Here is a 57,671-nt window from a genome sequence, read left to right on the forward strand (position 1 = left end):
TTAAAAACAACAATCTTTACGAAAAGAGCCTTTGTTTAAAATAGAAGAAATAAAACTTGAGGTGATATCCATTCAGCGAGATCAACTCAAAATGATGCTGCCTCTTCTTTAGAGGCGGGTTCTTCCCACGGCACGAAACAAGGACCTCTTTCATATGATGTGTTATGAACGGCATGAGATATTTAATAATCTGATTTTATCCGGGGAAAGGTTGGGTGCAATAATATGAAGCAATATCCATTTCAGAACATTCCGTTTCAAAATCTTCAGAAAAAAGATATGTCATTTGAAGAGGTATTCGTTCATATTGTTGAGTTTATGGAATTAAACCCTTCCGGTAACTATCAATTAATGGTCGGGACAGATTCGCAAGTACATAAAAAACATACGGTTTTCATTACAGGCATCGTAATACGGCAGGTCGGAATTGGTGTATGGGGTTGTATAAGAAAAGTGATGATCCCAAGAAGGATGCTGCATTTACATGAACGTATTTCTCAAGAGTTGTCGTTAACAGAGGAAATCGTATCACTGTTTACGGAGGAAAGAAAAAATCAGTTAATCGATATTGTCCTGCCTGCTGTATATCAAGGGGCGACGTTCACAATGGAAGGTCACATTGATATCGGGATTGGGAAGCGAAACAAAACCAGTGAGTTTGTAAAAGAAATGGTAGCAAGGATGGAATCCATGGGGGTGGAACCAAAAATCAAACCGGATGCTTTCGTCGCTTCAAGTTATGCCAACCGTTATACAAAACAAGAGTGAATGTTTACAAATTAGCCAATGGTATCCACACTGGATTTTTTAAAGCTGATTGTACAATATGTTTTGAAAATTTTTCAGACGGCAAAGCGGTACATACATTTTTTTCGGTACGCTATTTTAAATAAAGCAAAAAACCGGCCTCAGACCGAGACCGGCTTCAACATTTTAAGATATAAGCCGCCATTGCCGTATTCAGTAAGAAAGTTTTTAAACCACCACTCCTCAAAGTGGGTGTTTGCAGAAAGAATCCTGTTGTCCAAGTCAGTGACGAGGCATAACATTCCTTTTTCAATATAAAACTCCCTATTACAGCTTAAAGGTTAAAACTTTATTATCATTACGAACAGTGCAGCTTGTATTGTTATATTACATGAATTACTCACATGTTACAATGTTAATAATCACCATTTTAAAATCGCCAATGGCTGTGGAATGGAAGGAAGCTGGATTAGTTCTTCGTTATAAATCAACTATTGATCAAAATAACCGATAAAATTCCCTTGGTCCTTATTTTGCAGATATAAAACCGTTTCTTTGTCAGAAATTGTTGGCAGTCCGAATTTCTGATCATACCTCTCAATTCCTTTACCTGTAATGATAATCCAATCCCCTTCCTTTCCTGCTTGTAACGCCTCCTGGATAGCAAAGGTACGATCAGGAATAACCTTCCCATTTCCAGCTGAGTAATCGCTAAGAAGTTTATTTAGTGTGGATTCCATCCCTTCCATTCGGTCCGAATTCAGATCATCCATTGTCAAAATCAAAACATCACTATGTTCCGATGATACTTTAACCATTTCAGCCCTTTTGGTTGTATCTCGTCCACCCCGGAAACCAAAGATATGATAAATCTTTTTGGCCCCACACTCTATGGCCGTTTGAAGCATGTAATGAATGGCATCTGCAGTATGTGCATAATCGATGACTATAGTCGGCCCAGAAGCTTTCTTATATATTTCAAACCTTCCAGGTACACCGGAAAATCGTTTCAGTGAAGTGAGAATTTCCTGTTTTGAAAATGGAAACATCTTCGCTACTGAATAGGCAGCTGTTGCGTTATATAAATTATGAAGTCCAGGTAAAGGTAACTCAATTTTCACAAAGTCATGATTCTCATTCAATAAAATAAAGGGGTTTGTTGCGGTATTATAATTGGTGATGACTAAATCGCAGCGATTGGATTTTCCAAAAACAAAGGCACTGACATTCTTCTCCCATAAGTATTCTTGCAGTTTCCCCCCCCAGAAATCATCTCCATTAATAACCGCAAGACCACTAGGTTTCAATTTTTCAAAAAGCAGTAATTTTGCCAGGAAATAATCCTCCATCGTACCATGGAAGTCAAGATGGTCATGATACAAATTCGTGAAGACACAGAAATCAAATTCAATTCCTTCTAAACGGTACTGAGCTAATCCATGTGAAGATACTTCCATTATGACAACCATGTCCCTACTTTCCGCCAGCAAGGAATTCAATTCCATGGTACCTGGAGTCGTATTATGGGAATCGACTTTGTTTCCATTGATAATATGCTGTATCGTACCAATGACTGAACAGGTTACTCCATTCTCTTCTAATATTTGCTGAAGCATATAGCTAGTTGTAGTTTTTCCATTTGTGCCCGTAATTCCTATCATTATTTTTTGATTGCTGGGATCTCCATAAAACCTTTTGGCGATTTGCCCTAATGCTTTACGGCTGTTCTCCACTCTTAAATAAGGAACTTCCAAACCCTTAATATCGCGATTGCCAATCACAGCGGATGCCCCTAAGCTAATTGCATCATTGATGTAATTATGGCCATCGGACTTATATCCGGTTACGGCAACAAAAAGGAATCCTTTTTTTATTTCTTTAGAGTTATCAGTTACACCTGTTATGGATATATGTTCAACGTCCTTCGGCAAATTCCCGTTTATCACTTCTTTCATTATGTCTTTAAGGATCATTAACTTATCTCCTTTGTAAGCTTTTCACTGATTTTTGCATAAGTACCAATAAGCCCATTTTTAGTATTAACCAGTACTCCCAAAATAATTGTCAATCCATAATTTGTCAGTTAAAATGACAGTAAGAAGAAAAAAGAAAGAAAAGCAGCCAAAATTGGCTGCTTTTCTTATGGTTGTAGCTATATTTAGGTGTTGGAACACCACAAGATGCTTACGATTGAACTTCAAGGGGTTTCGTTTCGGCCTTCTGATTGTACAATGGCAAAATGAAAAACATTCCTAGAATAAAAAAGAAAGCTGCGGTTTCAAATATGGCGACGAGTGAAAATTGCTCTTTCAGCACGCCTGCCGCACTCATGGTCAACACCATCGATCCAGTGAATAATGGGCTCAAGATTCCATTGACCCTTCCGATGAATTCTCCCTCGGTCCTCTGCAATATCAATGTATTGATCCCGATTTGGATACAAGGAAGCATTAGCCCGTTAAAGAACTCGGCTGTAAGTGTAATCCAAAGATTTGTTGAAAGCCCCATTACCGCCAATCCTATGGCATTCACAAGCATTCCGAAAGCTAATAATCTTTGAGGTGCCACCTTTTTGGCAAAAATCATTACACCGGCTCCGCCTAAAATCATACCAAACCCATTCACCATAAATAACCATTGTAGATTTTCCTTAGGCAGTTCCAGTTGTTCTGTAACAAGGAATATCGAGAGCGGCTGAATGAAACCCAGTCCGAGCCCAGCAGCCAGAAAACATAAACCAAGCAAACTCAGTTCTTTTTTTCGCAATACGTAGCTCACACCGCTTTTCATTTCCTGCCATAATGTTGTTTTTGTTGTCCCCTCATTCAGTTTGCAATCTTTTGGAAGAAAGGCGAGTGCGCCAGCTGAAAGTAGAAACGCCAGGCCAGTAATCGCAATCGAGGTGTTTATCCCGAAAGATTGGAAGGCAAATGTACCGAGAATCGGACCTAAAACCATGAATACTGCGAAAACGGTCTGATAAACTGACATCCCTGTCTGAATTTGACTTTCTGGCAAATGCATCTTAAATAGCTTCATGCCCGATGGCTGAGAAAATTGAGAAAGTATCGCCGAAATTAAAGTTGCGAAGAAAACCATTTTCCAACTTCCGAAGATTAGCGAGATCAGCACAGCAAATACGGATATTGAACTTAAAATATCACACCAAACCATCGTTTTTTTCGGACTCCAGCGGTCAGCAAACGTTCCTCCAATAAACGAAAAAATAAAAATGGGTGCGAATTCTGCTACTGATATCATGGAAATGGCAAAGGCATCTCCATTTGTCTTCTCCATGACGAATAACAAAACGGCAAAATTCCGTACCCAGATCCCTATTTGTAAAAACAACCCTGAGAAGATAATAGCCTGGAATACTCGATTTTTAAAAATGTTAGGTTCCTTATTATTTAATGTTCCAGATGTGTCATTCGCCAATATAAAAACCCCCTGTGAAATATCTGGACAGGAGGCAGTACAATACAAATTAACAAGGCAAAATATCCTTAATCGAAGGACACAATGATCTTTGTTTGTATTTTAATGTACAGACTAATCCTATCCAGAAAAAAATTCGTTTTAAGCACGCATTTTTTCTTAAAAAATAGGATTAAATGATCATTGTTTAAAGGTCACCCTTCCATTTTATGTTATTTTCATAATAATTTATTTAATCTGATAAATCAAGCGGAAAATTAATAAAATAAACCTATTTTTGGGGATGGGTTTGTTCTATTTTTTAATATAAAAAAGGACTTCCTTTAAAAGAAAGCCCTTACTATCCTTAAGCTCCTAAGGGCTGCCGCCGTCGAATATGGCTTCTGCCCTTTGGTACCTTATCCATCATTTTTTCATGACCTTTTCCCGGATTATCCCAAGCAAATGTTTTTCTTCTTTTCAGTTCTCCAATAAACGTTCTTGATTAGGATTGCCCTGTACAAGCAAATGGGAAGATGGCATTAGAATTTGATGCTCATATAAAGCAGTCATCATTTCAAACCTCACGCTTCTCGATGTTTCAAAGTAATCATCAGGTTTCACAAGTCCCACTATGCATAGTTCATATCCAACATATTTTAGATTCGGATTTAAATCCGTAATGCCTATGTATCTAAAATCCTCTTCAGGTGTACCATCTTCTAGCCTTAGGAGGCTTTCACCATACTTATCATTACAGATATTACATATATCCTCCAACAGCCGTTTTACCTTTTCAGGATTTTCCTGGTAACTTACTGTAATGCGTTCAATGATTCGCATTCTCCCTTTATTAAAATTTTGAATCGTCCTGATTTCACTATGTGGGATGGTCAGCAATTTCCCTGACCATTCCCTGATCTGCATGAACCGGATGCCGATTTCCTCAATCGTCCCGGAACTTGTCCCGTTGAATGTCACGAAATTCCCGACTCGGAATTCATTATCCGAAAGCCTTACAAATCCCAATAAGATATCCTTAAGCATTTGCTGAGCGGCAAATCCGATCACGACCCCTAAAATACCAGCTCCGGCTAAAATTCCTTTTAGGTCTATAAACTGTCCAATCAAATATATAAGGAAAAGCCCGGATATACCATACCTAAGAGAAGAACGAGTAACCCCCTGTATTGTTTTTTCGACTTCTTCGTCGAAAAAATTGGATCTTTTAAAGAACCATTCAACCAGTTTATTCAAAATATAATAAACCGCCAACAACAGTATAGCCAATATGAAAAGCCTCAATAATAAAAATTCTTCCCAGTAATCCACAGCAAGCTCAGAAAATTTCAAGATATTCATGTTTTCACCACCATTTTCACGTTTATTCAGAATCGATTAAAATCCAGTCATCATCCTTTCCGATTATCCCTTTATCAAGGATAAGTCTCGTTTTAAGGCGATAGGATACCCCTCGCTTATAAGGCTCCTTCAATATAGGCAGACAAAAGTTGAAAGGAATTTCGTTGCTTTCCCCTGAATTTATCTCCCTTGTAGACAATATGGTGCTCGTTTTAAGGATCTCTTCCATTCCCGTAGAATGAGTATCCATGATCAAATCACATTCAATCCTTCTTATTCTTTGCGCAAGGGTACCACCCTTAATCAAAAAATATCCATTTATGCATTCACCGGATTTATACGTATTTTTAGGAAGGATTAAATCTATTTGTGCAGAACCTATTCCTAAAAGTAGCAAAGATTTTCTTAGTATCAAAGAATACACTCCATTTATATTTATTTGTTTTTCTATTAAAACCCACATGTTTATACATTTCCTTAATGGGACTACAAAAAAACCTTTACCATTTTGGTAAAGGTTTACTAAAAGAAAATAGACCTTTACCAATAGGTAAGGTCTGGCTAACAACAATATGCTGCCAACAACACCGAGAGCAAAGAGCTCCGTAATGACGACATTGTTGTAAAAGCTACTCCCCTTTGGAGAATGTATTCAAGTATATAATTTATAATACGGTAGAATTAGAAAGTTTGTCAAACCTTTATATTTTATTTTTTTTCGGGCTCTGCCCGGGTATTTCGATTTCTTTGAACATATCTTGTCATTCATGAAATATAATGAATGAACTTGTCCACTGAAAGAATCAACTGCCATGTTTTAAATAGGCCAGTTCGTGGAATAGGAAGTATGTAACAGCTCCTTCTATTTACAAATCGGTAAACACGCCTTTCAAAAAGAATAAAGTGAACAAACTATGAATATTTGATAAAACCTAAAATAATATTTAAAAATTAACAAGATTTCTCTTTTACTTATGCCAAACTTGTTGTAATATAAATGTAACAATTGTAATATTTATTAAACTTTCGTTACATAAGTATCCTATTAGGGATTGGGGAGATATGATATGAAAAAACTTTTAGGTATGTTATTATCCATTATCATTTTATTTTTCACATTAAGTGGTCCGGTTACCGCAAAAACGACATCATTGTCTGACGCAAATGCATTAAAGATAGCCGATAATGCCAGCAAACATTTTTGGAATGCTTTATATGGATACAAAACCCGTTCATGTTCACAAAAAACTTTCAATTATAAAGGGACAGAGTATTCTTACCTTTGCCAAGAGTTTAATACAAAAGATAAATTGGCTGCCTACTTAGCAGAGACATTTACTAATAATGCAGTTGAAAAAGGGCTTACTAAATATAATTACATTACTCATAAAGGGAAATTAGCACGTCCAGTCGGAGACGGCTTTAGCATGTTAGAGTGGAAAAAAGCAAAAATTAAATTGGCCTATCAAAAACAAAACGTTAGGTCATACAATTTAACAGTACCTACAGTCGACGGTGAGTCAGTAAAAAGAACGGTGACCTTTTATAAGTCCGGATCTACTTGGAAAGTCAATCAGTTCGATGCAGTTCAATAATACATTGGTTTAAATGTAACGCCTCATATGCTGTATAGTTAGTTAAAAACTATATGACATATGAGGTGTTTTTTGTTGTCCCTTGTATCTTGAGAAATAATCTTTCAGACTTGTATGAGCTCACCTTCCACTTCACAAAACATTCAAAAAAAAAAACACAGCTAAGATGCTGTGCCTTAACGGATTTTTGCCTTTCGGAAGCCTTGATAGGTATCGTAGGCGGCAAAAATGATGGCGATGAGGATGAGACCCCAGTATATCGAGCTTTTCCATTCATCGATTGAGAATAGTGTTCTTTGGTATGCAAGGAACTCCGGGTTCAATAAATCAGGATTACTGATGATGATGATGAAAGCCAGAGTGTACAACAGCTGGTATATGGCATGAAAAAAAGCTAATTTCAGGGTCCATCGACTTAAAAATAATTTATATATCGCTAAGAGCACCCCAATAATAATGACGCAAGATACCAGCAGCCAATAGGAATTCAATACATCTTGATTAAAAGAAGGTGTCACGAAAATGAGACTGCCATTTCTTTTTTCATAGACGCCTAAGAGGTTTGCTGCATTGAAATAAAGGGCTGCGAATATGGAAAGGCCTAACAAGTTTGCAAAAACCTCGATCATAGGGACCGCTTTTTTCTTTGAAATGTTCGGAATATCTTTTAAGTTTTCCGGTGTCCATGGTTTCAAGTTTTTTGTTAAAGGCGACTGGTCTTTTGAAGTATCCAAGCGTTCTAAAATGGCAAATGAAAGCGTTAACCAGAAAAACACTTGGATACCTGTACTTATGATACCTGAAATTCCTTTCCCGATTATTTTTAAAATTACTTCCATAACCGTATTCCCCGTATCCCGAAACGGATTTTCCCCTACTAATGCAATCAGTGAAATGACTGCAGCGATTGGTAAAATCATTTTCAGCAGACTGATATAAACATCATAATAACGAGGCCCGATCAGATGCATTGGCCGATCGCGATAACCACTTGCCAGTGTAACCGGATCTCCTAATTTTAAAAGTACCGCTTTCACGTCTTGCTCCGTATGATCCTCCGGAAGCATATCTTCGATTGTGGATTGAAGCTCAAGCGCAATATCCGCCCGGTTTTTTTCTGGCAGCCTACGGGTCACTTCCTGAATATAAAGTTCAATCAGCTTCATCTTCTCCCTCTCCTTTTAATAATATATAAAGCTCTTGAGAAGTTTTTTCCCATTCTTCCTTTAACTGCGTGAAGATTTCTCCCCCATAATCACTTAAAGAATAGTACTTGCGCGGTCTACTTTCAGAAGTATCCCAGCTGCTGGTCACCAATTCTTGTTTTTCCAGGCGGCGAAGCAAAGGATATAAAGTACTTTGATCAATGGTAATTCCAGACTTCTCTAAACGCTGGACAAGCGAGTACCCATACTGCGGAGTTTTGAGCTGACTTAAGACAGCTAACGTCAAAGTTCCTCTGCGTAGCTCAGTGGTTAATGAATTCAGTAAAGTGCTCATCCAATCACCCCTTCTCTATACTATGTGACGTACACCATACCTTATACTATGCATCATACACTATTTTAGTTCTTACACCAATATGAAAATGAAAATATATATTATTTAAAGCATAAAAAAGAGAAGCGGTTCACGCCTCTCCGTTTTTCCAATATTAAAATCACACAAGAATGACCCACAATATCATTGTCGTGATAATCGTGACCACTCCTTGTATTAAGGTTGCCATCGTTTGAGCTTTATAAGCATCCGTCACTTTCATCCCGCTAAATTGGGTGACCACCCAGAAGAAGCTATCATTTACATGACTTACTGTCATCGCACCTGCTCCAACAGCCATGACTACCAATGCAAGAGGAACAGCCCCTTCAATACCCAACGTAGGAAGCATGGGGGCAATCAAAGAGGAAGTGATGACCAGTGATGCTGTCGAAGAACCCTGGGCGGTTTTCAACCCAGCAGCAATTAGGAACGGGACCAACAGGAACAAGGAACCGCCAAAGATGCTACCCATATCCCAACTTTGGATGATGTCTGCAATCCCCGTATTTTTAATGACGGTACCAAATGCTCCGCCCGCCCCGGTGATCAATAATATTGGCGCAGCATCCAATAAGGCGGCAGCTATCCAGTTTGTTAATGTTTCTTCATCATACTTAGGCAGCAATGTCAGAGCGGAAATTACTCCGACGAGCAATGCGATGACCGGCTGGCCCAAGAATACGAAAAATGCGGCGATCCCCCCCTCTGTCCCCAAGAGCGTTAATACAGAACTGGCTCCAATCAGGACAATCGGTAATACGATTGGTAAAAATGATTGTAAGGCAGAAGGCATCTTGCCGAATGAACGGACAATTTCATCATAATCGTAATCCAGGTCACTACTGTCATCTTCAACTTCTATCTTGGTCGCTACTTTCATTGACCATATATAACCAGCAAGTGCAGCTGGAATGGCCGTAATAAGACCTATCAAAATGACGGTCCCCAAGTATCCGTCCGCTCCGATATTTCCGGCTGCCGCAATTGGCCCCGGAGTTGGGGGTACAAGTGTATGTGTCGCATACAAACCTGTTGCAAGTGCAACTGACATGGAAGCAACCGCTACTTTTGCGCGTCTTGCCAATGCTTTTCTTAAGCTTGATAAAATAACGAAACCTGAATCGCAAAAAACGGGTATGGAAACGATAAAGCCAATCATACTCATGGCAAGCTGCGGTCTTTTAGGACCGACAATCCTCAATACGACTTCGGCCATTCGCAATGCGGCCCCGGCCTTTTCCAAAATGGTTCCGATTATTGTACCGAAAACGATTACAAGTCCAATGCTCGTCATCAATCCGCCAAAACCACCGTTGATATTCTCAACGATCTGATCCAGTGGCATTCCGGAAGCAAAACCCACAAATAATGTGCCCAATAGAAGCGATAAGAACGGATGAAGCTTGAATTTAGTTGTCGCAAAAACAATTAAGAACACGCCGATGGCCAAAACAATAAATAACATAAGATTACCCCCTATTTTTGATCGCTGCCAAAAAAGCCCGCATTACTTGTTCGGCTGAAACTTCCAACAATTCAGCTCCTCTTTCCATAGCTTCCTTTAAAGGCATGGGAGCGTTCACCAAACTATGAACACTCGTTATTCCGTGGTCATATAAAACTTCAAAACCTGTTCCGATCGATCCAGCCAATGCAAATACTGGAATACCATGCTTTTTGGCTTCTTGTGCAACTCCCATGGGTGTTTTGCCTGAAGCAGTCTGGTAATCGATTTGGCCCTCTCCGGTAAAGACACAATCGGCCCCGGACAATTTTTCACCCAGTTTCGTATACTCCATGACAATATCGATGCCCCTTTTTGTTTCTGCACGGAAAAAGGCTTGAAATGCACCTCCAATTCCACCTGCAGCACCAGCACCTGCTTTATCATGCAAGTGTATGCCTGTTTTGATTTCCACCAAATCAGCCCATGATGATAAAGCTTTATCAAGCATTTCAACCATGTCGGAAGTCGCCCCTTTTTGAGGTCCGAATACCCTTGATGCCCCATCAGGACCGACTAACGGATTTTGGACATCCGAGGCAATTAAAAATTCGGAATCCGCTATTCTAGAATCAAAATCCTCCGTATTAATGGTTGATATCCGTGATAATTCGGCACCTCCGTATCCCAGAGTTTTACCTTCTTCATCAAACACCTTCATTCCTAAAGCCTGGAGCATACCGACACCGCCATCGTTGGTAGCGCTTCCACCAATCGCTAAAATGAACTTTCGACAGCCATCATTCAATGCTTTTTGAATAAGCTCCCCTGTCCCGTATGAAGTAGTGATCAATGGGTTCAACTCAGCTGGATCGACAAGGCAAAGACCAGATGCACTAGCCATTTCAATCACACAAGTTTTTTGATCGCCCAAGATTGCATATGCTGCCTGAACATCTTCAAGTAAAGGTCCTTTAACGATCACTTCAACTTTTCGACCATTTGTAGCTGCTACAAGACTATCCATCGTGCCTTCCCCGCCATCCGCCGCAGGAACCAATACTGTCTCCGCATCCGGCAGTGCCTTCCTGACTCCTCGCTCAATAGCTTTTGAAGCTTCTGTTGCTGATAAACTTCCTTTATAGGAATCTGGTGCAATAACAATTTTCATGCTCAGTTCCCCTTTGAATATATTTTTATATCAATTTAATTATAATCTTCGGAAATATTTTAATCATCATTCATTCTAAACGAAAATTAGTATGACATATTGTATTTTTTTGGTTATACTATACAGAAAAATGATCAGTCTGAAAAGTTTTCTGTTATTTTCCCATTTTCCTAAAGTATAAGATAGCTAAATGCTTAAACTATCGACGATCTCCCTTTACATGAAAATCATAGCTTGTTTGCATGAAATATGATCACCATTCTGTTAGCAAATAAAAAAACTCTAGAAGGATGACTTGAATGTTGACACAAGAAATTGCAATGGAAATTGTCAAACAAACCACCAATAGACTTAACAGAAACATTAATATTATGGATGATAAAGGAATCATCATCGCTTCCGGAGATCACGAACGCATCGACCAATTGCATTTAGGAGCAATGGAAGTACTGAAAACGGGAAAGCCGTTAATCATTCCCGAAAATGATCGTCATCAATGGGTAGGTGTCCTTCCTGGAATTAATTTGCCGATTAATTTTCAAAATGTAATTATAGGCGTCATCGGTATCACCGGAGATCCGACAGAACTTTTGGAATTCGGCGAATTGGTGAAAATGATAACGGAAATGATGCTTCATCAAGCTTTTATGGCGGAACAACTCGAATGGAAACAACACTTGAAAGAATTGGTATTTGAAGACTTATTAAAGGAAGATATCAATCAGCATTCGATTGATCAGAGACTAGAACTGATTGGAATGAAATTAGAACCTCCCTATCAAGTGGGGGTAATGGAAATGAAAATAAATCCGTTAAATAAAAATGAGCTGATTCAAATGACTGAAACTGTTTTTGGTTCCCAGTATGCCCTTGTTGGGTTCCTCAATGTGAATCGGGTTTTCATTCTCACTACGGGTCTTAGCGGAAATAACATTGACAAAAGACTGGATTCTACCATCAAACAATTAAAAGCAAAAGACTTCGTTATACGAATCGGTTTGGGCTCTATCGTGGATAGGGAATCATCCATCGTCCACTCTTTCCGCGAAGCTGAAACAGCACTTTTACTAGGTGAAGCCAATCAAGCTTTATCTAGATATACTGATATGGAAACAAAAGCTTTGTTGGAAAGGATAAATGAGCGGACGAAACAGCAATTTCAGGAAAGGATTTTAGGCAGCTTATCCGAAAAGTTGATTGAGACCCTGCAACAATTTTTCCAAAGTAACTTAAATATCGGGGAATGTGCAAAAAGAATGTATATCCATCGTAATTCCCTTATATACCGATTAAGAAAAATCAAGGACATTACCGGATATAACCCACAGATGCTGCAAGATGCCATAACTTTACAGTTAGCCATTTGGATAAGTCAATCGAAAAGGAGAAGTTGAAAGAAATTGTGAGAACAATATTGTCTATTTAAATTATTTTCGTTCCATCCCTATTAAAGCCTTGCATTGAAATTCTGTATAATTGATCGAATTACCGAGTAGATTAAAAATACATGATTTTTTGCATATCAGGAGGGATTGAATGAGTGGCATAGCAAATCTTTTAATAATCCTTGGATTTACCGTTGTTTTCATCATTATCATCGTTTTGGTTTTACTATTACTTTATATGATTTTCTTTGATCGCATGCAGAAGCATCATGCAATTTTAAGAAATTACCCCGTACTTGGGAGAATACGATACTTTCTAGAAAAAATTGGACCTGAGATGAGGCAATATTGGTTTAACAGTGATAACGAAGGAAAACCATTTTCCCGTGACGACTATGAGCATATGGTGAAAAGTTCAAAATATTTACGGGATGTCATAGGTTTTGGCTCAAAACGGGATTTTGATGAGGAAGGCTTCTTTGTTAAAAATAGCATGTTCCCAAAATTGGCCGAAGAAGAAAAATATGATCGTGAAACTAAAGTGAAGACGAAAAGGTACATTCTGTTGAAAGATCCGCTTTTCTCACAACGTGAAGAAAAATGGGAAGATGAAGTATCCTCTGCATTCTTATTGAATGATGAAGATGCCGTAATCATAGGCCCAAACACTAAGAATCCTTTTCGACTAAAAGGCCTTATCGGCATGTCAGCCATGAGTTATGGCTCATTGGGAAAGAACGCAATCACAGCGCTTTCTGAGGGATTGGCTGCAGCAAAAGGTACCTGGATGAATACAGGTGAAGGAGGATTATCTCCTTATCATTTAGCTGGCGGTGTCGACATTATCATGCAAATCGGTCCAGCCATGTTTGGAGTTCGTGATAGTTTCGGTGAAATGGATTGGGATGAGTTAAAAAGAAAAAGTGAAATACCCGAAATCAAAGCATTTGAAATCAAATTGGCTCAGGGTGCCAAAACTCGCGGAGGACATATCGATGCTGAAAAAGTGAATCCGGAAATCGCTGAAATCCGTAAGGTCACTCCTTACAAAGCGATTGATAGTCCGAATCGGTTTTATCAATACAATGACGTAAAATCCATGTGCGATTTTATCGAAAAAATCAGGGAACATACTGGAATCCCGGTCGGCATCAAAATGGTCATCGGCGGCACTGACAGTGTTGAAGAGCTCGCTAGCTACATGAAAGAAACCGGGAAAGGTCCGGATTTCATTTCATTGGATGGAGGTGAAGGCGGCACGGGTGCTTCTTATCAGGAGTTGATCGATAGTGTAGGATTGCCGATAAAATCCGCTTTACCGATTTTAGTATCGACACTGGAAAAATATGGGGTCCGCAATCGGGTTAAAATCATCGCCTCCGGTAAATTGTTCACACCTGATAGAATTGCGATAGCCCTTGCCATGGGAGCAGACCTTGTTAACATAGCTCGAGGTTTCATGATTGCGATAGGATGTATCCAGACGATGAAATGCCATTCCAATGCTTGTCCTGTCGGGGTGGCCACCACTGATCCAGATTTGCAAAAAGCACTTGTAATCGATGAAAAGAAATACCGCGTGGTTAACTTTCTTGTAACCCTTAGAAAAGGATTATTTCGGATCTCAGCGGCTGCCGGTTTAGATTCGCCAATCCATTTTCAACCTAAGCATATTAGCTATAAGGACGATAAAGGAATTGTCACATCCCTTGAAGATATTATGAAAGAAGTTAATGGACAAATAGGTTCCAGGCAATGAAAAAACCACCGCCCAAATATGATGGGGCGGTGGTTTTTTCCTATTACATGAAGCCATTTTAGGATGTCAAAGTGTGTAACGCATGCAATCGAATTCCCCTGATTCCACTTTTCTCTTACCCGCCAGCTTTCCATAGCGATAATAATAAACAAAATGCGGAGTAATACAAGCGGCTTTAGCTTAAATTCGGGATTATTAAAATATCAAATGGATTGATAATACCATTTGCCCTCACGTTTAAACTTTCTGCATTGGTCATTCAAAAGAAGGTATTCTAGGTGTGCCAATGTTTCACCTACAGCAAATCTTGTTTCGTGAATGGACAGATTTCCAAATAAGATCTGGCAAGCACTTTTTACAGAAATCGGCTCTTTCATGTTTTCATGAATTACATGCAGTCGGTCCTGGTGGTGATCCAACAATTCAGCAATTCTTTTATTGGCATTTTGAAACGGTTTCCCATGAGAAGGGATGACATACTCAACGTCCAGCTTTTGTATTTTTTTCAAAGATTTAAAAAACTCTTCCAATGGGTTGCTTAAACCTTTAAACCAATAAGATATATTTGGAGATATCTTGGGCAATATATGATCTGTGGAGAAAAGGACGCTATTTTCCTTATTATATAAGGAAATCAGGCCATCGGAATGGCCCGGAGTGAAAAGCACTTCATACTCATATTTGCCAAATTGCAGCTTCATTCCTTCTTCAAGATGATGATTTACGGTAGGATAGGGTTTTACTTGGGGCATGAATCCGCTTTCGTCACTGGATAAGGCCACGGCGATGTCTTCTTCCATCCCACACGCATTGTAATTTTCTTTAAGCAGATTCAGTGAATCGGCTTCCCAATACGTAGTTCCCGCATGCTCATCCACTTCTGTCATCCATACATCGGCACCGGTCAATTGTTGTAATGTCCCTGCATACCCGAAATGATCTGGGTGATAATGTGTGATGATAATATCGGTAATATCGTGTTTTTCGATAATTGGGTTCCATAAATCCCTTGTCGTTTTGTTATTTAATCCCGCATCAATGATAGTCCATCCATTTTCACCTTCCGCCAGGAAACAATGGACATGGTCCAATCTAAAAGGCAATGGAATGGTAATTTGAGTAACTTTCAATTCATTCAGCAAGTATAACTTCCCCTTCCGATGTAACTGCATTTACATGAAAAAAATCGAAATTGCTAAAAACAAAACATTTAAATTTATTAAATAACGTATATCATTAATCAATTCGACGTATTTTTTCAGTTTCCTTTAATCATATCCAGAGCCAATCGATTAAAATCCAGAAGCAATAGCCTAGGGGCAATGGTTAATTCATGAAAATAAAAAAAACCGCCATTAAAATTAATGGCGGCACCTCATTTACATATCTTCCTCGATCGTTTGAACAAGGTTGAAAAGAAAATGATAAATTAAATGAAAAGCTTCTTCCAATGACATGTCTTCTTGAAACCCTTTAATGTTATCCATGGCAAAATTCACATCCCATAGCCCTTCGCCCTGGTTAAACATTAAACTGAACGACCCAATTCCTTCTTGGAGTTCCTTGGTTAAATAAGTTTTTAAAACATTTCCCATTTTTTTCTGGAATTTCAATCCGAACATCGCGTTATATGTACCGAAAACATCATCGACTTCTAACGAAAGTGCTTCCACACCGATTAATTCGAACCATTGTGATTCAAAGTAAAGGAATTCATCTTTGTTTTTTTTCAAATACTCAATCGGTTGTGATAAAAATGCAGAGTTCTCTTCAGAGATTAATTCTTCGCTCTCTTTATTACTGCGCTCCATATAAGCATCCGTAAAACGCGATGCATTTTCTTTTTCTACAATAATGATATCCTCGGCGAGTAATTTATGCTTTTCTACATAATCCTTTTCTTCTTTGTATAACTCAATCTTGTTTTCGCTTACGGATTTTGATATGTATGATTCCATTTGTTTTTTTAGCATGATATGTCCTCCTAGTGTCTTTTCAAGCTTTCACAATTTCAATCATAGCATATTCAGTATAGATAAAATAACTTTGTGAAAGAAATTACAATATCAGATGTGGCAATCATTTCGGGTCTTCGATATAGTAGTGATAAGCGTTTATACACATGAAAGAAATGAGATGTTGAATCATGCAAAAAATCATAGTAGTTGGTGCAGGAATTTTGGGAGCTTCCACTGCCTATCATTTGGCTAAAAATGGGGTTGAAGTGATCATTATTGACCGCCAAGATGTCGGTCAGGCAACATCTGCAGCTGCAGGAATCGTTTGCCCGTGGATATCGCAAAGGCGCAACCAAGCTTGGTATCTTCTTGCCAAAAATGGTGCGGCTTTTTACCCGGGCTTAATTGAAGAACTTGAACGGGACGGTGAAACCGAGACTGGGTATGCCCAGGTCGGTGCCATAAGTCTACATACAGATGAAGCTAAACTGAATGCCATGAAGAACCGGGCGGCAAAACGGCAAGAAGATGCACCGGAGATGGGGGCGATCACCTTACTTTCCGCAGAGGCAACACGTGCCTTATTCCCGCCTCTTTCAAGCGAATATGCAGCCGTTCATGTGAGTGGTGCAGCGCGGGTCGATGGAGGCGCACTACGTGATTCCTTATTGAGGGCTTCACAGAAATACGGTGCAAAACTTATGTATGGCGAGGCAAAACTTACATATAACGGTACCCAAGTGTCAGGTGTAACACTTAGAGATGAATTCATTCCTGCTGATAAAGTGATTGTTTGTGCTGGCGCTTGGGCACCGGAATTACTGAAACCACTGGGCGTGAATTTCCAAGTCACTTTCCAAAAGGCGCAAATCATTCATCTGGAAATGGCAAATGAAAATACAAATAACTGGCCAGTAGTCATGCCTCCGAGTGATCAATATCTTTTGGCTTTTAATAATAATAAAATCGTTGCGGGGGCGACTCATGAAAATACGGAAGTTTTCGATAACCGAATGACCGCAGGAGGGCTGCAGGAAGTTTTCAACAAAGCCTTGCAAACCGCCCCCGGTTTGACAGATAGTACGTTTGTTGAGGCAAGGGTCGGATTCCGTCCATTCACGCCGGGATTCCTTCCAGTCATGGGACCTTTACCTGGCTGGGGAGGCATAATCGTAGCCAATGGTCTTGGAGCTTCAGGTTTAACAATGGGCCCATATATAGGCTCAATATTGGCAAACCTCGCACTTGACAGAGAAATTGAAATCGATATCGAAAATTATGATATAAGAGGTGCGCTATAAATATAGCTCCCTTTAATTAACTTGCTGTATGAACTCGACTGATCAGAAAATGATCAATTCCGTTTTTTTTTAAATGGTCCTTTTCATAAAAAAAATCAAGGACCTTTAATGCGTCCTTGATTCAGACTGTAGATAGACAGACTCGAGGAAAATCGAGTTTGTCCATTTTTTTATGGCTTGTACAATTTGAACGTTGATTGGAACGTAGGGCACTCGCTTTCCTCGGCTTTCGCCTGCGGGGTCTCCCCTAGACGCGCTTTTCTAAGCAGGAGTCTTGTACCTTCCGTTCCAATCAACTTTGCTTTAACTCTTAGATCGAACACTTCTGCCTAGGGTCATTTTAAAATAGAAGTATTAAAAGATGAGGTGCTGAAGATGCTTTCTAAACATGATTCCTATTCAGCGCGATCAACTTGAAATGATTACTTTAGATCAATTGGGTGCCACCGAACCATTTGATTCGTAAAATGGAGGATGCCATTGACTTCACTTTCATTTATGACTTGGTGAAAGGTATGTATTCAGAGGTAGGACGCCCAAGTATTGATCCCGTTATTTTAGTTAAACTGACATTCATTCAATATACCCTCGGTATTCGTTCCATGCGTAAAACGATTGAAGAAGCGGAAACAATATGGCTTACAGTTCGTTCTTAGGCTATGGTTTTCATGATAAAGTACTTCCTACTCAACGTTCGGGAAAAATCATGCTGTTCTTTTAAATGAATAAATAAGAATCTTCCATTTCAATTTATTTCATCTATTTATTAATATCAGGTTCACTTACTTCTTCATAAATAACTTTTAACTCTTCAATAGTGAGTGATTTTAAAAATTCCTCTAATTCATCCATGTTAATGCCTCCTATAATCAAGAACATTCGTTCCTATTATAATCACCATATTATCACTAGTAAATAGTTAATTTAACTTTTAACACTAATTGATGAATTATAGAATTCAATAATCAACTGTTTCCCATCCTTTTATACCTATAAAATATTCAATGAGCATACAGCACTCCTTTTTAACCCACGGTCATTTCCCTTGAAAATAGTACTGTAACATCATTTTCATTTGCTCTTTATTTGCTGCAAATTGCTTATGACGATGACCATTTCCTCCAGATGGATGAGGAAATCCTAGAAGTATGTTATTGGCATCCAAATAATCTTGACCCGCTAAATAGTCTAAGACCTTGGTAACATTAACGCCTAAAGGAATAATAAGCGGACGTTCAATGGTACCTATTTCGGTAGCAAACCCCTCCATTATATATTTTTTTAGCAACTCGGTCTTTAAAATGTTCGGAGTTGTTCCACTATAGTTTTTTCCGTTATAAAATACTGGATAGGTTAAAACAGAGGTAGTATGAACGAGATGACTTGCGTCTTTAAAAAGATCCAGTGAGGACGATATGTTCAAGTATGTGTGTAATCCAAGCTCATCCAACATTTTAACTAAATTTTTCCTCATCGTTCCTTCAAAACTGGAATTCTTTTTTACTTCGTGCAGGATCTCTTCATCGCTATGCAGGTGCCCTCTTGCGTTAATTACGGTAGAATAAGATTTTTTCATTTGATGTAAACCAGGAGTGATTCCGACTATCACGACTTTTGCCCGTTCATTTACATACTCGAAAGGAGCGTAATATATTTCGAGTTTTTTCTTTTCTTCTCTTTCAAGCAAAAATTGCTCATTCTTTATCATTTCATCTGTATAGACAGCAGGTAAAGAGTTAATTAAGTCCTTAAATTGCGTAAACTTAGAAAAATTAGCGATCCCCATAAATTACAACCCCTTTTTCCCTTTATTTATTTTGGCCAATTCAGTATATCAGAAATTCAGATTTGCCACCGACATAGGGGCATTATGAATCTTGTTGGAAACCTCTCAAAAAAAAGATAAATTGCTTTCCAACCCTAGGATTGAAAAGAATTTATCTTAAAAATGGTATTTGGGGATGAAAAAAATGTTTGGGTTTACAAATTGAAACTATTGATTGAATCTTCCGCGTTGGCGAAGTAATTCACGATTCAGGTTCGGATCCTTTTCAAATGCAGCGCGGCCGTGAAGCCAGAATATGTTGTTGACAACAACTAAATCTCCAACAGGCAATTCTAGTTCAAGTACACTTTCATCGCTTTCTAATGAATTGGATAAATCGCGCAAGTATTTGGCTTGTTCGATTGATTCAGGATAAACAAATTGATCGATAAAACATACACCAGGTTTGTTATTATGATTGAAGAAGGTCAATCTTTCAATTTCCTGGTCAACGTTCTTGCTCTTTGGAGCTTTATACGTAAATTTGTGGCTGGATAATGGATGATCCACATACATATCAAGCTCTTTCCAATCGTCTAAATGCAATAAACGTGATTCGCCACCGCGTGCATTTTGTTCGACCATCTTCATCATCAGTAACCAGTCCGTTGGTTCATCTACAAAGGTGCCATCCGTATGAAGTGTAAATAAACGATAAGCCTGACGTAAATATGAATCACTGCTATCCGTGTCTTGAACACTGAAGCGGGCATAATATTTCCCTGACATGGAATCATAGTTTGGAGTTCCCAGCAAGTATGAAATGGCCGTTGCAAAAATGACATATTCATCTGTATTCTCCGTGACACCCTCCAAGCCAAGGGTGAAGCCGCCGGATTCCCGATCATGAACGATGTTACGAAGCAATTCACCAAAGTCTTCCCCTACTTGATCCAAAAGGTATGAAGCAATGATGAGTCGTGCATATGGCGTATATTCCAGATGTTGAACAGACTGATTATCATTGGATACCGTTTCTAAAAAAGCAGCAATCGCCTCTTTTGAAATTTCAATATGATATAAACGGCTGGATTGAGGGTGAACTTTCACCTCGTATTTTTCTGTTTTCCTTTCAAACTTCGCTTTCTTTTTTTCTGCAATGTTCATGAATGATTCCTCCTGTTATTTGTAATATAGGTGACAAAGTTAACAGGAAATATAAAAAGCCAGTCGCACATGATCCCCATATAAAATGAGAATCCAACTGTACAACTGGCTTATATTCACTTCACTGCTCTATGCAAATAGAGTCACAGCGAATATGCAGTTTATGTATGATTTATTTTTCCTGTTTCCAATCATTAAGATCTTTACACGATTCTGAAAAGGTATTTTCCAAAAGGTGTTAATGTCATAATATTGGCTTAATTACATTAAAGCGTTTTTTCGTAAAATTGTCAACATCTTTTACAAATTATTCTGATAAACTATTTTACTAACTTGGTAGTTTCGTTTTTTCTGCCGCTTTAATTTGCTGAAAATGGAGATCCAGGTCCTTCAATGCAGCAATCAATGCATTAGCCGCTTTCCCCCGATAATAAGATGTAATCGATTCTATCGCTTCATCAATACCATCATTTAAACTGATCCCTTTTAATAAACGCCCAATGAATTCCCGGCCATGCTCCGTTGCCAGTGTACAAGAAGCCTCCAAGACAACCCCATATTTAGCATCGACTTCTGCGGTGATGGTCAATGTTTCAAAGACACTTTTCGCTGCCATCCCTTGAGGTAAACGTGCGTGACCTGCAATAAAAATTGTTTTACCATTGAACATGAGGCCTCTTCCTCTCTTTATCGAATATTATTTTGTCAATACAGCTTCCAATAAGTGTGATTGTTCCGGAATGCGGGTAACAACCTCTTTGCCAATTTCAATGGAGGCTGTTGCTGCAGGTGAGGGTGCATTACAAACATGAATGGTCCGTTTCCCCATTATAATATGAAAATCATCCACCATATTCCCGTCATCCTGTAACGCCTGTGCCCGAACTCCGGCAGGTGCAGGGATTAAATCATCTTCTTGAATTTCCGGAATCAATTCCTGAAGGCTTTTCGTAAATTGCTTTTTACTAAAAGAACGGACATATTCATCCATCCCTTCCTTCATGAACTTACTGGCCAGTTTCCAAAAACCTTTATAGCTTAAAACTTCAGTTAAATCCTTCGCATTGAAATCGGTTTTTTTATAACCTTCACGTTTGAAACTTAGTACAGCATTTGGACCGGCATCTACTTCCCCGCTTATCATCCGCGTGAAATGAACACCTAAAAATGGAAATTTCGGGTTAGGTACCGGATAGATTAAATGGTTGACAAGGAAGCGCTTTTCAGGCTTCAATTTAAAATACTCGCCGCGAAACGGGACAATTTTCATATCAGTTTTATAGCCGGCAGCTGCTGCGATACGGTCACTGTGCAATCCAGCGCAATTAATGACTATCCTTGCTTTTATTGTCCCGTTGTTCGTAGCGATGATGACTTCATTAGAATCCTCGTCAATCTTCTCGACCTTTGTATTAAGCTTGATTTCACCGCCGTTGCTTCGGATGATATCCGCCATCTTTTCACTTACCTGACGATAATTGACGATGCCAGCTTGCGGGACGCGAATTGCTCCAAGTCCATTAACATGCGGTTCAATTTCCTTTAATTCTTCCACATTGATTCTTTGTATAGCTAGCTCATTTTGCAAACCGCGTAAATATAAATCATCTAGAAGTGGCAAATCTTCTGGCTTTGTTGCAACAATGACCTTGCCGCAAATATCATGATCAATTCCATGCATCCTGCAGAATTCCGTCATTGATTTGCTCCCTTGACGGGCAAACCGTGCTTTGAAACTGCCTGGTTTATAATAAATTCCTGAATGGATGACGCCGCTGTTATGCCCCGTTTGATGATTAGCAACAGCAGCCTCTTTTTCAATGACAACCACTTTAGCATTAGGAAAACGCCGATAAAGGGCCATTCCCGTCGATAATCCTACAATTCCCCCACCAACAATTGCGAAATCATACACAATTAACACTCCTTTTATTGATGATGTTTATTATTCAGCAACTCCATATACGTAATTAAATTGTTTTTAGTCCGTAAAATGTGAAATTCTACTGCTGCCCTTAGTTCTGCAGGATCTCCTCTAAGTGCCGCTTCATATATCATCCGGTGTTCCCGTTGCGTTTCTGGGTAATAATCAATCAGCAAATTAGGCGCAATGGGTGAGATACCCAATGTTTCCACCATTTTTTGAACTCTTGGCCATGGGCACCCTTTTCGGAGGGTTTCATGAAAAGCCGCATTTAAAAGGATATAATGCTCATTGGTTTCATCAGATAACTGAATCCCTTCCATTTCAATCAAAATGCCCTTTAATTTTTCTTTATCCTCCTTTGTTAAATAAGGAAGCGACTTTTCTACAGCAAGGCCTTCAAGCAGAGACCTGGTATGATAAATTTCTTCAATATCATCCCGGGTAATCGGTGTGACGATTGCACCTTTATGAGGAACCATTTCCACCAACCCCTCCATTTGAAGTTGTGTAAGGGCTTCACGAATGGGCATTCTGCTTACTTCCAGGCGATCTGCCCACTCCTCTTGGATGAGTCGCTCCCCCTTTTTCAACGTCCCATTCAAAATCGCTTTCCTAAGACTTTTCGTTACATTTTTTACGATTGTAGATTTATCTCTTTTAGAATTAACATTATCCAATTCAGAGTCCACCTTTCGATATTGGATACAATTTAAACTATATCAACTTAATAAAGCGATTACAATACAGAAAATTAAATAAATTGTATCCAATTAAAAAAACACTGGATACAATAACTAAGGTAAACCATCTACTCCTCAAATCTAAATAATTTTTGGCATTCGTTTATATTTAACTATTAATCTGCTTTATTTGTTCCACGGCCATTAGAATCCACTATCGTGGAGATTATACTTTAGCTATAGCCGCCGAAAACCCTGTCTCGAATTTAAAAAGTATTATCCTGATGGAAAAGGGGAAATACATATTGCCATTTTATAAAAAGAACCTACTATGTGAAAGAAACCCATAAAGTAAAAATTTATTTAGCTAACCTTAGGGGCATAATCCGCTCCCCACCGAGACTCATGCCTGTTTATTTCCCTTTGTACACTAGTCATCTAAAATAATCATCATATATTGTTCAGTTCATTATAGAGAAGTTTTTTTGGGGTGAACTTCCATTTAAATCAAGTCTTTTTGTATCAAGATACATTAATATCTTATCTGCAAGCTCCAACCGTGATAAAATCAATTCAAATATAGTTATGAAATGCATAATGTGAAATTGGTAAAAAGTCATTAGAATAAAGGGGAAAATTTGAATGTCAGAATTAATCGATTGGAAAAATAGTGCTCACGGGCATAAGTTCATAGCTTCTTTTAGCGGAGGAAAGGATAGTGTCTTAGCCCTTTATAAAGCGCTTAAGATTGGAGAAGCTGTAGGACTTATCGTCATGCTGGAGGAAGAAGGAAAACGTTCCAGATCACATGGAATGCCTCCGGAACTAATAAAAGCCCAAGCTGAATCAATTGGTTTGCCTGTATATACTGCAGCTGCCAGTTGGACTGATTATGAAAAGGTATTTATGCGCCTTTTAGAAGATGCTAAGAATCAGGGAGCAGAAGTGTTGGTAACTGGAGACCTGGATATGCCTGCCCATGGCTGTTGGCATGATAAGGTTACGAAGTTTGCCGGGTTGAAGCTGGGAATGCCTTTATGGGAAATGAACCATCGTGAAGCTGTCGAAGAGTTCATTAATCTAGGATTCGTTACGATGGTTGTAACCGTTAATTTATCATTGGGGATGCGAGAGGATGATTTAGGACGAACGTTAACCCATGATTATGTGAAGGAACTTGAAGCTCGAGGCATTGACCCCTGCGGAGAAGGTGGAGAGTTTCATACAACAGTAATAGATGGGCCTATTTTTAAACAGCCAATTCCAGTTCGTAAATGTGAGATTATTAAGGACGGGGAGTATGCTTTTTTACCTTTGGAGCTAGATAAGATGACGAATAAGAGTACCTTATAACCGAACTTATTACAAATAGTCCTGGCAACCACTCTATACTGCACCCCAATTATGTGATTTTCTTTAAAGATTGAGGTGCAGTTCATCTGAGGAGTCCTTCAGCAGTATGATAATATTATTGCAGTTAACATAATAAAATTACAGTAACTAAATTTCGCAGCGATGTTTCATTACTGATAACTTTCTGATTCATTATTTGTTAAATAGGAGAACAACAGAATTTAGAAGAAAAAGTATTTCTAATATACTATATTAATAAGAAATTAATTGATAAAAATCAGTACTGGTGATATCAAAAAAGACTATATATTTTAGTCTTTTTTGAAAAGTCATTCGGTTGATTTAAAACTGTTGCCCTAACAAAACTCTTATATTTTTCAAAAATCCTCAGTGAAGGTGATTTTCTTAGTATAAGGAGCTTATCCGCCTCAAAACCCTTTTCACCTCTCCGCACCAATGATGCCGGTTTTATCTCCCCATTCAGATATAACGAAATAATGTTCTCTATAATAATGCTCTATTGATGGACTGTGTTATCCATATAAAAAGAATGAAAAATACAGGAGTTGTGTTCGGCCGTTCAATTAATAATAGAAATCCATTAATGTTTCGTCCATTAAATCCTGTGTGAGTCCTATGTAAATCATCGTATCTTTGGGATTGGAATGATTAAGGATTTGCTGCAGTAAAGCGATATCCTTGAATTTTTGGTAATGCAAATAGCCGAAGGTTTTTCGGAGGGTGTGTGTACCGACATCCGGAATGTCTGCCATTTCAGCCGCCTTGTTCAGAACTCGATAGGCCTGCACCCTGGTGATTGGACCATTACCTTTTCGACTTGGAAATAAATACTGTTCATTTTTCAGGTTCGATTTGCGGACATACTTCCTAACTTCCTTACGAAGCTGAGGATTGACAAGGAACCGTTTAATTTTATCTGTTTTTTGCTCCACAATGACTATATGCGTACCCTCAAGGATGTCTTTCACTCGCAATTGTAAAAGATCCCCTATACGTAATCCGATGTTTATCCCGATTGAAAACATCATGTAATCCCTGTAGCTGCAATATTTTAATAGTGATTTTTTCATCTTTTCTATGTGATCCAACCTGCGTATCGGCTGGACATTTTTAATTCTTTGAGAGGTTGCTTGCATGAACGGCTCATTCCCCTTTCTCCTTCTTTCATTGTACGTGAACAGCTTAAAAAAAGGCAAGTTTTATAAATTTTGATAAGCTTATAAACCTTGATTTAACGGGATTTCGAATGTATCAATAGAGGTCCTTTGTTACATTCGGAATATTCTTATAAAAATGACGCAAAAGGTGCTTGTAATCTACTACCCTCCTTTCACCGTCTTATAGCTTCATAGAGCGCTTTTAATCGGTTCTTGACTTATGACTCCAATGAATTAAAACAATAGCTTTAAAAGCCAAGTATGGAGCTCGCTTTTTTGACTTTTTTAATATTTTTGTAAAATAATGTATAAATTATCTATTACCCAATCAATGCTAGTAACAAATCCAATTTCCATTTATTTAGAAATTCATTTAATATACTATAATCTAATTATGTAAACTTCTGTTTTAAACATTTTTCTCATTTAAAATTTAACAAAGAGAATTGAATTTACTTCCCTTTGTCAAATATTCCCCCAATCCATTAATGAATATAAAAACTGGCATCATCAATGATTTCTATGTCTTTGTGACTTTTCAGCTCATCCATCAACTGGAAAAGTGCTCCATCCTTTTGTTTTGCTTCAATCATGCAATCGAGTTGTGGTAAGCTTCCCTTTATTTGTTGCAAAAATTCCATGTACATACCAGTATCCACAAAGTCAGCATGTGCTCGAAATTCTTTATCGGACCTTGGACTTGAAATATGCATTTTAGGGGGGAGTTTGGAATTACTCCAAGTATTCAATATTCGGTCCCAATGATCTTTCCAATCTTCATTTGGTAAATGATGTGCGAGGTGGTGGTGATAATCAAAAACCATTGGTATTCCCAATTTCTCACATAAATAAAGGGTTTCCGACAAGGTAAAGGTAGTATCATCATTCTCAAGAATGACCATTCTTTGAAGCGATTCCGGAATCAACCCCCAATTATGGATAAACTGCTCTAATGCCTGTACATGCTCGCCATAACCCCCGCCAACATGCAAAACACAGCGATGTTCGGGATCCACTCCCATTTTCTTTAATAAAGTATAATGCATCCTTAATGTTTTTAAGGATGTCTTCAGAATATCGATATTGGAACTATTCAAGATGACAAAATGATCTGGGTGAAAATCTATCCTTATTTTTTGGTGATTCTTTATGAATGTTTTTAATTTAGCCAGTTCTTCTGAAATAGCATCTATGTAATCCCATTCTGGAATTTCAGGATGGTTGGCTAAAGGGATAAGTTTTGAAGAAAGCCTAAAAAACTGAATATTATTGGCTTCGTTATGAATCAGTAAACGCCAGCAATTATGAAGATTGGATATTGAAAGGCGTTCGAGCTTCCTTATCGCTGCATCTCTGTCCTTAATTTTCGAAAACTGAGCAAAAGTCATCGTTTGGGATGGTGAACAGTTTGGCACATGATTACTCATGGCTACATAACCAAGGCGGATTAATGTCAAAATGATAACTCCTTTGCAGTTTAATGTTTAATGGAAGTATTCCCCTTTTTGACCAATAATATATATGTGAAAAAATCAATCAAAACAAAAAAATGGCTTTTACCGAAAGAATATCGGGCAAAAGCCATTTTCCAGGTTATCATTTTCAGTTTAGAATTTCATAATTTTATTGCACTTACACTTCAGGGGTAGGAGTTGGTTTGGCATATCCGCTTTTATATTTTTCATCAACTTTATTCCGGATGTCTTTGACACTCATACCGTCATTCAAGTCCAATATGGATTGCGCAGCAATTTCCAAGCAAACTCCGCATCTTGTGCCATGGTCATCCCAAACCACTTTACCATTTTTTTTATTCTCATGGATAAAGCAATCATAATTATTTTTATGGTTAGCTGACTCTCCGCAACCGCAATAACAAGGTATTTTTTCTAGTAAATCTTTATTTTGTGCAACAGCTAAATAAATTGTCTTCATATCCTCTGGTTTTTCAGTTAAGAAATCCGGTGCTATTTCCTTACTGCTGGTTTCCTCCTGAAGATCTCCGGATACCGTATGCTCTGAATGTCCTTCATGCCCGCTTTCTTTTTGTACAACACTTTCCTCTTCACCTGAGCAACCTGAAAGCATTAAGGAAAAACAGATTCCCATAGTGACCGTCATTAATTTCAGCTTCATTTTTACACTCCTTGACCATCTTGATACTCCCATTTTATGGCACGCAAGCTGTTTCTACAAGTATAAGTTTCCTTAATTATTAGGATTTAAAATGACAAGCATACTATTATGACTTTCCGGTACGACTTCGTGCATATTTATAGAGTATAAATCACACTTTAAGAAGAAAGAACGAGGTGATCTTGTCGTGAGAATGCTGCCGTCATTCTTAATTTTGTTAGGCACATATTTACTTATTATACTCCTTGATAAATTACAGGGCTTGAGTATATTGCACTCTTTCTATAGTATCAAACAATATTTGATAGTAGCTCGTGGAGAAGATTACTTTCTGCTCCTATTATTTACTATGATTTTTATATATTTGATTATATTCTCGTCTTTCAAAAACCGGCAGCCTCCATCTTCATGATACTGCCGGTTTTAATTTTTGTTTTATATATGCGGTAAGCAATAAAAGAATGGGGATTCCAATGAGCAAAGGTAGATGCAAAAGGTAAGGGACGACTTTTAAACCTTCATTTATATGTGCCTGATAACTAGGAGCAATCATAATCGAAGAGATGAAAATAACACCGCCAACAAGATAAATGAACATAGGGGATGGTTTCATTTGAAATAAGTCCGCTGCGCCAATAATGGCACAAAAGAAGAAGATCGAAATCTTGATGAAGCCTAAAATGATCATTAAAACAAGAATCAACGAATCCAGTCTTTCGATGAAATCAGCGATATTAATATAACTGACAGCTGTAAGAGCAGGGAAATTAGACCTTAATACCGCCTCAGGACCTAATACAGACAAGAGAATGATCGAATTAAGAGTTAATGAAACCCCACCTATAATTATTGCAAAGAGGCCAACTTTAACGGCAGAACTCTTTTTATTTAAATGCGGAAGGATCATCGTAAAAGTAATCAATTCTCCAAAAGGTACGGTGATACCTGTAGGAATCAACTCTTTCCATACCATTCCCCATCCATTGCCTAATACAGGCTGAAGGTTTACCGATTTTGTATAACCTCCTAATACAAACATAATGTTCAAAATTAAAAGGGTCACGATAATAATGGCAAAGCATATGCATGCAACACGTGCAAATGCTTCCAAGCCTAGATGAACTCCATAAATTAAAACAAGTATCATGCATATTCCCAGCGTTATTATGGAAGTGCGCCTATAAGCAGAGCTAATTAATAATTCTTCAAAATCTCGTAACACTCTTGAAGCCAGATAAATAAAATAGATGATATAACAAAAACTGAATGCACCACCGATATAATTACCCCAAATTTTTCGGAGATAGCCGGTCATCGGTAAGTCAGGGTATATTTCAAATAATGAAGTATACACGAAATACAGTAAACACCCAAAAAGGGTTGATAAGAGATTCACAATCCAGACGTCCTGCTTGGCGCCTTTTCCTATATCAAGCAGTAAATTACTACCAAACATAAAAATGACCATCATACAAAATAACTGAAATCCATCAATTTTTATTTTAGGCAATGCCTCCTTCACCTCCTCATTCTTTTATTTCGATTCATAAGGTTCCATTCGCAATCCGGAATTGATAATGTCTACATGAACTTTCAATGATATCTGCGCATCTGAATATAGGTTATCCCAATTTTTTTTGTTCTGGCGCCAATAAACGGGATTTGTTCGAGACAAAGCATCACCAAAACCAAAGATATCTGACTTTTCTTTTTGTGTGATGCTAATCGTCTTTTTAATTTCCTTTTTTAATTCTTCTTCCATTTTTTTTTCGTATTCTTTTAACACTTTGGGATCGCTCAAATTAAGCTCACATGTTGTTTCCAACAGTTCTCCCATAACGTTGATATCAGTATGAATGACAGGTTTTTCATTATGGATTTCGGTTAACATTTTACTTTTCACACCGATTGTATTGATTGTGACATTGCCTCTTTTACAAGGTAACACAACGGGGGTATTTTTCACTTTCGACGTAACGAATTGAACGGCTCGGGCCGTTTCTCCATCCAACCATCTCACCAATTTTCCTTTTCTGAAAATGGCTAATCCTTTAACCTTAATTGTAGTCGGGTTGGTCGTCTCTAAATTTCCTGTTTGCTTCCCCTTCTGGGAATCATTGCTTATACTGATTCCCGGAAGTGATGCATCTTTACCTTCACTCAAAAGTGAAGAAATGATTTCATAAGCTAACACCTCACTAGTTGATCCATACAACTTTTGGTTATTTTGTGTTGTACTGATAATATTTTTACCTGGGTTAATCTCAAGAGGTTCAATTACCCCAAGTACATCCTTAGCAGTCTTTCCTCGCGCAATAAAAATAGGGATACTTGCTCGTGAATATTTACCTCTATCGAGACCATCAAAGATTAAATCCAGGTTATTTCGAGCTAACTTCTCACCAATAATAATCAGTGAGAGATGTGTTGTGTTATTTTCCCTCGGAATAACCGAAGCTGATTTTCCAACGGTTTCCAAAATTGTTTTTCCCGTTATCGTATAGTTGATGACAGCGAGGCTTTGACCTCCTGATGTGCCGGTTTGGGATAGACCGCTAGGATTTATGACTTGATATGTTACTCGGTAAGGTTGTTTTGGATCGTCATTTTGGTCAACTCCCATCGCTATTATGACACCTAGCTCGTTTAATTCCCTGTAATTAGAACAACCTGAAATCAGTAAGCAAATAGCTGCCATCCCTACTAATGAAATATTCATTTTCATTTTCATTTCTCGTCCCCCGTAATTAGCCAGTTTTATTTTCTTGATGATTTTTTCAATAGTGATGGTAGCGGGAAACGAAAAAAAACATCTCTTTGCTCCTTAAAACGAAATGGAGCAAATGGGGCAAAATAGGGAACACCAAAAGACCTCAGGCTACTCATATGAAGCCAGATACATAGAGTGAAAAGCAATATGCCATATAAGCCGATGAATGCTGAAATGAAAATCAGAATAAATCGAATTCCGCGACTCACATTGACTAGACTGGTATTTGGCAGTGTAAAACTGCTGATTGCAGAAATGGCTACAATAATAACCACTGCCGCTCCTACAAATCCCGCTTCAACAGCTGCTTGTCCTAAAATGAGTGCCCCTACTATAGATACAGCCGGCCCGATCGCTCTTGGCATCCGAATTCCTGCCTCACGCAAAATCTCAAAGGCCATTTCCATTACCAGTATTTCGACAATAGCTGGAAAAGGAACATTTTCCCTTTGGCCCATTAGACTGACGAGTAAAGTTGTAGGGATAAGCCCTTGATGATGAGTAATTAGTGCCAAATAAATAGCGGATGCATACATCGACAGAAAAAAGGCTCCGAATCTTAAAATCCTTAAAAAGGAGCCGATATATTGATTTTGATAATAGTCCTCCGGAGATTGAAAAAATTGCGAAAACAACGCCGGGACGATTAAAACAAAAGGAGTTCCTTGAATGATGATGGCGATTCGCCCTTCCAATAAATTCCCAACAACTGCATCAGGTCGTTCCGTATTCAAAAGAAGGGGAAAAACCGTCGCTGAATCATCCTGGATTAATTCTTCAATGTAATTGGATTCGAGTACCCCATCAATATCAATGCCCTGTACGCGTTTTTTGACTTCCTTAACAATACTTTCATCCGCGATTCCCTGAATGTACATGACAGCAATATCCGTTTGTGTAACACTTCCGACTTTCAAGCTTACTAAGCGTACATCAGGATTTTGAATCCTAGCACGTATTAGTGATGTATTGGTTCTTAAATTCTCAGTAAAACTATCTTTTGGTCCTCTAATGACCGTTTGGCTTGTCGGCTCGGTTATGGCACGGGATGGCTGATTTTTCGTACTTGCGATGAAAGCTTTCGTACTGCCATTCAACAAGACAACAGTATCTCCTGTCAAAACGGCTGTTATGAATTCCTGCCAACTTTCTTTAACGGTTACTTTAGATACCGTTAAAATATGGCTTGCCCTTTCCTCCATCTCTGTCAATGTTTGATTATTTTCTTTAAACCACTTTATTAATGGATCCACGATGTTTTCATTAATGATGTTACCATCAGCCAATCCGTCAAGGTGGATTACAGCTGCCTTTACAGATTTCTGACGTGGAGATTCAATCATTCGAACGGACAAATCTGAACTATGCCCAAGCTCTTTCATCAATCTCTTTACATTTTCATTCACCTCACATAATAAGGTGCCATCAGTTGTAGGTTTCTCTTTAGCTCTTTTAAAAGAACGTCCTATTCTCACTTTTCCGCCCCTTACAAATAAAGTGTTTGTTCGTTTCACTAATGATTGCTTTTATTATTTGTATCTAATATAAATATATGTAATAAAAGGATGCCGAGAAAAATTTTGATAGCACGATCAATGAAAAAAGCCGATGCATTCCTTTATGGGGATCATCGGCTTAAATATTTTGGTGGGTATTGTTCACCACCACTCAAGTCAAAGTCAATTTTGCAGACGGTTTTCCGTCCGTTTCAATAACATTAACTAGATACCTTATTTCTCACTTTTAGATAAGGCTAGCGGAATGGTTACATGAGAAACTCCTGCTGCAATCCACACGATCCTGCATGCCCTTCATGGCTTTAAACGTTTCTTAATCACTTCTTTATTTTCCAATAGGGTACGCTCGATATCCTCAAGTTCAATCCTTCTTCTTTCTTCATCGCTAAAGGAGATTCGATTGATCACTTTTGTCGCTTTAGCCACGGTTCCTCTCCTCCTTTTTGATCTTCAAGAGGTCACTAGGGAATATATAATCATCGCGGGCCCATTTTTTTTGTACTTGTACACCCATTTGCGGTTGAGGATTCCCATTACGATGGTTGATGCTCGGCAATGTCACCTGAATCGTCCATCGGAAGATAAACCTCTTTATCTTTTACACGATCCGTAATCAGACATTCCACTTTTGCATGTCCATACGGTGAAGTGAGCCGAACACTGGCCCATCCTCAAGTCCTCTATCTTTTGCCAATTCCCGGGATACCTCAAGGAAGACTTTTGGCGTTTTGGAACTTATGCCTTTTGATTTATATGTCATGTTTCCTTCATGGAAATGTTCCAATAAGCGGCCATTATTTACATGGATATCAAACCCATCCCCAAAGTCAATCGGTTTGGTCCATTCGACTGGAAATAACCTCGCTTTTCCATCGGGAAACGGAAAAGCTTCCGTGAATAACAATGGAGTATCTTCCATCTGAATCAACTGGCCATTGAAGACTTTTATAACCTTCCAAGCGTTCGTAACTTACTCCAGCATATAAAGGCTGCTTCATCCATGATGTCACTTGGATGCCAATTATCCCATCCCGCTCCTAACGAATTCCCACATTCATAATAATTTGCCAATCAGGCTTTGAGTCGCCAAGCGGTTCGAAGACTTGATACAGGCGTTGTATACGGCATTCGGTTTTCGTAAAATTGTGAAAGTGATTAATGGAAGTCTTCATTTGACCAATTTCATATTAGAAAATGAACGAAAGCCGAAGTGAGAATATTATTCACTCACTTCGACTTTCGTATCATTGATTAGAGTTTGCTTTCAATACAAACGAACTTAAAGGGGAAACGGTAACCTGACTCCCTTTAATCCTATCAATTTCTTCCATGCCCGCGCGCTGACCATCCACTAAAACGGACCAATTACCTTCGTGCGGAAGAGTAATGGTTATCGCGTCCCAATTTGCATTATGAATCACTGCCATTTTATAATCTTGATGTTTTAAGGTGAATGCAACCGCATTTGGCGGAGCATCAATGAATTGTAATTGCTCCTCAATTTCTTCGGGTGTGCTTAACCTAAAAACAGAATGATTTTTCCTGAGAGAAATCAGCCCTTTCATGTACTCCACTTCCCGATCTAACTCCGCTCGCCTTTTCCAATCCAACCTGTTAATCCAATCAGAAGATTGATAGCTGTTTTCATCTCCATCCTTCGTGCGCATAAACTCTTGTCCAGCATGTATCATGGGAATTCCCTGTGACAGTAAGACAATTGCCGAAGCTAATTTATGCATCTGTTTCCGTTTTTCTTCCGTAGCATCTGGATTAGTGATGAGCAGCTTATCCCATAACGTATAATTATCATGTGCTTCAACATAATTGATCACCTGATCTGGTCTTTGATATGTGGCGATATCTTCATCATATTTCAAACCACCAGCGATTCCTTTTTTTATAATATCTTCCATTCCTGGTTTGCCATTGACGAATCCCTTATCATGTTCATTCATGACAAACCCTTTTAAACCATCACGGATCGCATCATTAAAGTGAGCGATTCCAGGCATTTTAAAAGCATTTTTTTGATTTGCTTTCAGCTCTTGGGCCAAGGGGGTATCCATATCCCAGCCTTCGCCCAAAACAATGAGGGTCGGATCAATTTCTGTCAGTGCCTTTTTCACTACATTCATCGTTTCCACATCGTGAATGCCCATTAAATCGAAACGGAAACCATCAAGGTTAAATTCCTTCGCCCAATAGGTTACGGATTCAACGATGAATTTTCGCATCATTTTACGTTCGGACGCAGTATCATTTCCTACACCAGTTCCATTAGATAAGGTGCCATCGGCGTTATAGCGAAAAAAGTATTTTGGAACGAGTTTATGGAAGTTTGAGTCCTCCACAGAATAAACGTGATTATATACAACATCCATGATTACTCGTAACCCGTGGTCATGTAAACCTTGGATCATTTCCTTTAACTCCCGGATCCTGACTTTTGGCTGATACGGATCAGTCGAATAAGAGCCCTCGGGAGCATTATAATTCTGTGGATCATATCCCCAGTTATATTGTGGTTCATTCAATTTCTTTTCATTGACTGTAGCAAAATCAAATATCGGGATAAACTGTACATGGGTAACACCTAGATCTTTAATATGATCAAGACCCGTTTTCGCTCCTTCTGGACCTTTGGTTCCGGCTTCAACTACTCCTAAGAATTTACCTTTATGATGGATTCCGCTTTCAGGGTGAATCGATAAATCCCGTGTATGCAATTCATAAATGACTATGTCCTCAGCTTTTTCAAGAGGTGGTTTATCCCGTGTCCACCTTTTTGAGTTCGTATCTGTTAAATCTATCACGACCCCTTTATCACCATTAACTGTAACTGCGCGAACATAGGGATCGACGGCTTCACTCCAGGTTTCTCCCACTTTCACTTTATATGTATAAATCAATCCATCCTGATTTCCGTTCAGCAAAATGGTCCAGGTCCCTTTTTCCGAACGAACCATTTGAATCTCCATTCCATCTGTATCATCCCAATGTTTATAAGTAACTAGCTTGGCTTCAGATGCAAGTGGTGCCCATAACCGGAATGCCGTTTTATCTTTAAGATAGGAATTTCCTAAATCTTTGCCTTCATAGAAATATAAATCATCCAATTCTGACGGGTTTAACGGATTAATATTAGCAATCGGCAGGGATTCCAACTGATTTTCCGTTTCATTATCCATAGGTGTTTGATTATTTTTATTTTCCTCTTCAAAATAAGAAAGTGAATCTTTAATAGGTCATTCCTCCATTGAAATTCCCATTCTAAAACAGGAATTATTCATTTTTATAATCATGAGCAAATCTTCCGTTATGTTATGATTCCACAGGCATTACCCATCAAAACATCCATTCTGAAAATATGTCAAAAATTCAGAAATCTATATTTAATAATCGAAAGCAGCGTTCATTTTGCTGGACCTTACTTATCGTTTAATGAATTGTGAATCCAAAAAAAGAAAAAAATGCCTCCATAACAGTTTTACGGTCTTGGAGGCATTTCTAGTACTCTTTATGGTGTTTTAATAATTTTCACTGAGTTATCTTCAACAATTGCCTTGAAGTTCTTAACTTCAGGCTGCTCAAAAATAAAGTCTGTGATGCCATCTTCGAGCTGTTCTTGTAGAACACGGCGGAGCGGTCTCGCCCCGAAAGTTGGGTGATATCCGAGTTCAATTAGCCTTTGTTTCGCATCATCGGTCACATCTAAAGATAAACCATTTGCAGCAAGTGTTTCGTCTAGCTCGTGAATCATGATATCAACAATTTGCAGAAGATCTTCTTTCTTCAATGCTGAGAATTCAATGATGCTATCGAACCGGTTCAAGAATTCCGGTTTGAAGAAGCTGCCTAAAGATTGCAGGATTGAAGCCTCTTCCACAGCTGAACTTGTACCGAATCCCATTACTTTTTGTTTCTCACCGACTCCTGCATTACTCGTCATGATGATCACGGTATCTTTAAAAGTAACGGTCCGGCCTTGACTGTCGGTTAAGCGGCCATCTTCCATGATTTGCAGGAACATATGCATGACATCCGGATGTGCCTTTTCGATTTCATCCAATAAGATGATACTGTAAGGCTTGCGGCGAACTTTTTCCGTCAATTGTCCAGCTTCCTCATGTCCAACATATCCAGGAGGAGAACCGATTAATTTGGAAACACTGTGTTTCTCCATGAATTCACTCATGTCAAGACGAATCATAGCGTCCTTGTCCCCGAATAATTCCTCAGCAAGAGTTTTCGCCAATTCGGTTTTTCCGACTCCTGTCGGACCAACGAAAAGGAAAGAACCGGTAGGACGATTTTTGGATTTTAACCCGGCACGACTTCTTCGAACGGCCTTGGATACCTTTTTGACAGCCTCTTCCTGCCCAATTACTTTTTTCATCAGCTCCGCTTGGAGATGAACCATTCTTTCTTGCTCATCTTCTTGGAGCTTACCTACAGGAATGCCAGTCTTTTGTTCGATGATATTTTGAATGTCTTCAACGGTTACAGTTGGCTTAATTGCATCTTCCCCTGCTTGCAATGACTTTTCCAGTTTTTCTTCCTCATCACGAAGAACGGCAGCTTTTTCATATGCTTCTTCTTTTAAGGCCATTTCTTTTTCTTTATAAATTTGCGCCAGTCGTACTTTTATGTTTTCTACCTGGCCGTCTTCGATGGTCAGGTTCAACTTGGAACCAGCTTCATCCATTAAGTCAATTGCCTTGTCAGGGAGGAATCGGTCTTGAATGTAGCGGTTCGATAGTTCAACAGCCGCTTTTAGGGCTTCCTCACCATATGTTACACCATGATAAGATTCATAACTTTCCTTTAAACCGCGTAAGATGACCAATGCCTCAGCCGTTGTAGGTTCGTTAACCTGTACAGGCTGGAAACGCCTTTCTAGGGCACCGTCTTTTTCAATTTTCCTATATTCGGATAAAGTGGTTGCTCCGACAAGCTGAAGTTCGCCGCGTGCAAGTGCAGGCTTCAAGATATTTCCTGCATCCATTGATCCTTCGGCCGAACCAGCACCCACAAGTTGATGAATTTCATCAATGAATAAAATGACATTTTTTCTTTCCTGTAATTCGCTGATCAATTGCTTCATTCTTTCTTCGAATTGCCCTCTAATTCCAGTATTGGAAACAAGGGATGCTACATCAAGCATATATACTAGCTTATTACGCAATTTAACTGGTACTGAACCTTCAACAATCGCTAAAGCAAGACCTTCAGCAATGGCTGTTTTACCGACACCAGGTTCACCGATTAAAACTGGATTATTTTTATTGCGTCTGTTTAGAACTTCAATGACACGTTTGATTTCTTCATTTCGTCCGATAACCGGATCAATAAGTCCTGCTTTAGCAGCATCGGTCAAATTGCGGCCATACTCCTCAAGCAATCCTCCGTCCTCGGCTTGTTCAGCTGAATCCGGTTTTGGTACACCTTTATAATTAAATGGATTGAATGAATTTGGAGATCCGTTAAATTGGAATTTCCCCATATCCATTCCGCCCATAGCTGCTCCAAGTTTGTTTCGTTCTTCTTTATAACAAGTGGAGCACAGTTTTACATCATGCTCCTGACCATTCATATTTAGGTGAACTTGAATATTAGCTTGGTTTACATGGCATTTTTCACAAAGCATGTAGTACTCCTCCTTTAAAAAATTAAATTGAAAATAAATCTTTGACCTTCTTTGACTTTCTGACTTTATTATACATTGACCTTCTTTGACTTTCAATAATTTTGTCTGGGAATTTTTTTGCATAAAAAAGGAATTGCTTCGTTTTGGTTTGCTTAGCATATTAAACTATCCATTTCCAGTCAACTAAAAAGCTTTTATGAATGCTTCATAGTATTGATTATCCAGTTCAGGACTCGATAACCTTCAACTATTAACAAAACGCCAATTCTCTTGTCCACGTGCCTCAATCACTCTTATTTTAAAAAACAAAATAAGACTTTATTAAGACTCTTTAAGGTTAGTACAATTTTTAACGTTGGATTTCCACTCCAGGCACTTGCTTTCCGCGGGCGGTAGGGGAGCCTCCTCGGCTTTTGCCTGCGGGGTCTCCCTTAGACGCGCATTTCCCGCAGGAGTCTCGTACACCCGCTCCAATCAACTTTGTTTTAATTTTAAGATAGAACACTTTTGCCTACAGTTTTTGTTTTTAAGTAGTATTAATACTTGAGGTGATATCGATACTTTCTTAAAATTCCCCTAGTTGTTCAACCCATGCCATCCTTTCCGCAATAGCTGCTTCAATTCCAATAAAAAATCAAAAAGGTTTCGGAATGAAACCTTCCGAAACCTTTTTGTCTACATATTAAAAGAAACTTCAATAAATCTCTTAGCTTTTTTATATTAAAATTGATTTTCTTCTATTATATACGTTTCGCACCGATATACTTTGGCTTCCAATAACTATTATTGGTTTTAGCGTATGACACTCCTTTAGATGATGAAGAGTGTATGAATTCATTATTTCCTATGTATATAGCCACATGTGTAGGTTTTTTCGCTTTATTTGGTGCAAAGAACATTAAGTCCCCTTTTTGCAGGCTTTTAACTTTCTTACCTTTTTTATATATGTCAGCAGCTGTTCTTGGTAAATTCTTACCAGCCTTTTGATATGAATACTTCACTAAACCGGAGCAATCAAAACCTGAAGAGGAAATGCCACCCATTTTATATTTTGTACCTAGTTCACTTTTAGCCACTTTAATCGCTTTTGTATGATATGAAGCAGCTTCCACTTGGTCCCCAGCAAAGGATGTGGTTACAAGCGTGATAGCCAATGACAATCCGACGACAATTTTCTTAAACAAATTATTTACCCCCTGATGTGATTTGCTAAACCTAATATACTAGAAAAGCTATATCACTCGCATCACAGGATTTTTACAAATATGTTACATTTAGTAGATTTAGGAAGAATGACCATATAAAACATAGAATTAAGTCGAATCAAATGTCCATTCAATATATTGAAAAGCACCTTAAAAAACTATCTTTTCTTCATAAAAAAAACAGCGGTAAAAACCACTGTCAAAATTCTTTTGAGAAAAATGGAAGAAATAATTTCACTCCACGTTTATTAAAAGGTAAACATTTCAAATCTGCAATTAAATGACTTATGTATCCTACTATACAAGTGGTGAAAATTCCGTCAATCCCCATAAAGGCTTCGAATTGAAAGGCAATGACGCCATAGAAGGCGATGCCGGCAATCGAATGGGTATAACTTCTATGTGCTGTAAAGGATGCCAGGATAATATAGACTCCTAACAGCCATAACCAGCTTTCCTGCAGAGATAAACCGCCTCCTAATACCGCTAATCCAGACAAGGTCAGCATATGCCTTTGCCTAATGAAAGATGAAATAATGATGATTCCGATTCCTGCCCCAGCACCGATCCACTTTACCGTTTCAGAGCCTTCCAAAAGACTATAAATGATCATTAAAATTCCAATCGTTTGTGCTATCGTTCGGATAAACTTATGTGAAAAGGTAATCCTATTACTTAACTTCCCATCAATATCCATATCGGGCATTAGCCCTGAAACTCCCCCAATGCCCACCAAGAATAAAGTGGTGGTCGGATCTGTTTGAAGTGTGTTTGCCGTCAAGAATCCAACTGTTGCCCCTATAGCCATGTGTGCTGTACCGTTCACTGTCTCTCTCCTGTCCCTCTAAGATGTAATCTGCTTCCAAGAAACGAATGTTTGTTCGAATCCCTGCATACCTAACTATACAACATTTTGGGGAAAATTTCTCTAGTTCTTATAAATAAAGCCATAGAAATCAGTGATTAGACCATATAAAGAACGTTATCATTTTAGTTTCTTAGCTCGTTAATATAAAGTATACTTTCAACCTTTTTGGGTATTGGGAAATTTAAATCAGCCAGTAACATTTATTTTTGGAGATATAACCAATTACGAAGCTCAATTATGGAATGTTTAGGTGAATCAAAACTTAGAAATGAATAGTCAATGAAGTCCACATACTTATTGATTGCAGAATTCCTTTTGTTGAATAAAGTCGGAATATAGTAAGGAAACTCTTTAACTGAATGAAGAATAGGTAACTGCTCATATACAATCGATAACGTTCTGATGATTCTTTTTTTTGTTTTGTGACGCTTAGCATCCGCTAGTAATCTTTCAAAATCGATATCCAGGTTTATAAGAAGTTGAATGATATCTATAAAATACTTTAATGAATCCATGTTATGCCGCCACCCATGGAGACAAATCGTATAAAAAAGATGGTAATCGGAAAGTTGTTTAACATGAAGTGAGTCATTGATGAGATATCCTTCTTTCCAAAACTCGGTGATTTCCAAATTAGCCGTATCTTTCTTTAAAATATCCCAATGAAGTTCGACGGTTAGTGGGATTTTGGATTCAGGAAGGTATTTACTGAACGAAGTATGAAAATGATTAGGTATTTGTTTCTCCTTTTGTTTATACCCTAATTGTTTGACCGATTCAATTGCCTGATCCATGTCACTAGCTTTAATTAGTAAATCGATATCAGACGTGGGCCGAGCTCCAAGATGGCCGAACTGTTCCTCAGAAAAAAGCGTCCCTTTTAAAGGAATAACATCTAAGCCGTTATGTTCAAATTCACGCAAAACCAAATCTGTTTGACTTTTAATCAGGATATTTTGATAAAAGACACCTTGAAATTTTTCAATTATTACTTGCTGAAAGAACGCTGGAGTATCCATAAACCTCCCATTCCCTTTCATTAGGAACAATATTTGCGGATGAATTTTCGATTTTTCTATTTCATTTAGAAGTTGCCAATAATATTCTGAGTCAATTGGCAACTTTACTTGCGGTTCAAATAGTACCTGCAGTATCGTTGGATTCAATGGGAAAGCCTCCCCTTTACTCTTTGTTGTAAATTTAGGTGCTTTCGTAACATCCTCGATATAAACGGAAATGTAAGTATTAATCCACCCCATGCTTTTGCTAGAAAACCAGAAGCATGCAATTTGGAATTCCGTTTTTGGACATAAACAAGTTTACCAATCAATTGTTCCAATTGTACTGTATGATCAAAGCTTACATTAGTATCTCCTTTGAAAAGGTATCCGGGTTGCTGATCACTTTTCATTTCCTTATAATACCGGTGGGCAATCAATCGATTAGATGAAGTGTAAAACAAAATAATATCCCCTTTTTTTAAATGAAAAGGATTGCATTCATTAAAGTTACATATATCCCCTTCCTCTATAAAAGGATACATACTACATCCTTGCGCAGGTAAATTAAGTGAGCCCTCTTTTTTCAGTGTCATCTTAAATAATTCGACAATCTCCTTGTCAAATAACATGCTGAATTAATCCAAACTGTAATAAATCCAATAAATACGACTCTATGTCATCTTTTGCTATTTCCTCTGCCGTTAAATATTGATCAGTTAATGTCTGAATCAAGGAGTCCACTGTTTGTGCTTGGTTTAAAAGCCCCCAGCAAAACCCACCGATTTCATTTAGCTTTGTCACTGTGAATTTTTCAGTATGTAAAATAATCCATTCATCACCAAGTTGCGTGGCTTCCACATGATTACTTTGAATATATTGGACCATTACGAAATCAACTCCCAAAAAGTATCGTTTTTCTGAAAAAAGAGGTTATATATAGGTACTTGGTTTACCAGTTCCGTTAACATCCCTAGTATCACTTTTTTATTTGCTGGATGATCTGACCAATAAAACACTTTATTTATCATTGTTATAAGCGAATCCGATTTAGTAAGTATTTCTCTTTGGTTTTGAAGAGACTGATGTAAGACTTGAATACTCCCTAATGGGAAAATTTCTTCTTCCCCAGCAACTAGGATTTCACTTCGGAATGGCGAATTATATACTTCTATTTTTTCGGATGAAATTTTTAAAATGGTTGTTTCATCCGAGAGAAGGTTTCGCGGATAAGATAATTTTGCTGCCGTTGATTTTCCAGCACCAGAATGACCAGCAAAAATATGAGCTTTACCATTTTCTATTACGCAAGAAGAGTGAAGCAGCAGCCCCCATTCATGGTATACAATGAACGAACTGTATAAATTAATTAATGCATGCTTTAAAGCCAATTCATTATAAGCGGAAACCTCTGCATATTGATATTCTGCATCTACTTCTACTAGGTAATCAGACCTTCGAAAATAAATTCTATCAGCCTGCCTATCTTCTTTCACATCATAGTTCACAAAAGATGATCCAAAGTCCATCTGGATTGTTACGGTTAGGTCAGGCCGATAATTTGCGCCCTCCAATTCTCGGAACATCCCATTTATATATTCGGGGGCATTTTCAAATTGAATGAAATGATCCCCTATTTTAGTGTGAAATATTTTCATAATTAGATTCCTTTCTCCCCTTTTTTTATCGACCGAAAATGTTTAAATAGAATATCCAACATTAGGATAATACTCCTATACACGCTATTATAATTCATTATATATTCTTTTTAAAGAACATTTTCAGCTACCTGAATTAAAAGTATAAGTATATAAAGCACAAGTTATCTTATACTTTACCTTATTATTTAATTGTTTTTACTGAATTAAATAATTTTCATAAACGCATATTGTTCTTTACAGAGAACGGTGGTATTCTAAAAAAAGTCAGGTATTTAGTTCTAGTAAATATTATAAAAATGAGATGTAACGAATGAGTGAGGAAAACATACCACTACAAACATCCTGTTTTTTCTAGACTTATTCTTTATAAATAAAGGCTTCATGTGTGAAAAGGAGGGGTTTTACAAGAAAAATTCAGTTTATATAAACATTTAACACAGGGGGAAATTTCATGTCATTTGCAAGGAATATTAAAACGCTCACAATTTTAACGATTGCAATCCTTTTTTTATGTCTTTTGGGCAACTCGCAGGCATATGCGACAAATGGAGGTGGAAAAGGAAGTAAACCTGTTCATGTGACAGGGATTTCTCTAGCTCCAGAGACTATAAAAATGAAAATTAATGATAAAGATGTGGAACTTGTTGAAACGATCAAACCTTTTAATGCTTCAAATAAGCAAGTGACTTGGTCTTCATCAAACACTCGAGTCGCAACGGTTTCTAACGACGGTATAGTCCATCCGAAAGGTCCGGGTACAACAACTGTTACAGTCACGACAAAAGATGGGAATTTTAAGGCGAGAACGAAAGTAATAGTATGTGAACCGGAAATTGCCGTAAAAAGTGTTACGTTACAACCGAAACTAGTAAATCTTACTGTTAATGATGAATCGCAATTAACAGCCAAAGTCATACCGGAGAATGCAACAAATCAAAAGCTTAGTTGGTTTTCTTTAAATCCACGAGTAGCTACCGTTTCAAACGGTAGGGTTCACGCCGTAACGCCAGGAATCGCCATAATAAAGGTTTTCACTAACAATGGGCGGTTTGATTGGTCAATAGTTTCTGTTTGTGCTAGTAAACTAGTACCTGTTGAGAGTCTATCACTTAATCCGAAGAATATAGACATGACTGTTGGTGGAAAAGATGAGATCTTAACTGCGACCATCACTCCATCCAATGCAACAAACAAAAATTTAATATGGACTACATCCGACTCGAATGTGGCAACTGTTAAAAATGGAATAGTTCATCCAGTAGGTCCAGGGTTGGCTACCATCACTGTTTCTACAGAAGATGGAAAAATACAAGAAACCGCTAAAGTGACCGTAACAGTCCCAGTGACTGGAGTAAACATTAGCCCGAATTCCTTGAATCTAACGGTTGACGGTGAGGATAAAGCTTTAAACGCCGAGGTTTCACCATCCAATGCAACCAACAAGAATGTCACTTGGTCAAGCTCAGATTCAAGTGTTGCCACCGTTGATAATGGTATCGTCCACCCTGTCGGACCAGGCCAAGCCACAATCACTGTTACCACGGAAGATGGCAGCTTCACAGCTTCAGCATCTGTTACTGTCAAAATACCTGTTACGGGTATTTCACTGAATCCTGCATCACTGAACTTGATTGTTGGTGGAAAAAACGGAACCTTAACAGAAACAGTTTCACCATCCAATGCAACTAATAAGAGCGTCACTTGGTCCAGTTCAGATTCGAGAGTAGCAACAGTTGATAACGGTGTCGTTAATCCTGTAGGACCAGGCCAAGTAACAATCACTGTTACCACGGAGGATGGCAGCTTCACAGCTTCAGCAAATATTACTGTTACCGTACCGGTTACTGGAGTAACGGTTGACCCTGACACACTTGAACTTTTTGTTGGCGGAAAAGATAAAAGTGTAACAGAAACGGTTTCACCATCTAATGCAACCAACAAGAATGTCACTTGGTCCAGTTCAGATTCAAGTGTTGCCACCGTTGATAACGGTGTTGTCCATCCTGTTGGACCAGGTAAAGCCATCATCACAGTTTCAACAGAAAATGGCGGGTTTACGGATATTGCTACTGTCATTGTCACAGCCCCAGTAGTAAGTGTATCTCTAGATCCTAAAAGCCTGAATTTCAAACTTGGAGACGCAGATCAAAGTTTAACAGCAAAGCTTAATCCCTCCATTGCAACAAACCAAAATGTAAGCTGGACAACATCAGATTCTAGTGTAGCTACCGTTGTAAACGGGGTTGTCCATGCGGTCGGTATAGGTCAAGCAACAATTACAGTCACAACCGAGGAAGGTGGCTTTTCAGACTCAGCTATCATAACAGTTGTCGATCCGGATACCATACCACCGATTACGAAAAATAAAATGACTCCTATTTTTAACGACAAAAATACCTATGTAATAGCCTTGACGGTTACCTACAATGCCTCAGATGATAAATCTGGAGTAAAAGAAACATTATATCGAATAAACGGAGGAACTTGGCAGGTCTATACAAAACCTTTTGATGTAACTGCCGATAAAACCCACACATTGGAATACTACAGCATTGACAATGCTGGCAATAAAGAAACAATCAATTTATATGATTTTGACAAAGGAACATGCTCATGTTCTAAATAATTGGGAGGAATAATTATGGAAAAGCAAATCAAAGCAAAAAAGAAATACGAAGCGCCTAAAGTATTGCATCATCAAATTGTTACCTTTGAAACAGCCATCTCTTCCGCAACGGGACATTGGGAATTTCAATATATAGATGGATGCTGGGTAAGGGTTTTTGTTCCTTGATGGTTATAATAAAGTAAAAAAGCGCGTTAAGGTCTTTTCTAAAGATCTTAACGCGTTTTTTTGTGCAACTTTTTATATTATCTTGTTTACGTTCTGTAACTACATCTATCCCCCAATCCACTCATCACTTTATACCCTTAAAATATAAATGTGAAAAAAGTTTGAAATGACCGAGCACTTTTTGCCCTTACAACTTGTCCTCTCTTGCATATCATAATCATATAGTTTCTTTAATCGATGCTATTTTGTGAGGATTTCTCGAATTATTATGAAAAATAAAGTGTGAGAAGTCTAATTCTTTTAATGAAGGAGAATTTTTATGGAAAGTTCATATGTACTAGAATTGGACCGATGGAACGTGAAAAATAATAATACTGACCCTGTTAATACTTCTAAAGGTATAAATAGCGCATTAGACTGGGCAGCCCAAGAAGGATATATAGAATTTGTATTACCAAAAGGCACCTATTTAATAGATGAAAACAATCCCATTCAACCAAAAAGTTTTATGACATTTAATCTAGGCGGATCAGTTTTGAGGATTAGAGATAATAGCTTGATTGGATATGCAATAATCTCTCTTAAAAATAAGCAGCAATATGCCAGAATAACAAACGGAAAAATTGAAGGCGATCGATACACGCATAATTACTCTAGCGGTGGGACCCATGAATTTGGTGTGGGTATTGAATTAAAACAAGGGGTTCGTTATATTAGTCTAGATAACTTGGAAATTTATAATACTACAGGTGATGCCATCATAGCCGTTGCATCTTATGGAGGTATTGGCGGTGGGTATCCTTCAATTCAAGGAAACTTGGAGAGCGGTGGAATAAATACTGCTAATGGTACAATAGTGAATGACTCAAAGAGAGTACGGACAAGTATCAAGCTGCCAATCGTCCCCCAGATATTGAACACAGGTTATTTCGGACTATATGGAGACAGCTATGGTGGCATTGGTAATGAAATAACAACTGACACATATGATGTAATTTTTTATTCTGGTAATGACACTTTTTTATCATCTGTAACGAATGTACATTTTTTTGATGAAGTAGAAATCCCCTCTGGCGCAAGTTACGCAAAAGCAGTATTACATCAAAGTACTGTCCCCTCAAAAAGTGGTAACACACTTGTTGTTAGAACTCCGGAATTCCCTAAACATGTGTATATAGATAAATGCAATTTACATCATTGTAGAAGATTAGGAATCGCTATTTGTGGTGTTAAGCATTGTTATATCCGAGGCTGTGAGATTCACCATATTAGTGGGACAGCCCCAAGTGGAGCTATTGATATAGAAGATGGTTATGACTTGAATCAATATATTTATATAGATGGGAATAACTTATACGAGAATTCCAGTTATAACATTATCGCTGTTTCAGGGCGTCATGTGAGCATTACCAATAATAAAATTAAGCTAGGAATTTTCACAATAAATTCTGGTGTTAACAAAGCAATTGTGAATAATAACTTTTTTCACGATGCGGGACCCCGTTTAACTGGCGATACACTCTTTTCTGATAATCACTTATTTAATTGCAAATTGCTGTTATTAGGAGAAAAAGAGGCACTTTTGGACAATTGCTTCTTTCATAATAGTCCTTTATCCATTGATAAAAAGAAAGCCTACGTAGCACAAGTTAATAATTGTAAATTTTTCTATGATGAAGATTTTTATACATCAACAATTAATCCTGGTGCACCACTAATATTTAGTGTCGAACCTCAAAATATATCTAATTGTGTATTTGAAGGAAATGGACTGGAAGCATTCACTGTGGTTCCAAGTCGCACCTATGGATGGAATTTCACCAATACTACTTTTAAAAATATTAAACATCGAGAAAATAGGGTGACTGGATTACCGGCTGGTACTTACAATGGTTGTAAATTTATCAATGCTGGTCGTCTAAGTGTTGGAACTTTAGCTGCCAAGTCAGTTTATGACTTTCATAATTGTTACTTTGAATGGGAGGGCTATTATCAATTCTACATGGGCCCATCATCAAAAGTAGACCATTTTAAAATCAGTAATAGCTATTTGGCTGGTAAGTCTAATGCTTTTTATCTGAGCGGGGTTTGGGGGAACTTTGAGTTTCATAATAATACGTTTAATTTTCCTGCGACGTCTACTGGCCGAATGATTGAACTAGTAAATACCCTAGTTGCTGACACTGTTTTGATTACAAATAATAAATTTATATCCACCAATTCCCTTATCGCAGTCTATGCAGAAAAATCTCCGTCTGTCCCCTTAGTCTTCAAAGATAATTTTCTAAATAATGTACAAATAAAGCTTAATGCTAATCATGTCAAACTAAATAATTTTGTCAATGGAGTTTTCAATCCTAATTAATTAATTAATTAATTAATTAATTAATAATCTAAAGTACCAAGGTGAATATTAGATAATGTTTTGAACGTCCCGAGATAAAATAATAATCCATCTCTAATGTGAAGATGGATTATTTTCTTATCAGGGATGATTTACAACTTTAATGATTAAATTTTCCCATTCAACACAATACTGCTCATTAATTCCTTATTAGGATAATCCAAAATTTCATATTGTTGAATAACTTCCTCAACATCATAATCAACTCTAATAATAGAGGCTTGAAAACTATCTTTTTCAATATTAAGTAATACGTATGACGGTTTTCTAAGTCCATCAAATGGTAGACCTACGCTGCCAATATTAATAATGCACTTACCTTCTATATATCTGATGTATGGTTTATGAATATGAGCGTAAATGAATATATCGGCTGAACTATTTTTCATTAATTTTTCATTTATAGTTTCATCACTTTCTGACGGCAAAACAACTTCGAATAAGTCATTTGGAGTTGCATGAAAGGCATGAATTTTGAGATTTTCAAGTTCGATATTTAGATTTGTCGGTAATTTTTCCAAGTATTCACGATCCTTAGCGTTCAGTTTAGAACTTGTCCAATTAACTTCTGAACTCATTATTTCATATAGTTGAACAGGTACCTCTTTTTCTTTTATTCCCCGAACAACCCATTCATCAGCATTCCCTTTTATTACATCTGTCTCCAGAGAGCGGACTAAATCGAGTGATCGTTTTGGTTCAGGCCCTCGGAAGCAGATATCACCTAGAACATAGATTTTATCTACATCGTGTTTTTTAATATTTGCCAATACTGCCTCTAATGCTAATGCGTTCCCATGAATATCAGATATAAATGCAAGTTTCATATTTTCTCCTTTGTATATAATCTTTTTATATTTGTCTGACTTTTTAATCCAATATAATTCCGCACTGTATTAATTTAAGTGGCTTGATTCTTAACCCTTAGCCTAAACTTGTGAAAATAATTTCTGGCTGGCACGATGATTAGACTCTTTTCATATTTATTCATTCCAGTAAACCACATACATAAAATGTACAGAATAGAAAATACAATAATTTTCACTATTAGAACTATCCACAAGTTAGCTATTATTAAGTTATTAATAGTGGCACCATATATAATACTAATGAAAAGTGGGAAACTCATAAAAAGAATATTAACCCAAAACTTCGGTATGTCCAATTTGATTTTTTTCCAATAAAAAATATTTATTATTATAATATTCCCTAAAGTAAAAGCAATGCAAGTTGCTATGGCACAACCAATAACTCCCCAAAATTGAACAAAAATAATACTTATAATAACATTTGCAAATGCAATGAAAATATTAACTATTGATTTAAAACCTTGCATATTCTTGGCTTGTAGTATAACTCCACCCATTCCCTGAATAAGAGGAACAATCATGGGTACTAATATAACTAATGCAACGGTATATGAAACAATATACTCTTCACCGACCCATAAGTTTATGAATTCTTTTCCAAATACAATAAAACCGCTTAAGACAAAAGAAATGATTATATATTGAATCCTCCCTATCCTTATAAATAGATTTGATATTTCTTTATTAGATACTCCTTTAATAACCATTCCAGAAACACATGTTAAGAATACATTCGATATTGCTGAAGAGAATCCAGAAAAGTAACCAGTAAATGATGCTCCAACAGCATAAACAGAAACCGCTACAGTACCACTATACATACCAAGAATAACTTGATCGGTAGATGTATATAGTTGTCCGATTATTAAATTCAAAAATATATAAGATGAAAAAATAATAATCTCCTTAAATAATTTGGAATCGAATTTTCCAAAGGATATTTTTATTTCCAGTTTTTTGAAACAATAATACATGTTAAGTACTATAAATAATAAATTTAAGACCGTAGTCACAATTGCCATTGCTATGGAACCATATCCCATAAATAAAAGGGGTAACATAATTAGTGGGGTTATGAGTGATGATGCGATTACAATCAATTTTTGGAAAACAAACTTTTCATGCGCTAGTACTATTACACTGAAGACACCTAGCCCAATACCTGTAGATATGTTAAAAACCATGATTCCCATAAGTAATTTAAGTTTATTAATCTCTTCTCCATTTAAAGTATCTGAAAAAATCAAATCTGAATTTAAAGTTAATAGAATACCTAAAATTAACGCTATTAATCCAAGAGTCATATAAATCTTGAAAAATAAACCGTAAAGGTTGGAGCAGCCTTCTTCATCATTTAATGCTCTGTATTTTGCTGTATATCTTATTACGGCATTGCCTAAGCCAAAGTTTAATACTCCTATATAACCCGCTGCTGAACTAGCTAAACTGTATAAGCCATATTCTGATTGACCAAGTTGATTTAACATTAATGGAGTGTAAATTATAGAAATGAAGATGTTAAGGAAAAGTGCAATATAAGATAAACCTGCACCTGCTTTTAGTTGATTTTTCATTGTATGTACCTTCCATCCAATTCAAAATAAATCCTGAAATTTATTTATTGTATATTGACTATTTTTTTCACTTCATTATTTGAATTAATATTTTCACCTGCTAAATTACTGGTTAATTCATTCCTTAAAACAGGATCATTTATCAAATTGACAATCGCCTTATAAATTTCATTTGCATCACAATTAACGATAAGACCAGTAACACCATTTTTTATTTGTTCCTTAGCACCGGTAAAATCCGTAGTTATGATTGGTTTGTTTAAACATCTAGCTTCAGAGAGAGTGATACAGTAACCCTCATGTCTAGAAGGTTGAACATAAATATCACAATCTTTAATATATGGATAAGGATTTGGATCTGAACCTAAAAGTTTAAAGTGGTCGGAAACATTACAATTTGTTATTAGCTTTTCATAGTTCACTCTTGAATTTCCGTCACCAATGCAATACCACTTTACCTTATATCCATTATGAATTAACTTAGTTAATGCCTGAATGGCTAAATCTTGGCCTTTTTCGTATGAAAGTCTTCCAACTGTTAAAATTCTTATTCCATCAAATGTGTCCCTAAATCCTTTACCTTCTTCAGCTTGATATTCGATTAACTCTTGTGAAACCACATTTGAAAAAACGTCCGTTTTATTAATTAATGAAGGAAGTTTATTCAAAAAACGTTCTTTTCCTTCCTCGGAAACCACAAAAATTTTATCGATTTTTTTATACATCTTAGCTGCAAAGAATTTATTAAAGCCTATTTTGTTAACGTCAAAATGAATCCATTGTATTCTTTTTTTTGCCTTTATTTTATTAGTAACATAATAGCTTATGAAATCCATAGGGCCTGCATATGCTACCGCTATGTCATATTCTTGTTGTATTACTGGAAATCCTCTTAAAATATATCTATAATATAAACTTCTTTCTTTCATTAGTTTTGAAGATAAGTAACAAAGTAATATAATACTGGCTTTAATGAGATTTCCTTTTTTAAAATGCCCTAATGCAACTGAATGAAGAGGTTCAATAATTGAATGTTTTATATTTTTATATCCCTTGACGTATTCTACTCGAATCCCTTCAGGTATATAGTTCAGAAAATCACCATGCTTCTCCAACATTAAAATGGTAATCTTAAATTTATCCTTAGGGAATGCTGAAACCATATTAAGTAAAGCTTTTTCAGTCCCCCCAACATTCATATTGATTACCATAAATAATATCTTTTTCATTGGATGGCTCCCTTTTTTGATGAGTTTTATCCGATTAATTGGTTGAACTTTTCAATTTCCTCTTGATTCCCTTTTTTTTCAGTTTTGAGATAATCGATGATTTTTTCTTTTGTATCCTTTTCATTAATCAATCTCATGATTCCTTCACTAACTCCATCAGCATTCATATCCACTACTAAACCGTTTTTCTCGTCCACCATTTGATTATAAACTGCATCAAAACGAGTTGTGACCACTGGAACATTTAGCATTCTTGCTTCAGCTATTGCAAGGCCAAATCCTTCAAATCTTGATGTTTGGACATATATATCTGCATCTTTAATGAACGGGTATGGATTAGCTTCAACCCCTAGTAATTTGAAATGATCCATTAAACCATCCCTTTCAATCTGTCTTTCAATATCTTCTCTTAAAGGTCCTTTCCCCAAAACATACCATCTAAAGTGTATCCCTTCCTCTTTTAGTTTTTTACAAGCTTCGATAGCGATATCATAGCCTTTTTGTTCAGCCAACCTTCCTATGGTAAGTATTCTTATTCCAGTAAAACCATCTTCATAACTTCTACCGATATTCGCCATTTTCATAATGAAATCAGCATTATTAATGTCATAAATCACCTGTGTATTGTTTGTATATTGATGAAATGTTTCATTGAAAATTTCTTTTGTAGATTCAGAAACAGCAACTATTTTATCAAATTGATCATAGTATTTCTTCTGAAATGTTTTTTCATTTTCATCTAATCGATAACTTACATTTACCCATGCAAGTTTTACTTTAGCTTTTACTTTTTCTGAAACATAAAAGGTAGGAATTCCTTGTGCATAACTTATAGCAACATCATAAACTTTAGAATTGTTCTCTATGACAGGACTAATAGCTTGCCAAAAAACCCTTGCTTTTTGAGGATTATTATAACTTTTTCTTCTGATATCAAACGAGTATTGTAATCGGGCTGCAATCATCTTGAAATTTAATTTTTTGACAGAATAGATGAATGCAGATAAAAGACTTAAATTTGAAAACTCCGTATAAGTAAGCGGCTTTATAATGTTCACTTCTCGCGGAACCAAGTCTTTTAAAATACCTTCGTGGGCAAACAGCATTAAATCAACCGAGTACTTTGAATAATCAAGAAGTGAAAGCAAGGTAACCAAACTTTTTTCCGCACCAGCACAATCCAAAGAATCAATTACAAAAAGGAGATTTTTTTTCATTTTTTTCACTTCACTTTATTAAATATAGTTTCTTATAATTTTTATTTAAAAATCTTTTTTTGACTACATGTGAGATACTTAATAAATTTTCATTAAAATAGAATAATGCTAGAATATATTTATATTTAAAGAATCATTCATAATTATCTCTTTTGAATTTTTTACTATACTTTCTCTAATAATTCTTAAATAAGATTTTTTATAATTTTTGTTTTCAACTTGATTCAGAATATAAAAAATATTATCAATACACCAATATACATAACAAGAGATTACTAGGTATAAAATTGTTTATAATTTTTCTTCATAAATGGTAATATTTCTTCCCAGGCTATATAAGCGTCTAGTCTTTTTTTACTGAACTTCGATGTAAGGATGCTGTTTTCAGTTTTTACATAGATATACCCAATATAGTTTGTATAAACTGTTCGCTTACTCTTTGCAAAAAGCTGATAGGTGATAGACAAATCTTCATGAATCCTTCCTTCTGGGAATAAGATATTATCAAAACAACTTTTACTAAATAGCTTGTTTACTAAGGAAAATCTAAATAGGACTCCTTTAAAGAGTTCTTCCATTGCTTCAGAATATTCCATCTCTTTGATAAATTTAGTTGTATAGTTATTAATTAGATTCAACTCTATCTCTCTTCCTAATTGACAAACAGAAATATCGCTATTTGTTTCTACGCATAACTGATAAAGTATTTTATACTTATTTTTATCAATCCGATCATCACTATCAACAAATCCTATATAATTACCGTTAGACATGTTTAATCCAGCATTTCTAGCTATGCTGACCCACAATTTTTTTGATGAATAACTTTTACTCTTGAATCAATAACAGCAAATTCAATGCATATATCTCCACTTTGATCCGTTGAGCCATCATTTTCTAGAATAAGTTCTAGTTTTGTAAAAGACTGTGAAAGTATACTTTCTATACATTCCCTTAGATAATTACCAGTGTTAAAAATAGGTACAATTACACTAATTAATGGTTTCATTTACGAATTCATCTCTCAGTCCTATAATTTAATTTTTTCTTTGACAATTGATGTGGAGACTCCCTTCGTATAAGGGAAATAGATGATATCTACCCCCACCTGTTTAAATTTTATTTCCACTTCATTGAATAGAGGGTCACCTTTCCAATCATCCCCTACAAACATTCGATTAAATTGAAGGTTTTCCCATGCAGTAAATTTATCCCGATTCGTTTGAGAAACTACTTTATCTACATACTTTATACCTGCTACAATTTCCATTCTTTCATTATGGGGGATTACAGGCTGTTTATTTTTATATTCCATTACAAGTTCATCTGTACTTACTCCAACAATAAGGTATTCACAATTTTCTTTTGCTTTTTTCAAGATATTAAGGTGCCCTACATGAAATAAATCAAACACTCCTGTTGTATATCCTATTTTGTATTGATTCATCAATTTTACCTCCTAGTTTGTTAAAACAAATTTTTTCTATATGATTTAATAAACTTTCACTTGCTTTACCATCTTCATATGTTTCAATTCGTTCAAGAAAGCTGCTCAATTCGTTTTCATATATTTCAGTATTAAATTGTAAAATTTTCTTATTTAAACCAGCATTATTGACTGCGCTTATAAACGGTAAATTCGAAATGTCATAGTACAGTTCTCGATCCGTTTTTGTATATTCCAATAAATCTGGCACATATAAAAAACAGGGACGTTTCGTGATTGAAAAGTCAAAAATCATGGATGAATAGTCTGAAATAAGAATATCCGATATATACAAGAGTTCTTGGATATCGTCATATTCTGTTACATCCATAACATTTTCACCCTTAATTAATTTATGCGCTTCAGAGAGTAAATGAGGATGTAGTCTAACTAAAAAAACCCAATTACCATTGAACTTTTCTTTCAAAGTTTTTAGGGTACTTGAGTAGTCAAGGTTATATATTTCAGTGCTGTTGCCTTTTCTGAAAGTAGGAGCATATAAAATTACTTTAGTTCCTTCTGGAATGCCTAGCTTGGTAAATATTCCTTGTTTTTGTTTAGGATCGAAATGAAAAAGGAAATCATTTCTTGGTATACCCTTTTTGAAAATTTCTCCATTATACCAAAATGCTCTTTTGAGAATTTCCGTACTATCGTGACACCCGGATAATAGTAAATCACATTTTAAAGAATCCTTTTTAGCCATTTGAATATACTGTTCTGGTAAATTTTCTTCAGCGTCTTTTTCAATTTGTTTTAACCTTAAGGAACTGTGCCAAGTTTGTATGTAGTATTGATTTTTCCTTTTTATGAAGAATTCATTAGTTCTATAATTAGTTATGATCACCTTAGAAGTACATAATTCATAAAAATACTTTAAAGTCATGGTTTTGACTTTTCTGATGTTTGTTATTTCTGTTTTAGATTCTAAGTCATTAAAAGCCCAGACTAGATCGAAATAATCTTGAGGGTAATGTTTTAGTATATATTCAGTAATATATTTAGGGTTGCACCCATATTGGCTGCCATAATAACTATAAAGAAATATCTTATTTTTTTTAACAGGAAGCAGATTTAATAAATGAATAAGAAGAAAAGTGATCCTTTTTTTTAGAGCTAGCCATAGTGTACCCATTATTCAGGAATCCCCTTTATGTTATTTGATATATTTATACGTTCTAGTTTAGGAGACTTTGTATGAAACCCTGTCAATCTAAAAAGTTTGTATACAGCCAAATATAAAGTATGAAGATAAGGGTGTATGTTAAAGAGATGTAACTGAGTTTGTAATTGGCGATTATACGAAACAGCTTCATTAATTTCACGATAATGAGTCTTTAAATAGTTTTGAAGATCTTTCCTTAACAATCCGCCTTTGTCTTTTGATCTGTTAGCTAAAAGGAGATTATAATGAATAAGAATATTCTTAAGAAGAGACTGGTACGAATCATTGGCCAAGTTTTCATAATATTCTTCAATAAAATTATGTCTTTCTTTTAACCCTTGGATAATATCCAAGTTCCTTGTGGTATATGAAGCTACGATGCTGTCATCTCTTTGAAAATAGTAACACAAGGGTTTATGAACAATTACATAAGAATTGACTCGCTGCATAACATGATGAGCCCAAAATACATCCTCGAATAAAACGCCCTTTTTGAAAGGTATATCCTTTATAAGGCTGGTCCTATAGAGCTTTCCCCATGCAAAATTCTTCACTCTTTCATTAATGACTAACTCAGCCATTAATACTTGATTGTCTAATATTAATGGGGGGGCATCTTTGGGAAAATATCTATTATCAAAAATTAAATGATCTTCATAGGCATAATAAAAGGCAGATTGAACTATATCTGCTTTAAATGTTAAACTCGTACGAACAAGTTCTTCAATCATAGTAAGTTCCAACCAATCATCACTATCTACAAAAATAGTTAATTCACCTGTAGCTATTCTCATCCCGTAGTTTCTAGCATCGGATAGTCCCCCATTTTTTTTATGAATTACTTGTATTCGGGAGTCCTTTTTTTCATAATCATCTGCAATTTTTCCACAGTTATCCGGTGAACCATCATCAACTAATATTATTTCAAGATTAGTGAAGCTTTGATTTACGATACTATCAATACACCTTGTTAAGTACTTTTCCACGTTGAAAATAGGTACAATAACACTTACTTTCGGTAACATAATCATTGTAACCACCTAACTTTAATGAAAGCTTTATCTCATTTATCGGATGTGTTATTTTGCCATTTTATAAAATCAATTAATTGTTTGTACTGAGGAATCTGTTCTTTCTCAAGACCATTCCTTTTTAGTTCTTGAACAAATTCAATCCATTCTTTTTCTATGTAATATGGAGCCAATGTTGGCGTTTCTTGGTTTAATAGTGAAACAAAATCGACATTCAATACATGCGCAATTTTTTCCATAATGTGAAGTGAGGGATTGCGATTTAGATTGCGCTCAATGTTACTTAGATAAGACTTCGATATATTTGCCTGTTCAGCCAATTCAGATAACGTATATCCTCTTTTCTTACGCAATTCGGCAATATTTTTTCCAATCATTTGATTACCTCTTCATCCTTTTTTACCCATTTCCAATTGGATTCCCTTTGGATGAATGGGTATTATCAATTCCTTTATTTATAGCATTATTAATTGAGTTGATGACTCTCATTTGATCATCTCGAGACATGTTTGATCCGGATGGTAAACAGATCCCTGTAAAAAATAACTGTTCAGAAACGTTCGTTTCTTTATAATGTGGGTAATAGACATACCCTTTAAAAATAGGTTGCATGTGTAGCGGCTTCCAAACATGTCTAGCCTCAATATTTTCCTCCTGTAGAGCCTGTAATAATTTTTTTATAGAAATTCCAAATTCAGCTTCATTTATGGTCAATGCGGTCAACCATCTGTTTGAACGGGTATTTTCTAATTCGGGCATGAATTTTAATCCAGGTAAATCAGCCAAATGCTGATAATATAAATCATAAACCGCTCTCCTTGCTTTTACTCTTTCACCCAATACCTCTAATTGCCCTCTTCCAATGCCAGCAAGAATATTACTCATACGGTAATTGTAACCAACCTCACTATGCTGATAATGAGGGGCAACATCTTTAGCTTGAGTAGCTAAAAACCGAGCTCGTTGTATTGCATTAGTATCGTTAGAAATTAACGCTCCGCCACCAGAGGTTGTGATAATTTTATTTCCATTAAATGAGTAAATTCCAAATTTCCCAAATGTCCCACTCGCTTTTCCTTTATAAGTGGCACCTAATGACTCGGCTGCATCTTCGATAATCGGGACGTCATACTGATTACAAATCGTTACTAGTTCAGCCATTTTAGCCGGTTGACCGTATAGATTAACTATTATGACGGCTTTAGGAAGTTTGCCGGCATTAGCAGCTTCTCTTAATGCTCTTTCTAAAGCAATAGGAGACATATTCCAAGTTTCTGGTTCAGAATCTATGAAAATAGGTTGTGCACTTAAATAAAGAATCGGATTGGCGGTTGCCACAAAGGTAAGAC

The 57,671-nt window shown here is 36.9% G+C and carries 48 protein-coding genes, 1 other RNA gene and 4 pseudogenes (1 of these 53 cut by a window edge); 11 read left to right on the forward strand and 42 right to left on the reverse strand.

Translation table 11 applies throughout. The features are described from left to right. Positions 1 to 225: 225 nt before the first annotated feature. Complete coding sequence (locus J7I96_RS11960) at positions 226 to 768, forward strand: ribonuclease H-like YkuK family protein (protein WP_214768292.1); 543 nt, start codon at positions 226 to 228, stop codon at positions 766 to 768. 170 nt (positions 769 to 938) lie between these two features. Here the strand turns inward: J7I96_RS11960 and ssrS are convergent. From ssrS to J7I96_RS11985, 5 genes are all read right to left on the reverse strand, one after another. Continuing rightward, positions 939 to 1,126, reverse strand: a non-coding RNA gene (gene ssrS, locus J7I96_RS11965) — 6S RNA. A gap of 112 nt (positions 1,127 to 1,238) precedes the next feature. Then, on the reverse strand, positions 1,239 to 2,720 hold the full coding sequence (locus tag J7I96_RS11970) for a UDP-N-acetylmuramoyl-L-alanyl-D-glutamate--2,6-diaminopimelate ligase (RefSeq protein ID WP_214768293.1): 1,482 nt from the start codon (positions 2,718 to 2,720) through the stop codon (positions 1,239 to 1,241). A 211-nt stretch (positions 2,721 to 2,931) separates the two neighbouring features. Next, positions 2,932 to 4,185, reverse strand: a complete 1,254-nt coding sequence (locus J7I96_RS11975; RefSeq protein ID WP_214768294.1) for an MFS transporter — start codon at positions 4,183 to 4,185, stop codon at positions 2,932 to 2,934. A gap of 459 nt (positions 4,186 to 4,644) precedes the next feature. Then, positions 4,645 to 5,526 carry a mechanosensitive ion channel family protein gene (locus tag J7I96_RS11980; RefSeq protein WP_214768295.1) on the reverse strand — a complete coding sequence of 294 codons (882 nt, stop codon included), beginning with the start codon at positions 5,524 to 5,526 and terminating at the stop codon, positions 4,645 to 4,647. 22 nt (positions 5,527 to 5,548) lie between these two features. Beyond that, positions 5,549 to 6,094: a sporulation protein gene (locus J7I96_RS11985; protein ID WP_251025053.1), complete on the reverse strand. Its 546-nt coding sequence runs from the start codon at positions 6,092 to 6,094 to the stop codon at positions 5,549 to 5,551. Positions 6,095 to 6,593: 499 nt separating this feature from the next. On the opposite strand from J7I96_RS11985, the gene J7I96_RS11990 reads away from it, so the two are divergent. Further along, positions 6,594 to 7,121, forward strand: coding sequence for an IseA DL-endopeptidase inhibitor family protein (locus J7I96_RS11990; protein ID WP_214768296.1), 528 nt, complete (start codon positions 6,594 to 6,596; stop codon positions 7,119 to 7,121). A 176-nt stretch (positions 7,122 to 7,297) separates the two neighbouring features. Here J7I96_RS11990 and J7I96_RS11995 read toward each other — a convergent pair whose 3' ends face one another. The 4 genes from J7I96_RS11995 to J7I96_RS12010 form a co-directional block, all read right to left on the reverse strand. After that, on the reverse strand, positions 7,298 to 8,287 hold the full coding sequence (locus tag J7I96_RS11995) for an HAAS signaling domain-containing protein (protein ID WP_214768297.1): 990 nt from the start codon (positions 8,285 to 8,287) through the stop codon (positions 7,298 to 7,300). Then, entirely contained in the window at positions 8,274 to 8,621 is a 348-nt protein-coding gene (locus J7I96_RS12000; protein WP_214768298.1) for a PadR family transcriptional regulator, read from the reverse strand. Before J7I96_RS12000 ends, J7I96_RS11995 begins: the two co-directional genes overlap by 14 nt. A 160-nt stretch (positions 8,622 to 8,781) precedes the next feature. Continuing rightward, positions 8,782 to 10,128: a GntP family permease gene (locus tag J7I96_RS12005; protein WP_214768299.1), complete on the reverse strand. Its 1,347-nt coding sequence runs from the start codon at positions 10,126 to 10,128 to the stop codon at positions 8,782 to 8,784. 4 nt (positions 10,129 to 10,132) lie between these two features. Next, positions 10,133 to 11,278, reverse strand: coding sequence for a glycerate kinase (locus tag J7I96_RS12010; RefSeq protein ID WP_214768300.1), 1,146 nt, complete (start codon positions 11,276 to 11,278; stop codon positions 10,133 to 10,135). Between the two features lie 299 nt (positions 11,279 to 11,577). On the opposite strand from J7I96_RS12010, the gene J7I96_RS12015 reads away from it, so the two are divergent. Beyond that, positions 11,578 to 12,672 carry a CdaR family transcriptional regulator gene (locus tag J7I96_RS12015; RefSeq protein WP_214768301.1) on the forward strand — a complete coding sequence of 365 codons (1,095 nt, stop codon included), beginning with the start codon at positions 11,578 to 11,580 and terminating at the stop codon, positions 12,670 to 12,672. Between the two features lie 142 nt (positions 12,673 to 12,814). Beyond that, the gene (locus J7I96_RS12020) at positions 12,815 to 14,422 is read left to right on the forward strand and encodes an FMN-binding glutamate synthase family protein (protein WP_214768302.1); all 1,608 of its coding nucleotides are present in this window, start codon (positions 12,815 to 12,817) and stop codon (positions 14,420 to 14,422) included. Positions 14,423 to 14,625: 203 nt separating this feature from the next. On the opposite strand, the gene J7I96_RS12025 is transcribed toward J7I96_RS12020, so the two are convergent. Both J7I96_RS12025 and J7I96_RS12030 read right to left on the reverse strand, forming a co-directional pair. Further along, on the reverse strand, positions 14,626 to 15,564 hold the full coding sequence (locus J7I96_RS12025) for an MBL fold metallo-hydrolase (RefSeq protein ID WP_214923015.1): 939 nt from the start codon (positions 15,562 to 15,564) through the stop codon (positions 14,626 to 14,628). 237 nt (positions 15,565 to 15,801) lie between these two features. Next, the gene (locus J7I96_RS12030) at positions 15,802 to 16,395 is read right to left on the reverse strand and encodes a branched-chain amino acid aminotransferase (RefSeq protein WP_214923017.1); all 594 of its coding nucleotides are present in this window, start codon (positions 16,393 to 16,395) and stop codon (positions 15,802 to 15,804) included. Between the two features lie 173 nt (positions 16,396 to 16,568). Here J7I96_RS12030 and J7I96_RS12035 point away from each other — a divergent pair, with 173 nt between their 5' ends. Further along, on the forward strand, positions 16,569 to 17,681 hold the full coding sequence (locus J7I96_RS12035; protein WP_214768305.1) for an NAD(P)/FAD-dependent oxidoreductase: 1,113 nt from the start codon (positions 16,569 to 16,571) through the stop codon (positions 17,679 to 17,681). A gap of 388 nt (positions 17,682 to 18,069) precedes the next feature. Further along, positions 18,070 to 18,389: pseudogene (locus tag J7I96_RS12040) on the forward strand (transposase); the annotation flags it as partial. A gap of 328 nt (positions 18,390 to 18,717) precedes the next feature. Here J7I96_RS12040 and J7I96_RS12045 read toward each other — a convergent pair. The 5 genes from J7I96_RS12045 to J7I96_RS12065 form a co-directional block, all read right to left on the reverse strand. Beyond that, positions 18,718 to 19,467, reverse strand: a complete 750-nt coding sequence (locus J7I96_RS12045) for a uracil-DNA glycosylase family protein (protein WP_214768306.1) — start codon at positions 19,465 to 19,467, stop codon at positions 18,718 to 18,720. A gap of 207 nt (positions 19,468 to 19,674) precedes the next feature. Next, a complete protein-coding gene (glaH, locus tag J7I96_RS12050; RefSeq protein ID WP_214768307.1) occupies positions 19,675 to 20,613 on the reverse strand; it encodes a glutarate dioxygenase GlaH in 939 nt (312 codons plus the stop codon). Between the two features lie 328 nt (positions 20,614 to 20,941). Further along, on the reverse strand, positions 20,942 to 21,283 hold the full coding sequence (locus J7I96_RS12055) for a DUF3870 domain-containing protein (protein WP_214768308.1): 342 nt from the start codon (positions 21,281 to 21,283) through the stop codon (positions 20,942 to 20,944). Positions 21,284 to 21,310: 27 nt separating this feature from the next. Continuing rightward, positions 21,311 to 22,528: an L-2-hydroxyglutarate oxidase gene (gene lhgO / locus J7I96_RS12060; protein WP_214768309.1), complete on the reverse strand. Its 1,218-nt coding sequence runs from the start codon at positions 22,526 to 22,528 to the stop codon at positions 21,311 to 21,313. Between the two features lie 14 nt (positions 22,529 to 22,542). Next, positions 22,543 to 23,217: a GntR family transcriptional regulator gene (locus J7I96_RS12065; protein ID WP_214768310.1), complete on the reverse strand. Its 675-nt coding sequence runs from the start codon at positions 23,215 to 23,217 to the stop codon at positions 22,543 to 22,545. Between the two features lie 645 nt (positions 23,218 to 23,862). Here J7I96_RS12065 and J7I96_RS12070 point away from each other — a divergent pair. Further along, positions 23,863 to 24,573, forward strand: coding sequence for a Dph6-related ATP pyrophosphatase (locus J7I96_RS12070; protein ID WP_214768311.1), 711 nt, complete (start codon positions 23,863 to 23,865; stop codon positions 24,571 to 24,573). Positions 24,574 to 25,157: 584 nt separating this feature from the next. Here J7I96_RS12070 and J7I96_RS12075 read toward each other — a convergent pair. From J7I96_RS12075 to J7I96_RS12085, 3 genes are all read right to left on the reverse strand, one after another. Continuing rightward, positions 25,158 to 25,730 (reverse strand): site-specific integrase, encoded by a 573-nt coding sequence (locus tag J7I96_RS12075; protein WP_194719377.1) that lies wholly within the window; start codon positions 25,728 to 25,730, stop codon positions 25,158 to 25,160. Positions 25,731 to 26,236: 506 nt separating this feature from the next. Next, positions 26,237 to 27,208, reverse strand: a complete 972-nt coding sequence (gene uvsE / locus J7I96_RS12080) for a UV DNA damage repair endonuclease UvsE (RefSeq protein WP_214768312.1) — start codon at positions 27,206 to 27,208, stop codon at positions 26,237 to 26,239. 175 nt (positions 27,209 to 27,383) lie between these two features. Then, positions 27,384 to 27,887, reverse strand: a complete 504-nt coding sequence (locus tag J7I96_RS12085) for a PCYCGC motif-containing (lipo)protein (protein WP_214923018.1) — start codon at positions 27,885 to 27,887, stop codon at positions 27,384 to 27,386. 193 nt (positions 27,888 to 28,080) lie between these two features. On the opposite strand from J7I96_RS12085, the gene J7I96_RS29000 reads away from it, so the two are divergent. Beyond that, on the forward strand, positions 28,081 to 28,299 hold the full coding sequence (locus J7I96_RS29000; RefSeq protein ID WP_483861557.1) for a YczF family membrane protein: 219 nt from the start codon (positions 28,081 to 28,083) through the stop codon (positions 28,297 to 28,299). On the opposite strand, the gene J7I96_RS12090 is transcribed toward J7I96_RS29000, so the two are convergent. The 13 genes and pseudogenes from J7I96_RS12090 to J7I96_RS12145 all read right to left on the reverse strand — a co-directional run bounded on the left by J7I96_RS12090 (position 28,294) and on the right by J7I96_RS12145 (position 42,550). Beyond that, on the reverse strand, positions 28,294 to 29,397 hold the full coding sequence (locus J7I96_RS12090) for a GerAB/ArcD/ProY family transporter (protein ID WP_214923019.1): 1,104 nt from the start codon (positions 29,395 to 29,397) through the stop codon (positions 28,294 to 28,296). The genes J7I96_RS29000 and J7I96_RS12090 overlap by 6 nt on opposite strands. Before the next feature lie 24 nt (positions 29,398 to 29,421). Then, entirely contained in the window at positions 29,422 to 30,618 is a 1,197-nt protein-coding gene (locus J7I96_RS12095) for a Ger(x)C family spore germination protein (RefSeq protein ID WP_251029156.1), read from the reverse strand. A 26-nt stretch (positions 30,619 to 30,644) separates the two neighbouring features. Continuing rightward, entirely contained in the window at positions 30,645 to 32,132 is a 1,488-nt protein-coding gene (locus J7I96_RS12100; protein WP_311315187.1) for a spore germination protein, read from the reverse strand. A 336-nt stretch (positions 32,133 to 32,468) separates the two neighbouring features. Further along, positions 32,469 to 32,600: a hypothetical protein gene (locus J7I96_RS28415; protein WP_285289400.1), complete on the reverse strand. Its 132-nt coding sequence runs from the start codon at positions 32,598 to 32,600 to the stop codon at positions 32,469 to 32,471. Then, positions 32,593 to 33,316, reverse strand: a pseudogene (locus J7I96_RS12105) (molybdopterin oxidoreductase family protein); the annotation flags it as partial. The pseudogene J7I96_RS12105 and the gene J7I96_RS28415, both read right to left, overlap by 8 nt. A 102-nt stretch (positions 33,317 to 33,418) precedes the next feature. Further along, positions 33,419 to 35,305 (reverse strand): annotated as a pseudogene (pulA, locus tag J7I96_RS12110) (type I pullulanase); the annotation flags it as partial. Between the two features lie 386 nt (positions 35,306 to 35,691). Next, entirely contained in the window at positions 35,692 to 37,821 is a 2,130-nt protein-coding gene (locus J7I96_RS12115) for an ATP-dependent Clp protease ATP-binding subunit (protein WP_214768316.1), read from the reverse strand. Positions 37,822 to 38,561: 740 nt separating this feature from the next. Next, complete coding sequence (locus J7I96_RS12120; protein ID WP_251025054.1) at positions 38,562 to 39,005, reverse strand: C40 family peptidase; 444 nt, start codon at positions 39,003 to 39,005, stop codon at positions 38,562 to 38,564. Between the two features lie 220 nt (positions 39,006 to 39,225). Further along, the gene (locus J7I96_RS12125; RefSeq protein ID WP_214923021.1) at positions 39,226 to 39,852 is read right to left on the reverse strand and encodes a metal-dependent hydrolase; all 627 of its coding nucleotides are present in this window, start codon (positions 39,850 to 39,852) and stop codon (positions 39,226 to 39,228) included. A gap of 242 nt (positions 39,853 to 40,094) precedes the next feature. Continuing rightward, on the reverse strand, positions 40,095 to 41,060 hold the full coding sequence (locus J7I96_RS12130; RefSeq protein WP_214768318.1) for a nucleotidyltransferase family protein: 966 nt from the start codon (positions 41,058 to 41,060) through the stop codon (positions 40,095 to 40,097). Further along, the gene (locus tag J7I96_RS28810; RefSeq protein ID WP_214768319.1) at positions 41,057 to 41,524 is read right to left on the reverse strand and encodes a signal peptidase I; all 468 of its coding nucleotides are present in this window, start codon (positions 41,522 to 41,524) and stop codon (positions 41,057 to 41,059) included. Before J7I96_RS28810 ends, J7I96_RS12130 begins: the two co-directional genes overlap by 4 nt. Beyond that, complete coding sequence (locus tag J7I96_RS12140) at positions 41,514 to 41,780, reverse strand: PqqD family protein (protein WP_214768320.1); 267 nt, start codon at positions 41,778 to 41,780, stop codon at positions 41,514 to 41,516. Before J7I96_RS12140 ends, J7I96_RS28810 begins: the two co-directional genes overlap by 11 nt. After that, entirely contained in the window at positions 41,780 to 42,550 is a 771-nt protein-coding gene (locus J7I96_RS12145) for a hypothetical protein (protein WP_251025056.1), read from the reverse strand. The genes J7I96_RS12140 and J7I96_RS12145 overlap by 1 nt, the downstream gene beginning before the upstream one ends. A gap of 454 nt (positions 42,551 to 43,004) precedes the next feature. On the opposite strand from J7I96_RS12145, the gene J7I96_RS12150 reads away from it, so the two are divergent. The 3 genes from J7I96_RS12150 (at position 43,005) to J7I96_RS12160 (ending at position 47,712) form a co-directional block, all read left to right on the forward strand. Next, on the forward strand, positions 43,005 to 45,179 hold the full coding sequence (locus tag J7I96_RS12150; RefSeq protein WP_214768321.1) for an Ig-like domain-containing protein: 2,175 nt from the start codon (positions 43,005 to 43,007) through the stop codon (positions 45,177 to 45,179). 15 nt (positions 45,180 to 45,194) lie between these two features. After that, positions 45,195 to 45,347, forward strand: a complete 153-nt coding sequence (locus J7I96_RS12155; protein ID WP_214768322.1) for a hypothetical protein — start codon at positions 45,195 to 45,197, stop codon at positions 45,345 to 45,347. A 319-nt stretch (positions 45,348 to 45,666) separates the two neighbouring features. Further along, positions 45,667 to 47,712, forward strand: a complete 2,046-nt coding sequence (locus tag J7I96_RS12160) for a right-handed parallel beta-helix repeat-containing protein (RefSeq protein WP_214768323.1) — start codon at positions 45,667 to 45,669, stop codon at positions 47,710 to 47,712. Between the two features lie 146 nt (positions 47,713 to 47,858). Here the strand turns inward: J7I96_RS12160 and J7I96_RS12165 are convergent, their stop codons facing one another. The 10 genes and pseudogenes from J7I96_RS12165 to J7I96_RS12215 form a co-directional block, all read right to left on the reverse strand. Continuing rightward, on the reverse strand, positions 47,859 to 48,578 hold the full coding sequence (locus tag J7I96_RS12165) for a metallophosphoesterase family protein (RefSeq protein WP_214768324.1): 720 nt from the start codon (positions 48,576 to 48,578) through the stop codon (positions 47,859 to 47,861). Positions 48,579 to 48,652: 74 nt separating this feature from the next. Next, positions 48,653 to 50,194 carry an oligosaccharide flippase family protein gene (locus tag J7I96_RS12170; protein WP_214923022.1) on the reverse strand — a complete coding sequence of 514 codons (1,542 nt, stop codon included), beginning with the start codon at positions 50,192 to 50,194 and terminating at the stop codon, positions 48,653 to 48,655. A gap of 44 nt (positions 50,195 to 50,238) precedes the next feature. Then, complete coding sequence (locus J7I96_RS12175; protein WP_214768326.1) at positions 50,239 to 51,423, reverse strand: glycosyltransferase; 1,185 nt, start codon at positions 51,421 to 51,423, stop codon at positions 50,239 to 50,241. A gap of 26 nt (positions 51,424 to 51,449) precedes the next feature. Then, complete coding sequence (locus J7I96_RS12180) at positions 51,450 to 52,640, reverse strand: glycosyltransferase (protein WP_214768327.1); 1,191 nt, start codon at positions 52,638 to 52,640, stop codon at positions 51,450 to 51,452. 275 nt (positions 52,641 to 52,915) lie between these two features. Next, positions 52,916 to 53,649, reverse strand: a pseudogene (locus J7I96_RS12185) (glycosyltransferase). 21 nt (positions 53,650 to 53,670) lie between these two features. Beyond that, a complete protein-coding gene (locus J7I96_RS12195; RefSeq protein WP_214768330.1) occupies positions 53,671 to 54,087 on the reverse strand; it encodes an FAD synthase family protein in 417 nt (138 codons plus the stop codon). After that, the gene (locus J7I96_RS12200) at positions 54,047 to 55,261 is read right to left on the reverse strand and encodes a CDP-glycerol glycerophosphotransferase family protein (protein WP_214923023.1); all 1,215 of its coding nucleotides are present in this window, start codon (positions 55,259 to 55,261) and stop codon (positions 54,047 to 54,049) included. Before J7I96_RS12200 ends, J7I96_RS12195 begins: the two co-directional genes overlap by 41 nt. Further along, positions 55,261 to 56,316, reverse strand: a complete 1,056-nt coding sequence (locus tag J7I96_RS12205) for a glycosyltransferase family 2 protein (RefSeq protein WP_214923025.1) — start codon at positions 56,314 to 56,316, stop codon at positions 55,261 to 55,263. The genes J7I96_RS12200 and J7I96_RS12205 overlap by 1 nt, the downstream gene beginning before the upstream one ends. Positions 56,317 to 56,354: 38 nt before the next feature. Further along, the gene (locus tag J7I96_RS12210; protein WP_214768333.1) at positions 56,355 to 56,699 is read right to left on the reverse strand and encodes a helix-turn-helix domain-containing protein; all 345 of its coding nucleotides are present in this window, start codon (positions 56,697 to 56,699) and stop codon (positions 56,355 to 56,357) included. Between the two features lie 22 nt (positions 56,700 to 56,721). Further along, positions 56,722 to 57,671, reverse strand: the 3' portion of a protein-coding gene (locus J7I96_RS12215) for an aminotransferase class I/II-fold pyridoxal phosphate-dependent enzyme (RefSeq protein WP_214768334.1). 256 nt of this gene lie beyond the right edge of the window; the window shows 950 of its 1,206 coding nt (coding positions 257-1,206); its start codon lies beyond the right edge, outside the window; its stop codon occupies positions 56,722 to 56,724.

The sequence above is a fragment of the Bacillus sp. ISL-78 genome (assembly GCF_018613455.1).
GTDB lineage: Bacteria > Bacillota > Bacilli > Bacillales > DSM-1321 > Peribacillus > Peribacillus frigoritolerans.

Excerpts from the sequence above, each read along its gene's own strand:
- J7I96_RS12160 (WP_214768323.1), top strand. The coding sequence starts at position 45,667 with ATGGAAAGTTCATATGTACTAGAATTGGACCGATGGAACGTGAAAAAT.
- glaH (WP_214768307.1), bottom strand. The coding sequence starts at position 20,613 with ATGAACATTGCAGAAAAAAAGAAAGCGAAGTTTGAAAGGAAAACAGAA.
- J7I96_RS12205 (WP_214923025.1), bottom strand. The coding sequence starts at position 56,316 with ATGTTACCGAAAGTAAGTGTTATTGTACCTATTTTCAACGTGGAAAAG.
- J7I96_RS12180 (WP_214768327.1), bottom strand. The coding sequence starts at position 52,640 with ATGAAAAAAAATCTCCTTTTTGTAATTGATTCTTTGGATTGTGCTGGT.
- J7I96_RS12085 (WP_214923018.1), bottom strand. The coding sequence starts at position 27,887 with ATGAAGCTGAAATTAATGACGGTCACTATGGGAATCTGTTTTTCCTTA.
- J7I96_RS12200 (WP_214923023.1), bottom strand. The coding sequence starts at position 55,261 with ATGGGTACACTATGGCTAGCTCTAAAAAAAAGGATCACTTTTCTTCTT.
- J7I96_RS12170 (WP_214923022.1), bottom strand. The coding sequence starts at position 50,194 with ATGAAAAATCAACTAAAAGCAGGTGCAGGTTTATCTTATATTGCACTT.
- J7I96_RS12140 (WP_214768320.1), bottom strand. The coding sequence starts at position 41,780 with ATGGTCCAATATATTCAAAGTAATCATGTGGAAGCCACGCAACTTGGT.
- J7I96_RS12005 (WP_214768299.1), bottom strand. The coding sequence starts at position 10,128 with ATGTTATTTATTGTTTTGGCCATCGGCGTGTTCTTAATTGTTTTTGCG.
- J7I96_RS11960 (WP_214768292.1), top strand. The coding sequence starts at position 226 with ATGAAGCAATATCCATTTCAGAACATTCCGTTTCAAAATCTTCAGAAA.
- J7I96_RS12045 (WP_214768306.1), bottom strand. The coding sequence starts at position 19,467 with ATGGGGATCGCTAATTTTTCTAAGTTTACGCAATTTAAGGACTTAATT.
- J7I96_RS11980 (WP_214768295.1), bottom strand. The coding sequence starts at position 5,526 with ATGAATATCTTGAAATTTTCTGAGCTTGCTGTGGATTACTGGGAAGAA.
- J7I96_RS12175 (WP_214768326.1), bottom strand. The coding sequence starts at position 51,423 with ATGAAAAAGATATTATTTATGGTAATCAATATGAATGTTGGGGGGACT.
- J7I96_RS12195 (WP_214768330.1), bottom strand. The coding sequence starts at position 54,087 with ATGAATCAATACAAAATAGGATATACAACAGGAGTGTTTGATTTATTT.
- J7I96_RS12115 (WP_214768316.1), bottom strand. The coding sequence starts at position 37,821 with ATGCTTTGTGAAAAATGCCATGTAAACCAAGCTAATATTCAAGTTCAC.
- J7I96_RS12075 (WP_194719377.1), bottom strand. The coding sequence starts at position 25,730 with ATGCAAGCAACCTCTCAAAGAATTAAAAATGTCCAGCCGATACGCAGG.
- J7I96_RS12010 (WP_214768300.1), bottom strand. The coding sequence starts at position 11,278 with ATGAAAATTGTTATTGCACCAGATTCCTATAAAGGAAGTTTATCAGCA.
- J7I96_RS12030 (WP_214923017.1), bottom strand. The coding sequence starts at position 16,395 with ATGCTAAAAAAACAAATGGAATCATACATATCAAAATCCGTAAGCGAA.
- J7I96_RS12150 (WP_214768321.1), top strand. The coding sequence starts at position 43,005 with ATGTCATTTGCAAGGAATATTAAAACGCTCACAATTTTAACGATTGCA.
- J7I96_RS12145 (WP_251025056.1), bottom strand. The coding sequence starts at position 42,550 with ATGAAAATATTTCACACTAAAATAGGGGATCATTTCATTCAATTTGAA.
- J7I96_RS12055 (WP_214768308.1), bottom strand. The coding sequence starts at position 21,283 with ATGTTCAATGGTAAAACAATTTTTATTGCAGGTCACGCACGTTTACCT.
- J7I96_RS12165 (WP_214768324.1), bottom strand. The coding sequence starts at position 48,578 with ATGAAACTTGCATTTATATCTGATATTCATGGGAACGCATTAGCATTA.
- J7I96_RS12095 (WP_251029156.1), bottom strand. The coding sequence starts at position 30,618 with ATGAAAATGAAAATGAATATTTCATTAGTAGGGATGGCAGCTATTTGC.
- J7I96_RS11970 (WP_214768293.1), bottom strand. The coding sequence starts at position 2,720 with ATGATCCTTAAAGACATAATGAAAGAAGTGATAAACGGGAATTTGCCG.
- J7I96_RS28810 (WP_214768319.1), bottom strand. The coding sequence starts at position 41,524 with ATGTTATTTGACAAGGAGATTGTCGAATTATTTAAGATGACACTGAAA.
- J7I96_RS12035 (WP_214768305.1), top strand. The coding sequence starts at position 16,569 with ATGCAAAAAATCATAGTAGTTGGTGCAGGAATTTTGGGAGCTTCCACT.
- J7I96_RS12155 (WP_214768322.1), top strand. The coding sequence starts at position 45,195 with ATGGAAAAGCAAATCAAAGCAAAAAAGAAATACGAAGCGCCTAAAGTA.
- J7I96_RS12000 (WP_214768298.1), bottom strand. The coding sequence starts at position 8,621 with ATGAGCACTTTACTGAATTCATTAACCACTGAGCTACGCAGAGGAACT.
- J7I96_RS12020 (WP_214768302.1), top strand. The coding sequence starts at position 12,815 with ATGAGTGGCATAGCAAATCTTTTAATAATCCTTGGATTTACCGTTGTT.
- J7I96_RS29000 (WP_483861557.1), top strand. The coding sequence starts at position 28,081 with ATGCTGCCGTCATTCTTAATTTTGTTAGGCACATATTTACTTATTATA.
- J7I96_RS11990 (WP_214768296.1), top strand. The coding sequence starts at position 6,594 with ATGAAAAAACTTTTAGGTATGTTATTATCCATTATCATTTTATTTTTC.
- J7I96_RS12210 (WP_214768333.1), bottom strand. The coding sequence starts at position 56,699 with ATGATTGGAAAAAATATTGCCGAATTGCGTAAGAAAAGAGGATATACG.
- J7I96_RS12070 (WP_214768311.1), top strand. The coding sequence starts at position 23,863 with ATGTCAGAATTAATCGATTGGAAAAATAGTGCTCACGGGCATAAGTTC.
- J7I96_RS11995 (WP_214768297.1), bottom strand. The coding sequence starts at position 8,287 with ATGAAGCTGATTGAACTTTATATTCAGGAAGTGACCCGTAGGCTGCCA.
- J7I96_RS12015 (WP_214768301.1), top strand. The coding sequence starts at position 11,578 with ATGTTGACACAAGAAATTGCAATGGAAATTGTCAAACAAACCACCAAT.